The organism is Pseudomonas sp. CM25, from assembly GCF_013179705.1.
GTDB lineage: Bacteria > Pseudomonadota > Gammaproteobacteria > Pseudomonadales > Pseudomonadaceae > Aquipseudomonas.
In genome coordinates, this window is record NZ_JABMCW010000010.1 from 1 (window position 1) to 42,322 (window position 42,322).

A 42,322-nucleotide genomic window follows, 5' to 3' on the forward strand; every position below is an offset into this window, starting at 1 on the left:
CAGGCGCGGGATGGCCTCCTGGTTCAGTTCGACCAGCCAGCGCTCGCTGTCCTTGCGCACGATCACGTCGGGCACCACGTATTCAGGCTCGCTGGACTCGATCTGCGAACCAGGCCGCGGGTTGAGGCTTTGCACCAGCTCGATGACCTGGCGCAGCTCGTCTTCCTTGATTTTCATGCGCCGCATAAGCTGGCTGTAGTCACGGCTGCCGAGCAGGTCGATGAAGTCGCTGACCAGACGCTTGGCTTCGGTCATCCACGGCGTGCTGGCGGGCAGTTGGCGCAGTTGCAGCAACAGGCACTCGCCGAGGTTGCGGGCGCCGACGCCGGCTGGCTCGAACTGCTGGATGCGGTGCAGTACCGCTTCGACTTCGTCCAGCTCGATGTCCAGCTCCGGGTCGAACCCGGCGCAGATCTCCTCGAGAGTGTCTTCCAGGTAGCCCTGGCCGTTGATGCTGTCGATCAGGGTGACGGCGATCAGGCGATCGGTGTCGGACATCGGCGCCAGGTTGAGCTGCCACAGCAGGTGGCTTTGCAGGCTTTCGCCGACAGAGGTGCGGGTAGTGAAGTCCCACTCGTCGTCATCGTTGCTCGGCAGGCTGCTGGCGCTGGTCTGGTAGATGTCTTCCCAGGCGGTGTCGACCGGAAGCTCGTTGGGGATGCGTTCGCTCCACTCACCTTCTTCCGGGTTGTCGACAGTGACGGTGCTTTCCTGGAAGTTGTTGTCCTGGGCTTCGGCAGTCGGCTTGTTCTCGGCGTTATCCGCCATCGGGTCGCCGTTGTCGAAGTCCTCGCCGTCTTCCTGACGTTCGAGCATCGGGTTCGACTCCAGCGCTTCCTGGATTTCCTGTTGGAGGTCCAGGGTGGAAAGCTGGAGCAAGCGGATGGCCTGTTGCAACTGCGGTGTCATCGTCAGTTGCTGGCCCATTTTTAGGACGAGCGATGGTTTCATGGCAGGGGCTTAATACCTTGTTCGCCGGCGCGCATGCGCCATCCACTACACGAGGGCGCCGGGGCGCCAGATCAAGCAAGTTTTATGCCTTAAATTGTAGCGTTTGCCTAGAGCACCGTAACAACTTTACCCCCGGTTGCAGGGCTGTCTGGCGGTGCTCCAGGCGCGTTCCGGGGTCAGAGCCGGAACTCGTGACCCAGGTAGACTTCCTTGACCAGTTCGTTGGCCAGGATGGTTTCGGCATCACCTTCGGCGATCAGCCGGCCATCGTTGACGATATAGGCGGTTTCGCAGATATCCAGTGTCTCACGCACGTTGTGGTCGGTGATCAGCACACCGATACCCTTGGCCTTGAGGTGGTGGATGATCTGCTTGATGTCGCCGACCGAGATTGGGTCGACGCCGGCGAACGGTTCGTCCAGCAGGATGAATTTGGGTGCGGTCGCCAGAGCGCGGGCAATTTCCACCCGGCGGCGCTCACCGCCGGACAGGCTCATGCCGAGGTTGTCGCGGATATGGCTGATATGGAATTCCTGCAGCAGGCTTTCCAGCTCTTTGCGCCGGCCGTCGCGGTCGAGGTCCTTGCGGGTCTCGAGGATGGCCATGATGTTGTCCGCCACCGACAGCTTGCGGAAGATCGAGGCTTCCTGCGGCAGGTAGCCGATACCGGCGCGTGCGCGACCGTGCATGGGCTGGTGGCTGACGTCGAGGTTGTCGATCAGCACGCGCCCCTGTTCGGCCTGGACCAGGCCGACGATCATGTAGAAGCAGGTGGTCTTGCCGGCGCCGTTGGGGCCGAGCAGGCCGACGATCTGGCCGCTGTCGATCGACAGGCTGACATCACGCACGACCTGCCGCCCCTTGTAGCTCTTGGCCAGGTGCTGGGCTTTGAGGGTTGCCATTTACTCGGCCTTCTTCTTGGGCTGGATCACCATGTCGATACGCTGACGTGGCTGGGTCACATTGCCACCGCGCCCGGCAGTCGCCACCTGGCTCTTGGTGTTGTAGACGATCTTCTCGCCTTCGGTGGTGTTGCCCTCGTTCTCGACCTTGGCGCGGTCGGTGAGGATCACGGTGTCTTTTTGCGCCTGGTACTGGATGGTGACTGCCCAGCCTTTCATCTTGTCGGGCTTGGCAGCACTCTGTTGCTGCTCGAAGTAGGCCAGGTTGCCAACCGAGGTGACGACGTCGATGTCGCCATTGCTCGCGCGGGTCATGGTCACCGTGTTGCCTTTGATCATCATCGAGCCTTGGGTAATGATCACGTCACCGGTATAGGTGGCCACACCCTGCTTGTCATCCAGGTGTGCGTTGTCGGCCTGGATGCGAATAGGCTGATCACGGTCATTCGGCAGGGCGAAGGCGCTCGCGGTTCCCAGTGCTGCGCTCAGGCTGAGCAAAAGGGGGAGGGTTTTAACGAGCCTCATACTGTCCTCTTACGTTAGAGAGCAGGTCCATCCTGCCTTCTTTCAAATAGGCTTTCATGCCCTTGCCCGTGGTTGTCCCACCGGCGCCGTCGATTCTAACGGCTTGCTCGGTCTGAGCATATTGCTTCTGTGGAAATACGGTCATGCGCGAACTGGTAATAATCGTTTCGCGTTGCTTCTCGTCGGTGCGTGCCACACGTACCTTGTCGATCAGTTCGACCTCGGTACCGTCCGGATTCACCTCGGCGCGCACGCTCTGTACGTGCCACGGGTATTCGGTGCCGCGGTACAGGCGCAGGTCCGGGGTGGTCACCAGGGTGACTTCGCTGGCCTTTACATGCTCGACCTTGTCGGCGGTCATTTCGTACTGCAGCTTGCCGTCAGGCAGGAACTGCACACTGTGCGCGTTGATCGCATAGTAGTCGATGGCGCTTTCGTCGACCTGGGCCACCGGCTGGTCGAGGAAGCTTTCCGGGCTGACGTTCCAGTAACCGATGGCTGCCAGTACGGCGGCGATCACCGTCAGCAGCGCGATATTGCGGAGTTTCTTGCTGAACATGGGCAGCCTTACAGGTAGTTGGCGTTGGCAGCGTCCAGGGTGCCCTGGGCCTGCATGATCAGTTCGCAGAACTCGCGGGCGGCACCTTCGCCGCCGCGAGCCTGGGTCACGCCATGGGCGTGCTGGCGAACAAACGGCGCGGCGCTGGCTACCGCCATGCCCAGGCCTACCCGGCGAATCACCGGCAGGTCGGGCAGGTCATCGCCAAGGTAGGCGACCTGTTCATAGCTTAGGCCCAGTTCGGCGAGCAGGCCGTCGAGTACCACCAATTTGTCTTCGCGGCCCTGGAAAAGGTGCGGGATGCCGAGGTTGCTGGCCCGGCGTTCGACCACCGGGGTCTTGCGGCCGCTGATGATCGCGGTGGTTACGCCCGAGGCCATGAGCATCTTGATGCCCTGGCCGTCGAGGGTGTTGAAGGTCTTGAATTCGCTGCCGTCCTCGAGGAAGTACAGGCGGCCATCGGTCAGTACGCCATCGACGTCGAACACCGCGAGTTTGATGGCCTTGCCACGTTGCATCAGGTTCTGGCTCATTCCATCGCTCCTTACAGCACGCCGGCGCGCAGCAGGTCGTGCATGTTGAGGGCGCCGGTCGGTCGGTCTTCGTGGTCCACGACCACCAGCGCGTTGATCTTGTGGTCTTCCATTATTTTCAAGGCCTCGGCGGCGAGCATCTCCGCGCGGGCGGTCTTGCCATGCACCGTCATCACCTGGTCGATCAGGGTGGTGTGCACATCGATGTTGCGGTCCAGGCTGCGGCGCAGGTCGCCGTCGGTGAAAATCCCGGCCAGCTTGCCGTCAGCTTCGACGACCACGGTCATGCCGAGGCCCTTGCGGGACATTTCCACCAGCGCATCCTTCAGCAGGGTGCCGCGCTGCACCTGAGGCAGTTCACCCCCGGCGTGCATGACGTTCTCTACCTTGAGCAGCAAGCGCCGCCCAAGTGCGCCGCCAGGGTGCGAGAAGGCGAAGTCTTCTGCGGTGAAGCCGCGCGCCTCCAGCAGGGCGATGGCCAGGGCGTCGCCCAGTACCAGTGCTGCGGTGGTGGAGGAGGTGGGCGCCAGGTTCAACGGGCAGGCCTCCTGCGCGACCCTGGCATCGAGGTTGACATCCGCTGCCTGGGCCAGGGTGGAGTCCGGGTTGCCGGTCAGGCTGATCAGCTTGATGCCCAGGCGCTTGATCAGCGGCACCAGGGTGACGATCTCGGCGGTGCTGCCGGAGTTCGACAGCGCCAGGATGATATCGCTGCCGGTGATCATGCCCATGTCGCCATGGCTGGCTTCGGCAGGGTGCACGAAGAACGCCGGTGTGCCAGTGCTGGCCAGGGTGGCGGCGATCTTGTTGCCGATGTGCCCGGATTTGCCCATGCCCAGCACCACGACCCTGCCCTCGCTAGCCAGGATGATTTCGCAGGCTTTGACAAAGTGTTGGTCGATGCGCGCCAGCAGGCCCTCGACGGCCTCGAGTTCCAGGCGCACGGTGCGCTGGGCGGATTGAATCAGCTCGCTGGATTGGCTCATGTCGAAAACGCAGTGCCTGATGAAAAGGCGGCGATTATAGCCGCAATGGAAGAAACCCTCACGCTTTCGATTGCCGTGAAGAATGTCAGGCCAGCCTGTCGCAGCGCTGAACGACTCGTTGCCCGCCCTTGGGGCGGCGCTGTCAGCGGTGCTATAGTTCGCCGCTATTCGGCCTGTCAGGGGTGCGTGTGCCTTCCAGATGGAGGCCGGCGTCCATTAGGACGAGGCTGCACTAGCAAGGAGTCTAGATGAGTGTGGATAGCGCCTACGCGGTCGAGTTGAAGGGGGTTACCTTCAAACGTGGTTCGCGCAGCATTTTCAGCAACGTCGACATTCGCATCCCGCGCGGCAAGGTCACCGGCATCATGGGGCCATCGGGTTGCGGCAAGACCACGTTGCTCCGGTTGATGGGCGCCCAGTTGCGCCCGTCCAGCGGTGAGGTATGGGTTGCCGGGCAGAACCTGCCGACCCTGTCGCGCAGCGATCTGTTCGATGCCCGCAAGCACATGGGTGTGCTGTTCCAGAGCGGTGCGCTGTTCACCGACCTCGATGTCTTCGAGAACGTCGCGTTCCCGCTGCGCGTGCATACCCAGCTGTCGGACGAAATGATCCGTGACATCGTGTTGATGAAACTGCAGGCCGTCGGCCTGCGCGGCGCCATCGACCTGATGCCTGACGAGCTTTCTGGTGGCATGAAGCGCCGGGTGGCGCTGGCCCGGGCAATTGCCCTGGACCCGCAGATCCTCATGTACGACGAACCGTTCGTCGGCCAGGACCCGATCGCAATGGGCGTGCTGGTGCGGCTGATTCGCCTGCTCAACGATGCCCTGGGCATCACCAGCATCGTCGTTTCGCATGACCTGGCGGAAACCGCCAGCATTGCCGACTACATCTACGTGGTGGGTGACGGCCAGGTGCTGGGCCAGGGTACGCCTGACGAGCTGATGGGCTCGGATAACCCGCGTATCCGCCAGTTCATGAAGGGTGACCCGGATGGCCCGGTACCTTTCCACTTTCCTGCGCCTGACTACCGCGCCGACCTGCTGGGGGCGCGTTGATGCGCAGAAAATCCTTACTCGAACGTGTCCGCCTGCTGGGCCGCTCGGCAATCGACGTGCTGGCAGTGCTGGGGCGTTCCTGCCTGTTCCTGTTCCATGCGCTGGTCGGGCGTGGCGGCATTGGTGGTGGCTTCCAGCTGCTGACCAGGCAGCTGTATTCGGTTGGTGTGCTGTCGCTGGCGATCGTCGTCGTGTCCGGGGTGTTCATCGGCATGGTGCTGGCGCTGCAGGGCTACAGCATCCTGACCAAGTACGGCTCGGAGCAGGCGGTAGGGCAGATGGTGGCCCTGACCCTGCTGCGTGAGCTTGGCCCGGTGGTGACGGCGTTGCTGTTCGCCGGCCGTGCGGGGTCTGCGCTGACCGCCGAAATCGGCAACATGAAGTCCACCGAGCAGCTGTCGAGCCTGGAAATGATCGGCGTCGACCCGCTCAAGTACATCGTCGCGCCCCGCCTGTGGGCCGGTTTCATCTCGCTGCCGCTGCTGGCGCTGATCTTCAGCGTGGTCGGTATCTGGGGTGGCTCGTGGGTGGCCGTGGACTGGCTGGGCGTCTACGAGGGTTCGTTCTGGGCCAACATGCAGAACAGTGTTTCGTTTACCGACGACGTGCTCAACGGGCTGCTCAAGAGCCTGGTGTTCGCCTTCGTCACGACCTGGATCGCCGTATTCCAGGGGTACGACTGTGAGCCCACCTCAGAAGGGATCAGCCGTGCCACCACCAAGACCGTGGTCTATGCCTCGTTGGCAGTGCTGGGTCTGGACTTTATTCTGACCGCCTTGATGTTTGGAGATTTCTGATGCAAAACCGCACCCTGGAAATCGGTGTCGGCCTGTTCCTCCTGGCCGGGATCCTGGCGCTGCTGCTGCTGGCCCTGCGTGTCAGCGGGCTGTCGGCCAGCCCGAGCAGCGATACCTATAAAGTTTATGCCTACTTCGACAATATCGCCGGTTTGACGGTCAGAGCTAAAGTGACCATGGCCGGTGTGACCATCGGCAAGGTCACCGCCATCGATCTGGACCGTGATTCCTACACCGGTCGGGTAACCCTGCAGCTGGACAAGTCGGTTGACAACCTGCCGACCGACTCCACTGCCTCGATCCTGACCGCCGGCTTGCTTGGCGAAAAGTACATCGGCATCAGCGTCGGCGGCGAAGACGAAGTGCTCAAGGACGGTGCGACCATCCACGACACCCAGTCGGCACTGGTGCTGGAAGATCTGATTGGCAAGTTCTTGCTCAACTCTGTTGGCAAGGAACCGAAAGAAGCGCAACCGGCTAATTAAGGAGTTTCCATGATTTCGATCCTGCGACGTGGCCTGCTGGTCCTGCTGGCGGCTTTCCCTTTGCTGGCGTTGGCCGCCCAAACGCCTCATGACGTGGTTCAGAGCACGACCAACGAGTTGCTTGGTGACCTCAAGGCCAACAAGGAACAGTACAAGTCCAACCCCAGTGCTTTCTATGATTCCCTGAATCGTATCCTCGGCCCGGTGGTGGACGCAGACGGTATTTCCCGCAGCATCATGACCGTCAAGTACTCGCGCAAGGCCACCCCGGAGCAGATGCAGCGCTTCCAGGAAAACTTCAAGCGCAGCCTGATGCAGTTCTATGGCAACGCGCTGCTGGAGTACAACAACCAGGGTATCGTGGTTGATCCGGCCAAGGCCGATGACGGCAAGCGTGCCAGTGTCGGCATGAAGGTTACCGGCAACAACGGTGCCGTGTACCCGGTGCAGTACACCCTGGAGAACATCTCCGGCGAGTGGAAGGTGCGTAACGTCATCGTCAACGGCATCAATATCGGCAAGCTGTTCCGCGACCAGTTTGCCGACGCCATGCAGCGCAACGGCAACGACCTGGACAAGACCATCGATGGCTGGGCCGGCGAAGTGGCCAAGGCCAAGCAGACCGCCGACAGCTCGCCAGAGAAGACCGTCAAATGAGTGAAGCCGCCGTAAGCATGGCCGAGCCGGGCGTGCTGCGCCTGGCCGGTGTGCTGGACTATCGCAGCGGGCCGGCCCTGCGCAAGCAGGGCAAGGCACTGATCGCGGCCAGTGCTGAGGCACAGCTGGTGCTCGATTGCACGGCGGTGCAGCACTCCACCAGCGTCGGCCTTTCGCTGCTGCTGGCATTCGTGCGTGACGCCCAGGCCGCCGGCAAGGGCTGCCTGGTACGTGGCATGCCCGACGACATGCGGGAAATTGCCGGGGTCTATGACCTCGATGAAGTGCTGGCAACCTGATGGCCCGGCACGGATGATGGCCCCTCGGTCAGCGAAGCCCTCGTTGGGCTTCGCAGGCGAGGGGCTTTTTTGTATGATGGCCGACCCGTGCGCATCGGGCGCCGATTGAGGTTGAGCATGCAGGCCGTAGAAGTTAAAAGCTTCCTTGAAGAAAAATTGCCCGGTTCCCGGGTCGAAGTTGAAGGCGAAGGCTGCAACTTCCAGTTGAACGTGATCAGCGACGAGTTGGCTGGCCTGAGCCCGGTCAAACGTCAGCAGGCGATCTATGCTCACCTGAACCCGTGGATCGCCAATGGCAGCATCCATGCGGTAACCATGAAATTTTTCAGCAGCGCAGCCTGGGCTGAGCGCACCTGAGCCAACTTGGCGGCGAGACTCCAATGGACAAACTGATTATTACTGGCGGCCCTCGTCTTGACGGCGAGATCCGCATTTCGGGCGCGAAGAACGCAGCCCTGCCGATCCTGGCAGCGACCCTGCTGGCTGACGGCCCGGTAACCGTGGGCAACCTGCCACACCTGCACGACATCACCACCATGATCGAGCTGTTCGGTCGCATGGGCATCGAGCCCGTGATCGACGAAAAGCTCGCGGTGGAGATCGACCCACGCACCATCAAGACCCTGGTCGCGCCGTATGAGCTGGTCAAGACCATGCGCGCCTCGATCCTGGTGCTGGGCCCGATGGTCGCCCGTTTCGGCGAGGCCGAAGTGGCCCTGCCAGGCGGTTGCGCCATTGGCTCGCGCCCGGTCGACCTGCACATCCGCGGCCTTGAGGCCATGGGTGCGAAGATCGATGTCGAAGCCGGCTACATCAAGGCCAAGGCGCCTGAGGGTGGCCTGCGCGGTGCGCACTTCTTCTTCGACACCGTCAGCGTGACCGGTACCGAGAACATCATGATGGCCGCTGCCTTGGCCAAAGGCCGCAGCGTGCTGCAGAACGCTGCGCGCGAGCCTGAAGTGGTCGATCTGGCCAACTTCATCAACGCCATGGGCGGCAAGGTTCAAGGCGCGGGTACCGACACCATCACCATCGATGGCGTAGAGCGCCTGCACTCGGCCACCTATCGCGTGATGCCGGACCGTATCGAAACCGGTACCTACCTGGTTGCCGCTGCCGTGACCGGTGGCCGCGTCAAGGTCAAGGACACTGACCCGACCATCCTTGAAGCCGTGCTGGAAAAGCTCAAGGAAGCGGGCGCCGACATCAATACCGGCGAAGACTGGATCGAACTGGACATGCACGGCAAGCGGCCCAAAGCCGTCAACCTGCGTACCGCACCGTACCCGGCCTTCCCGACCGACATGCAGGCGCAGTTCATCTCGCTGAACGCCATCGCCGAAGGCACTGGCGCGGTGATCGAGACCATCTTTGAAAACCGCTTCATGCATGTGTACGAAATGCACCGCATGGGCGCGCAGATCCAGGTCGAAGGCAACACGGCCATCGTCACTGGCGTCAAGACGCTGAAGGGTGCCCCGGTAATGGCAACCGACCTGCGTGCTTCCGCCAGCCTGGTGCTGTCGGCGCTGGTGGCCGAAGGCGACACCCTGATCGATCGCATCTACCACATTGACCGTGGTTACGAGTGCATCGAAGAAAAACTGCAGATGCTCGGCGCGAAAATCCGCCGCGTACCGGGCTAGTAGCCCGCTGGTGCAAGGATGCACCTGATGAATTGAATGCGGTCGGGCTCAACGCCCGGCCGGCAGTAGCCGCTTAAGGACCGACGTTCCAATGTTGACCATCGCGCTTTCCAAAGGCCGTATTCTCGACGACACCCTGCCATTGCTGGCCGAGGCCGGTATTGTACCGACCGAGAACCCGGACAAGAGCCGCAAGCTGATCATCCCCACCACGCAGGACGACGTGCGCCTGCTGATCGTGCGTGCCACCGACGTGCCAACCTACGTCGAGCATGGTGCCGCCGACCTTGGCGTGGCCGGCAAGGACGTGCTGATGGAATACGGCGGCCAGGGCCTGTACGAGCCCCTGGACCTGCAGATTGCCTGCTGCAAGCTGATGACCGCTGGCGTGGTGGGTGCACCCGAGCCCAAGGGCCGTCTGCGGGTGGCCACCAAGTTCGTCAACGTAGCCAAGCGCTACTACGCCGAACAGGGCCGCCAGGTCGATATCATCAAGCTGTACGGCTCGATGGAGCTGGCGCCGCTGATCAACCTCGCCGACAAGATCATCGACGTGGTCGACACTGGCAACACCCTGCGTGCCAACGGTCTCGAACCCCAGGAAATGATCGCCACGATCAGCTCGCGCCTGGTGGTCAACAAGGCCTCGATGAAAATGCAGCACGCTCGTATCCAGAGCCTGATCGACACCCTGCGTAAAGCTGTCGAATCGCGACACCGCGGCTGACTCCTGAGCGCGACCTTCGCTGTCGCGCCCGTCTATCCGCGTCATAGCCACTTTTCTCGGGTGCCCGCGCGGATGGACTGGTAGCCTAGGGCGCCTGAGCATTCGCTAATAATCGAGGCCCTCGCCATGACCGTGTCCACTGCAATTGCCCGTCTCAACGCTGCTGATCCGGATTTCGCCCGACATCTGGATCATCTGCTGAGCTGGGAAAGTGTGTCCGATGACGCGGTCAACCAGCGCGTGCTCGACATCATCAAGGCCGTGCGCGAGCGCGGCGATGCGGCGCTGGTGGAGTTCACCCAGCGTTTTGACGCTGTTGCCGCCACCTGTATCGATGACCTGATCCTCGGCCGTGAGCGTCTGGAGCTGGCCCTGACCCGCATCACCGCGGCCCAGCGCGAAGCGTTGGAAAAGGCCGCCAACCGTGTGCGCATGTACCACGAGCGGCAAAAGCAGGACTCCTGGCAGTACACCGAAGCCGACGGCACTGTGCTTGGCCAGAAGGTGACACCGCTGGACCGCGCCGGCCTGTATGTGCCTGGCGGCAAGGCGTCGTACCCGTCGTCGGTGTTGATGAACGCCATTCCGGCCAAGGTCGCCGGCGTGCCGGAAGTGGTGATGGTGGTGCCGACCCCGCGTGGCGAGGTCAATGAGCTGGTGCTGGCGGCTGCCTGCATCGCCGGTGTCGACCGGGTGTTCACCGTCGGTGGCGCCCAGGCCGTGGCTGCACTGGCCTACGGCACCGAAAGCGTGCCACAGGTAGACAAGATCGTCGGCCCCGGCAACATCTATGTCGCCACCGCCAAGCGCCACGTGTTCGGCCAGGTCGGTATCGACATGATTGCCGGCCCGTCGGAAATCCTCGTGGTATGCGACGGCCAGACCGACCCGGACTGGATCGCCATGGACCTGTTCTCCCAGGCCGAGCACGACGAAGACGCCCAGGCCATCCTGGTCAGCCCGGATGCCGGTTTCCTCGACCGCGTTGCTGCCAGCATCGACAAGCTGATGCCAACCATGGAGCGTGCCGAAATCATCGAGAAGTCGATCAATGGCCGCGGTGCGCTGATCCAGGTGCGTGACATGCAGCAGGCGATCGAAGTGGCCAACCGCATCGCACCGGAGCACCTGGAGCTGTCGGTGGCCGACCCGCAGGCTTGGCTGCCGCACATCCGCCATGCCGGCGCGATCTTCATGGGCCGCCACACCAGCGAAGCGCTGGGTGACTACTGTGCCGGCCCCAACCACGTATTGCCTACCTCGGGCACCGCGCGGTTCTCGTCGCCACTGGGGGTATATGACTTCCAGAAGCGTTCGTCGATCATCTTCTGCTCCGAGCAGGGCGCGTCCGAGCTGGGCCACACTGCATCGGTGCTGGCCCGTGGCGAGTCGCTGACCGCCCACGCCCGCAGTGCTGAATACCGCATCCTGACCCAAGAGAAGGGGAACTGAGCATGAGTCGATTCTGGAGCCCCTTCGTCAAGGACCTGGTGCCTTACGTGCCGGGCGAGCAGCCCAAACTGGCCCGCCTGGTCAAGCTGAACACCAACGAAAACCCCTACGGCCCGTCGCCCAAGGCGCTGGAGGCCATGCGCGCCGAGCTGAACGACAATCTGCGCCTTTATCCAGACCCGAACGGCGACCGGCTCAAGCAGGCGGTGGCCGAGTATTACGGCGTGACTGCGGCGCAAGTATTTGTCGGCAATGGCTCGGACGAAGTGCTGGCGCACATCTTCCACGGCCTGTTCCAGCACGATGCCCCGCTGCTGTTCCCGGACATCAGCTACAGCTTCTACCCGGTTTACTGCGGCCTGTACGGTATCGCCTTCGAACAGGTGGCGCTGGACGAGCAGTTCCAGATCCGCATTGGTGACTACAACAAGCCCAACGCCGGCATCATCTTCCCCAACCCCAACGCGCCGACTGGCTGCCTGATGCCGTTGCAGGCGGTGGAGCAGCTGCTGCAAGCCAACCGTGATTCGGTGGTGGTGGTGGATGAGGCCTATATCGATTTTGGTGGCGAAACAGCCATCAGCCTGGTGGACCGCTACGACAATCTGCTGGTCACCCAGACCTTGTCGAAATCGCGCTCGCTGGCCGGCCTGCGGGTTGGTCTGGCAGTGGGTCACCCGGACCTGATCGAGGCGCTGGAGCGGATCAAGAACAGCTTCAACTCTTATCCGCTGGACCGTGCGGCGATCGTCGGTGCTGCGGTGGCGTTCGAGGACCGCGAGTACTTCGAGGCTACCTGTCGCAAGGTGATCGACAGTCGCGAAGTGCTGGTTGGTCAATTGCAGGCCAAAGGTTTCGACGTGCTGCCATCGGCGGCCAACTTTATCTTTGCCCGTCACCCGCAGCAGGACGCCGCTGAGCTGGCGGCCCGTTTGCGCGAGCAAGGGGTGATCGTGCGCCACTTCAAGCAGCAGCGTATTGCCCAGTTCCTGCGGATCACCATTGGCACGCCGGAGATGAACCAGGCGCTGCTTGATGCGTTGAACTGACGGCAGTCCCTGTGGCAGCGGCCTTGCACGCCAATCGTGACGCAAGGCCGCTGCAACGGTGTTCAATAACCGCTTTCTTCGATGACAACCGCCTTGGGCTCTGGCCTGTTGCGTACCGCCGCCGGTGTTCCGTCGAGCACCAGCACATAGTCGTTCTGCTGCTTCATCCCCTCCGGATCGCGCCATTGCCCGCCTGCGGCCGGCACCTGCGCCACCACATGCCCGTTCTTCAAAATGCTCAGATGGCCGCTGGCGTTACTGTTCCAGCGCAGCTGCCCTTTGCTTTCATCCGCCCGTGCCTTGCGCACCCCGGTGTTTCCCAGCAAGGGCGTCCCGTCCAGTAACCAGTCCGGCTGCAGTTTCAACCCCATGTGGCGCAATAGGGTCGGTGCAACCGAGGTTTGCGCGGGCAGGCTGTACAGGTGGTTCGGGCCGGGGTTTTCCGCAGGAATGCCGGGTTGCGTAAACTCCTGGTTCAGCGGCTTGTTGCTGGCGATGAAGATGGTCTTTTCCTGTTCCGACAGCCCGCCGTGGCCTTTGCCCCAGTAGTCGCGGCCATGGTCGGTGCTGACCATCACCAGCCAGTCTTCCTGCGGATACCTGCGCCGCCGCTCATCGACCTTGTCCAGCAACTGGCCAATCTGGTTGTCGACCTTGCGCAGCGCGCGCTGGTAACGATCACCAAAACCTCTGTCGTGGCCGGCCTGGTCCGGTTCGTCGAGCTGGATGAAGGTGAAGTCCGCGGGCGTGTTGCCAAGGATCTGCAGCGTACGCTCGATCACCTGCTCATCCGATAAACCACTTTCACGCACATCTGCGCCATGCGCATCTTCCAGCATGAATGCCGTATTCAGCGGCGACCAGTTGACCACGCTGGCCAGGTAGGCGTTGGGCATGGCCAGGCGCAGCCGCCTGAACAGGCTGGGGAACGCCCGGTCAACCCGCAATGATTCGTCGTTGGAAGTAACGCCATGCTTGTTGCTCCACACGCCGGTCAGCAGCGTCACCCAGCCTGGGCCGCTCAGGGTCGGCTGCTCGCTGCCCCTGCCGTTGATCCCGCCAGCGTAGGCTTTGCCGTAATACAGCCGCTGCCTTAGGTGGGTGGCGTCACCCAGCAGCAGGTATCGCTCCAGTTGCACACCGTCCAGGCCAATGAACAAAGCCTTCGGGCGGCTGCGCTGTTGCGCCGGATCACAACCGGGCAGCAAGGTGAGGAACAGCAATAGCAGCAGGCTCGCTCGTCGCATGCAAAGGCATCCTTGAAGGTGTGCTGCGAGCGTTGCAACAAAGCGTATTCTCCACAACTGGCAAAAATGACAGGTGGTTTACGCCATTGACCCGGATCCAGTAAGCTGCAGCAATTCATCGGATGATTGGTTGAGTGGGATGGGTACAGAGCTGACCAGGCGTTCATTGGTCGAATTGGCTGTGGAATCGATGCGCGAGCGCATTCTGCAGGGCGACTGGCAGGTAGGGCAGCGTCTGCCAACCGAGCCGGAACTGGCCTTGCAGCTTGGCATCAGCCGCAATACCGTGCGCGAAGCCATGCGGGTGCTGGCCTTCAGCGGCCTGGTGGAAATCCGTCAAGGCGACGGCAGCTACCTGCGCACCGCCCAGGACCCGCTGCAAGCGGTGCAGGCGATGTCGCGCTGCAGTGCCGAGCAGGCCCGGGAAACCCGCCATATCCTGGAAACCGAAGCGATTGGCCTGGCGGCCCTGCGCCGTACCGCAGCCGACCTGCAAGTACTGCGCGATGCCTTAGGCAGCAGTGCCGGGCATTTTCATGGTGATGTCGACGCTTATGTGGCCTGCGACCTGGTGTTTCACCAACGGCTGGTAGATGCCGCTCACAACCCGGCGTTAAGTGAGCTGTACCGCTACTTTTCCGGGGTGGTCGCTGCCGCGCTGCAGCAGAACATGGCGACCGTGCCGCGTTGCCAGGCCACGTTCGACCTGCATGGACAGATCCTCGACGCCATCGAGCAACGCGACGCGGAGCGGGCCAAGCGCCTGAGCCGTACCCTCATCGAATCCTGACCCCGAGAAGGCCATGGCTGAATCCATCACTCGCAATACCCCGCCCGACCCGCGCGATCTCGATGAGCTGCTGATCGACGCTGAAGCCGACGACGAGCAGGTCCAGCAACAGCCGGTGCTGCTGCGCAGGCCCTGGTTGCTGTTGCTCGGTCTGGTGCTGGTGGCCTTGAACCTGCGTCCGGCGTTGTCGAGCATGGCGCCGGTGCTGGGCCAGGTCTCCGAAGGCCTGGGGCTGAGTGCGTCGCAGGCAGGCTTGCTGACCACCTTGCCGGTGCTGTGCTTGGGCTTGTTCGCCCCGCTGGCGCCGCTGCTGGCGCGGCGCTTTGGCAGTGAGCGAGTGATCGTGGGCATTCTGCTCACCTTGGCGCTGGGGATTGTCGTGCGCAGTACACTGGGGGCCGCCGGGGTTTTCCTTGGTAGCCTGATGGCGGGAGCCAGCATCGGTATCATCGGCGTGCTGCTGCCCGGTATCGTCAAGCGCGATTTCCCCCAGCACGCTGGCACCCTGACTGGCGTGTACACCATGGCGCTATGCCTGGGCGCGGCCATGGCTGCCGGGGCTACTGTGCCCCTGGCGCAGCATTTCGACGACAGCTGGGCGGTGGGGCTGGGCTTCTGGGTGCTCCCGGCCTTGCTGGCCATGCTGGTGTGGCTGCCCCAGGCCCGTCAGGGGCATGGCTTGCACAAAGTAGCCTACCGGGTGCGCGGCCTGTGGCGTGACCCCTTGGCCTGGCAGGTGACCCTGTACATGGGGCTGCAGTCGTCGCTGGCCTACATAGTATTTGGCTGGTTGCCATCGATCCTGATCGGCCGCGGCCTGAGCCCTACAGAGGCGGGGCTGGTGCTGTCGGGGTCGGTGATCGTGCAATTGGTCAGTTCCCTCAGCGCACCCTGGCTGGCGACCCGCGGCAAGGACCAGCGCCTGGCGATCGTGATGGTCATGCTGATCACCTTGGCGGGCTTGTTCGGTTGCCTGTACGCGCCGATTTCGGGGCTATGGGGTTGGGCGGTGGTGCTGGGCCTGGGGCAGGGGGGGACCTTTGCCCTGGCGCTGACCCTTATCGTGCTGCGTTCGAAAGATGCTCATGTGGCGGCGAACCTGTCGAGCATGGCTCAAGGCGTAGGTTACACCTTGGCGTCCATGGGGCCGTTTGCAGTAGGGCTGGTACATGACATGACCGGCGGCTGGGCGGCGGTGGGCTGGATTTTTGCCGTGCTGGGGATTGGCGCCATCGTGTTCGGGTTGGGTGCCGGGCGTGCTTTGCATGTGCAGGTGACCAGCGAGAGGGTTTGAGGAAAATGTTGGCAGTGCCGGCCTCTTCGCGGGTAAGCCCGCTCCCACAGAATCTGTGCCTGCTCTGGGCCTGTCACTTTCCTGTGGGAGCGGGTTTACCCGCGAAGAGGCCGGCACTGGCGTAAGCCGTCGGGGCAGATTATCGTGCTGCTTTCGATCCCAGCACGGACCCGCCCATGAGCGACGCCAACCGCGACCTGATCACCCGTTTCTACCAGGCCTTCCAGCGCCTGGACGCCGAGGCCATGGTGGCCTGCTACAGCGATGATGTCGTTTTCAGCGACCCGGTCTTCGGCACCCTGCGCGGCAAGGACGCGGGTGACATGTGGCGCATGCTCACCAGCCGTGCCACAGACTTCACCCTTGCGTTCGACAGCGTCCGCGCCGACGAACGTGGTGGTGGGGCGCACTGGGTGGCGACTTACCTGTTCAGCCAGACCGGCCGTGTCGTGGTCAATGACATCCAGGCGCGCTTTGTGATTCGTGATGGGTTGATCTGCCAGCACGACGACAGCTTCGACCTGTGGCGCTGGTCACGGCAAGCGCTGGGCGTGCCCGGGGTGCTGCTCGGCTGGTCGCCGCTGGTGCAGAACAAGGTCCGCCAGCAAGCGTTCAAGGGCCTGCGGGCATTTCAGCAGGCCCGTGGTGAGTGAGGTCGTCGTGCATGCCATAGGCAAACCCTGGTTTGTCTATCTGGTACGGGCGGCGAATGGTTCGTTGTATTGCGGTATCAGTGACGACCCGCAGCGGCGCTTTGCCGCGCACCAGAAGGGGCGGGGGGCGCGGTACTTCAAGACCAGCCCGGCCCAGGCGCTGGTGTATGTGGAGCAGTGGCCGGACAAGGGTGAGGCGTTGCGGCAGGAGCGGCTGGTGAAGCGGCTGCGCAAGTCGGCGAAGGAGGCGTTGGTCGCCTCCTATGATGCTTCTTGCATGATTTAGGGCTGCAAGGCAGCCCCCAGGGCCATCAGTCCTTGCGTCGTTTCAACTGGTCCACCAAGGTGGTCGGCAGCCCTTTGATGATCAAGGTCCCGGCTTCCTCGTCATACTCCACCTTGTCCCCCAGCAGATGCGCCTCGAAGCTGATCGACAGCCCTTCGGCGCGCCCGGTAAAGCGGCGAAACTGGTTAAGGGTGCGTTTATCCGCAGGGATTTCCGGCGACAGGCCGTAATCCTTGTTGCGGATGTGATCGTAGAACGCCTTGGGGCGGTCCTCGTCAATCAGGCTCGACAGCTCTTCCAGGGTCACCGGTTCGCCCATCTTGGTCTGCGCAGTGGCGTACTCGACCAGGGTCTGGGTCTTTTCGCGCGCGGACTCTTCGGGCAAGTCCTCGCTCTCGACAAAATCACTGAAGGCCTTGAGCAGGGTGCGGGTTTCACCCGGGCCATCAACGCCTTCCTGGCAGCCGATGAAGTCGCGGAAATACTCCGAGACCTTCTTGCCGTTCTTGCCTTTGATGAACGAGATGTACTGCTTGGAATTCTGGTTGTTCTTCCACTCCGACAAATTGATGCGCGCCGCCAGGTGCAGTTGGCCCAGGTCAAGATGGCGCGAAGGCATTACGTCCAGTTCGGCGTTTACCGCCACACCCTCGCTGTGGTGCAGCAGGGCGATTGCCAGGTATTCGGTCATGCCTTGCTGATAGTGGGCAAACAGGATGTGGCCACCGGTGGACAGGTTCGACTCCTCCATCAGCTTTTGCAGATGCTCCACGGCCACGCGACTGAACGCGGTGAAGTCTTTCTCCTTTTCCAGGTATTGCTTCAGCCAGCCGCTCAGCGGGTACGCACCAGACTCGCCGTGGAAAAAGCCCCAGGCCTTGCCTTGCTTGGCGTTATAGCTGTCGTTGAGGTCGGTCAGCAGGTTTTCGATGGCATCGGAAGCGGCCAGTTCGTTATCGCGGGCATGCAGCACGGCGGGGCTGCCATCAGGCTTTTTGTCGATCAGGTGAACGATGCAATGACGGATTGGCATGGGATTCTCGGCGAGCTGCAAAAGTCGTCAAGTTTAACCCAGACACAAGGTGGTGCAGTGGCCGGATGTTGGCAGAAATGCCGGTTGTTCGTTTTTTGTTCAAATTTGTGCGATTAAGGCTAAAACCCCCGAAAAACCTGCATTAAATCGAAGTGCGCAGCGGATATTTATCCGTTCCTGTGGTAGCTTTGCGCGGTCTTGTGCACCTCGTGTGGCGCATTGCTGGCAGCGTGCTGTCGTCGTGTCGAACCAAACGCCGATTTACGTATCTAGATACGGGATTGGCGCGGCCCTCCACTTACAGGGGCTGGCCCGATAACGTCGTAGTTCGCTGCATAACCATCGAATTTGATAGGGAAGGAACATCACCATGGCATTGACCAAAGACCAACTGATTGCCGACATCGCCGAATCGATCGCCGCGCCAAAAGCCACCGCCAAAAACGCGCTGGAGCAACTGGGCCAGATCGTTGCCGACCAGCTGGAAAACGGCGCTGAAATCACTCTGCCAGGCATCGGCAAGCTGAAAGTCTCCGAGCGTCCTGCCCGTACCGGCCGCAACCCTTCGACTGGCGCTGCCATCGAAATCGCTGCCAAGAAAGTCGTCAAGTTCGTACCAGCCAAAGTGCTGACCGACGCTATCAACAAGTAATTGTTGACGCTTTGACGAAACCGCGCCCGGCTTGCCCGGGCGCGGTTTTTTTATGCCTGTGATTTACTGCGGGTGCGCCAGGCCTGGCGCGCAGCGTCGTCATGGAAGCTCCAGGCGACCATGCGGCTCTGCTTCTGCCCTTGGCCCATTTCGACAATGCGCACGGCCTTGGCGCCGGCCTTCTTGAGTGCAGCCTCGATCCCCGGCAGATTGCTGGCCTTGGACACCAGGCTGGTGAACCAGAGTACCTGCTCGGCGTATTGCACGCTTTCTCCCGCGAGCTGGGTAACGAAGCGGATTTCGCCGCCCTCGCACCACAGCTCGTTGTTCTGGCCACCGAAGTTCAGCACCGGCAGCTTGCGCTTGGGGTCCTGCTTGCCAAGGTTCTTCCACTTGCGCTGGCTGCCACGAGTGGCTTCATCGCGCGAGGCATGGAAGGGCGGGTTGCACAGGGTCAGGTCGAAGCGTTCGTCGTCCTGCAGCAGGCCGGTGAGGATGTGCGCCCGCTTGGCCTGCTGGCGCAGGGTGATGGCCTTGGCCAGGCCATTGGCCTGGATGATGGCCTTGGCCGAAGCCAGGGCTACCGGGTCGATGTCCGAACCGAGGAAACGCCAACGGTAGTCGCTGTGGCCCAGCAGCGGGTAGATGCAGTTGGCTCCTACGCCAACGTCCAGTACGCGCACCTGGGCGCCTTTGGGGATTTCACCGGCGTTATCGTCAGCCAGCAGGTCGGCGGCCACGTGGATGTAGTCGGCGCGGCCGGGGATCGGTGGGCACAGATAATCGGCCGGAATGTCCCAGTGCTGGATGCCGTACTGGGCCTTGAGCAGGGCGCGGTTGAACACCCGCACGGCTTCGGGGTTGGCGAAGTCGATGCTGGGTTTGCCGTGTGGGTTGGTGATGGTGAACCGCGCCAGGTCAGGGTGGGCCTTGATCAGGCTGGGGAAGTCGTAGCGGCCCTGGTGGCGGTTGCGCGGGTGCAGGGTGGGTTTTTCGGTCATGGTCGGATCCTGAAAAGCATCGCCGGCAAGCCGGCTCCCACAGGTACGGTGCTTTCCTGTGGGAGCCGGCTTGCCGGCGATGGGCTGCGCAGCAGCCCGCTATGGCTTCACTTTTGGTTACAGCGCTGCAATCCGCGCATGCTGCTCGGTGAAGTTGGCCAGGGCCTGTTCAGACTCGGCCAGCTTGGCGCGCTCTTTCTCGATCACCGCAGGCGGTGCCTTGTCGACGAAGGCCGCATTGGACAGCTTGCCACCGACACGCTGGACTTCGCCTTGCAGGCGCTGGATTTCCTTGTTCAGGCGCGCCAGCTCGGCATCCTTGTCGATCAGCCCGGCCATCGGCACCAGTACCTGCAGGTCACCTACCAGGGCGGTGGCCGACAGCGGCGCTTCGTCGGCATCGCTCAGTACCGTGAACGACTCGACCTTGGCCAGCTTCTTCAGCAGTGCCTCGTTTTCCTGCAGGCGGCGCTGGTCGTCGGCGTTGGCGTTCTTCAGGAACAGCGGCAGCGGCTTGCCCGGGCCAATGTTCATTTCGGCGCGGATGTTGCGCAGGCCGACCATCAGCTCTTTGAGCCACTCGATGTCGCCTTCGGCAGCGGCGTCGATGCGAGCTTCATTGGCCACTGGCCACGGCTGCAGCATGATGGTCTTGCCTTCGATGCCGGCCAGCGGCGCGATGCGCTGCCAGATTTCTTCAGTGATGAACGGCATGAACGGGTGCGCCAGGCGCAGCGCCACTTCCAGCACGCGCACCAGGGTGCGACGGGTGCCACGGGCGCGCTCGACCGGGGCATTCTCGTCCCACAGTACCGGCTTGGACAGCTCCAGGTACCAGTCGCAGTACTGGTTCCAGATGAACTCGTACAGCGCCTGGCTGGCCAGGTCGAAGCGGAACTGCTCCAGCTGGCGGGTCACTTCGGCTTCGGTGCGCTGCAACTGCGAGATGATCCAGCGGTCAGCCAGCGACAGCTCGTAGGCTTCGCCGTTCTGGCCGCAGTCCTCGCCCTTGTCCAGGACGTAGCGGGCGGCGTTCCAGATCTTGTTGCAGAAGTTGCGGTAGCCTTCGACGCGGCCCATGTCGAACTTGATGTCGCGGCCGGTCGAGGCGAGCGAGCAGAAGGTGAAGCGCAGGGCGTCGGTGCCGTAGCTGGCGATACCTTCGGGGAACTCGGCCTTGGTCTGCTTGGCGATCTTCTCGGCAAGCTTTGGCTGCATCATGCCGCTGGTGCGTTTCTCCAGCAGGGCGTCGAGGGTGATGCCGTCGACGATGTCCAGCGGGTCCAGCACGTTGCCCTTGGACTTGGACATCTTCTGGCCCTGGCCGTCACGCACCAGGCCGTGCACGTACACGGTCTTGAACGGTACTTGCGGAGTGCCGTCCTCGTTCTTGATCAGGTGCATGGTCAGCATGATCATGCGCGCAACCCAGAAGAAGATGATGTCGAAGCCAGTCACCAGTACATCGGTGGAGTGGAACTTCTTGAGGAACTCGGTCTGCTCCGGCCAGCCCAGGGTGGAGAAGGTCCACAGGCCCGAACTGAACCAGGTGTCGAGCACGTCGTCGTCCTGGCGCAGGACCACGTCGGCGCCCAGGTTGTGCTTGGCGCGCACCTCTTGCTCGTTGCGGCCGACATACACCTGGCCGGCCTCGTCGTACCACGCCGGGATACGGTGGCCCCACCACAGCTGGCGGCTGATGCACCAGTCCTGGATGTCACGCATCCAGGAGAAGTACATGTTTTCGTACTGCTTGGGCACGAACTGGATGCGGCCATCTTCCACTGCAGCGATGGCAGGTTCTGCCAGCGGCTTGGTGGAGACGTACCACTGGTCGGTCAGCCACGGCTCGATCACGGTGCCCGAACGGTCGCCCTTCGGCACTTTCAGAGCGTGGTCGTCGATGCTCACCAGCAAGCCTTGGGCGTCCAGGTCGGCGACGATCTGCTTGCGCGCGACGAAGCGGTCAAGATTGGCGTACTGGGCCGGCAGGCTGGTGTCGACCTGCTCGTTGATGCTGCCGTCGAGGTTGAACGCCTGGGCGCTGGCCAGCACGAAGGCGTTCTTGTCGAAGATGTTCAGCAGCGGCAGGTTGTGGCGCTTGCCGACTTCGTAGTCGTTGAAGTCGTGGGCCGGGGTGATCTTCACGCAGCCGGTACCGAACTCGGGGTCGCAGTAGTCGTCGGCGATGATCGGGATGCGGCGGCCGACCAGGGGCAGTTCGACGAACTTGCCGATCAGTGCCTGGTAGCGTTCGTCACCTGGGTTGACCGCAACGGCGGCGTCACCCAGCAGGGTTTCCGGACGGGTGGTGGCAACGACCAGGTAGTCCTTGCCTTCGGCGGTCTTGGCGCCGTCGGCCAGCGGGTAGCGCAGGTTCCACAGGTGGCCTTTCTCGTCGTGGTTCTCCACTTCGAGGTCGGAGATGGCCGTGTGCAGCTTGGTGTCCCAGTTGACCAGGCGCTTGCCGCGGTAGATCAGGCCGTCCTCGTGCAGGCGCACGAAGGCTTCCTTGACCGCTTCGGACAGGCCGTCGTCCATGGTGAAGCGCTCGCGGCTCCAGTCTACCGACGAGCCCAGGCGACGGATCTGACGGCTGATGTTGCCGCCGGACTGGTCCTTCCATTCCCAGACCTTGTCCAGGAACTTTTCGCGGCCCAGGTCATGGCGGTTCTGGCCCTTGGCCTCGAGCTGGCGCTCGACCAGCATCTGGGTGGCGATACCGGCGTGGTCGGTGCCTGGCTGCCACAGGGTGTCACGGCCTTGCATGCGGCGGAAACGGATCAGGGCGTCCATGATCGCGTTGTTGAACCCGTGGCCCATGTGCAGGCTGCCGGTCACGTTCGGCGGCGGGATCATGATGGTGTAGGACTCGCCTGCACCTTGTGGGGCGAAATAGTTCTCGGACTCCCAGGTGTTGTACCAGGAAGTTTCGATGGCGTGCGGCTGGTAGGTCTTATCCATGCGCGGCGGGACCCTGTGCATTAATTCGGGAAAGCCGGGAAGTATAACCAAGCTGGGGGCCGCAGGCGACAAGCTGCTGCTATCTGGCAAGGCAGGCATGGCCTCTTCGCGGGTAAACCCGCTCCCACAGGTACAGCACCGCCTTCAGGCCTGTGGTGATCCTGTGGGAGCGGGTTCACCCGCGAAGCAGGCGACACCGATGTCCTGTTTTACTCGGAACGCGTGATCAACCGCTCGATGCGCGCATCCAGCCGGCGCTTGATCTCGTTTTCGATATGCGGGGTGAAGTCGTTGATCACGTCCTGCATGATCATCTGCGCCGCCGCACGCAGCTCGCTTTCAAGGTGCAGCAGGGTGTCCTGGCGGCGGGTCTGCGAGTCTTCTGCAGGCACTGCGGCAACCGTTTCGGGCGGCGCTGGCACATTGCCGGCGGGCTCATTCAGCAGCAACGGGATCTGCTCGACCGTCTCGGTCAGCAGCGGCGGTTGCAGGTCGGCATCGCCAAGCAGCTGGCGGATCGACTCGAGGTCATCGAGCAGGTGGGCGGAGTCGGGCAGGGAGGAGGGCTTGTCCATCGTCGTCAAAGTCGCTGTAAGCGGTGGTCTTGCAGAGCATAGCCCTGTTCACGGTAGAAACGGAATCGCTCACGCGCCGATTGGCGAATGCCAGGCTCTTCGATCACGATCTCGGCTACCCGCTCGAACTGGCCGACGAACCCCGGCACGCTGGCGCCCAGGTTGATCAGCAGGTCGCGGTGCTCGCCCGCGCTGTCCGCCAGGCCCAGGGCCACGCCAGCATCGCCATGCACCTCGGCGAGGTCGTGGGGCACGAAGGCCTCGCCCCGGAAGCGCCAAAGGCGCTGGTCCAGTTCGTCGCGCTGTTCGGCATCCTGGCAGTGCAGATAGACCCGGTGGCCGAGGCGCCAGGCCTTGTCGCACAGCTTGCAGGCGAAATCGAGCCGCGCTGACAGCGAGTCGGTGGGCAGGATGTAGAAATCGACTTTGCTCATGGTGGTATCGCCAGCCGGTGGCGCGCAAGGCACCACCGGCTTCATGGCGTCATGCGCCAGCGCGGTCCAGCAGGTACTGGGTCAGCAGGGGCACCGGGCGGCCAGTGGCGCCCTTGTCCTTGCCACCGCTGACCCAGGCGGTACCGGCGATGTCCATGTGCGCCCAGTTGTAGGCCTTGGCGAAGCGCGACAGGAAGCAGCCGGCAGTGATGGTGCCGGCCTTGGGCCCGCCGATGTTGCCCATGTCGGCGAACGGGCTGTCCAGTTGCTCCTGGTACTCGTCGAACAGCGGCAGCTGCCAGGCACGGTCGTCGGCGCGCTTGCCGGCGTCGAGCAGTTGGCCGACCAGCTCGTCGTTGTTGCCCATCAGGCCGCTGGTGTGGCTGCCCAGGGCGACGATGCAGGCGCCGGTCAGGGTGGCGATGTCGATCACCGCCTGCGGCTTGAAGCGCTCGGCGTAGGTCAGGGTGTCGCACAGCACCAGGCGGCCTTCGGCGTCGGTGTTGAGGATTTCGACGGTTTGCCCGCTCATGGTGGTGACGATGTCGCCTGGGCGGGTGGCGCCGCCGCTTGGCATGTTTTCGGCGCATGCCAGCAGGCACACCAGGTTGATCGGCAGCTGCAGCTCAAGCACCGTGCGCAGGGTGCCGAACACACTGGCAGCGCCGCACATGTCGTACTTCATCTCGTCCATGCCGGCGCCTGGCTTGAGGCTGATGCCGCCGGTGTCGAAGGTGATGCCCTTGCCGACCAGCACGAACGGCTTGTCGGCCTTCTTGGCGCCCTGGTAATTGAGCACGATCAGGCGTGGCGGCTGGTCACTGCCCTGGCCGACGGCGTAGAACGCGCCCATGCCCAGGTCCTTGATCTTCTTCTCGTCCAGCACCTCGACCTTCAGGCCCTTGTGCGCCTTGCCCAGTTCCTTGGCCTGCTCGGCCAGGAAGCTTGGGTGGCACAGGTTGGGCGGCAGGTTGCCCAGGTCGCGGGTGAAGGCCATGCCGGTGGCAATCGCGCTGGCGTGTTGCACGGCGCGCTCGACTTCGGCCTGGCCGGCCTTGTCAGCCAGCAGGGTGACCTTTTTCAGGGCACGTGGCTCGACCTTTTGGCTTTTGAAGCGGTCGAACACGTACTCGCCGTCCAGCAGGGTCTCGGCCAGCAGGCGGTACTTGCCGTAGTGGGCGTCACGGTTGCTGACGGCGATGTCATCCAGGGCCAGCATTGCGTCGGCGCCGTTCAGGCCCTTGAGCACGCCGGCGACGCTGGCCACCAGTTTGCGCCAGGCACGGTCGCCCAAGGCGTCGTCCTTGCCACAGCCCACCAGCAGCACGCGCTCGGCTTTCAGGCCTGGCAGGCTGTGCAGCAACAGGGTCTGGCCCGGCTTGCCGGCCAGGTCGCCGCGCTTGAGCACGGCGCTGATGGCGCCTTCGCAGGCTTGGTCGACAGCCTTGGCAACTGCGCCGAGCTTGCGGTTTTCACCTACTGCGATGACCAGAGTGGCGGTTTTTACGGATGCAGCAGCTACGCTTTTTACAACCAGTTCCATGTCAGGATCCCCGAATGATCGATACGAATGGCGCTGTGTGTTCCAGCGCTCTGCGCGGGCCTGGCCGCGTCGTCGCGCGCCAGCGGAAAAGCTGCCAGTTTGAGCCTGCGGCAAGCGTGCTGACAACCCCGTCATGCACGTTAACGCGCGGCCAAGTGACAGGGGCGGTCAATCACAGGATAATGCGCGCACTTTACATGGAGGTTCGCCTTTGGCGAACCGGCATCGGTCTAGGCTGTAGCAAGTCATTGTCTGGCGCCATTGCATGGCAGTCCGCCCTGACAACCCAGGAGTGTCTGGTTTGATCGTCTTTCGTTATCTGTCCCGCGAGGTCCTGGTGACCTTGAGCGCCGTCAGCGCTGTGCTGCTGGTGATCATCATGAGCGGGCGCTTCATCAAGTACCTGGCCCAGGCTGCCCAGGGCGTGCTCGACCCGGGCGTGCTGTTCCTGATCATGGGCTTCCGTCTGCCAGGCTTCCTGCAACTGATCCTGCCGCTGGGGCTGTTCCTCGGCATTCTCCTGGCTTACGGGCGCCTGTACCTGGAAAGCGAGATGACCGTGCTCTCGGCCACCGGCATGAGCCAGCAGCGCTTGCTGGGCATGACCATGGCGCCGGCGGCGCTGGTTGCCCTGCTGGTCGCCTGGCTGAGCCTGAGCCTGGCGCCGCTGGGCGTGGCTCAGGTGCAGCAGATCATCAGCCAGCAGGATGCCCTGACCGAGTTCGATACCCTGGTGCCGGGCCGCTTCCAGACCCTGCGCGACGGTTCGCGGGTGACCTACACCGAACAGCTGTCGGATGATCGCGTCAACCTGGGCGGCGTGTTCATCTCCGAGAAGCGCTTCAACCAGGACAAGACCAAGGACCGCGCCCCCTCGGTACTGGTCGCCGAAAAAGGCCACCAGGAAATCCAGGCCGACGGCAACCGCTACCTGGTACTGGAAAACGGCTACCGCTATGACGGCAACCCGGGCCAGGCCGACTACCGCGCCATCAAGTACGACACCTACGGTGTACTGCTGCCCAAGCCGGAAGTCAGCGAGGAAGTGACCGAACGCGAAGCCATCCCGACCCTGGATCTGTTCGGCAAGACCGACCTGCGTGAGCGCGCCGAGCTGCAATGGCGGCTGTCGCTGCCCATCCTGGTGTTCGTCGTTACCCTGCTGGCAGTACCGCTGTCCCGGGCCAACCCGCGCCAGGGCCGGTTCCTCAAGCTGTTGCCGGCAATTCTCCTGTACATGGCCTACCTGACAATGCTGATTTCCGTACGCGGCGCCCTCGAGAAGGGCAAACTGCCGATCGCCCTGGGCATGTGGTGGGTCCACGGCCTGTTCCTGCTGATCGGCCTGGGCCTGATGTACTGGGAACCCCTGCGCCTGAAACGCGCCGCCCGTCGTGCGGAGGTGGCCCATGGCTAAGCTTGACCGCTACATCGGCCAGAGCGTGCTGATGGCAATTCTGGCGGTGCTGGGCATCATTCTCGGCCTGGCCTCGCTGTTCGCGTTCATCGACGAGATGAGCGACCTGAGTGACACCTACACGCTGATGGAGGCGGTCAACTTCGTTCTGCTGACCGCCCCGCGACGGCTGTACGACATGCTGCCCATGGCGGCCCTGATCGGCTGCCTGATCGGCCTGGGCAGCCTGGCCAGCAGCAGCGAGCTGACCATCATGCGTGCCGCCGGGGTTTCCATCGGCCGCATCGTCTGGGCGGTGATGAAGCCGATGCTGGTGCTGATGCTGGTCGGCCTGCTGATCGGCGAATACGTGGCCCCGGTGACCGAGAACAAGGCCCAGGCCGATCGTTCCCTGGCCCAGGGCGGTGGTGAAGCGCAGAGCTCCAAGCGCGGCATGTGGCACCGCCAAGGTGAGGAATTCGTGCACATCAACGCCGTGCAGCCCAACGGCCTGCTGCTGGGCGTGACCCGCTACCGCTTTGACAGCGAGCGCAAGATCGTTACCTCGAGCTTCGCCCGGCGTGCCCAGTACAATGACGATCACTGGATGCTCAGCGATGTCAGCACCACGTTCTTCCGCGGTGACCACACCGAAGTGGTGAAGGCGCCCGACGAGCGCTGGGATGTTTCGCTTACCCCGCAGTTGCTGAACACCGTGATCCTCGCCCCTGAATCGCTGTCGATCACCGGGCTGTGGGACTACATTCACTACCTGTCCGACCAGGGCCTGAACAATGCCCGTTACTGGCTGGCGTTCTGGACCAAGGTGCTGCAGCCGATGGTGACCGCTGCGCTGGTGCTGATGGCGATTTCCTTCATCTTCGGCCCGCTGCGTTCGGTAACGCTCGGCCAGCGCGTGTTCACCGGCGTGCTGGTGGGCTTTGTGTTCCGCATTGCCCAGGACCTGCTGGGGCCATCGAGCCAGGTGTTCGGCTTCCCGCCGCTGCTGGCGGTGGTGATACCGGCGGGGGTCTGTGCCCTGGCCGGTGTCTGGCTGTTGCGCCGGGCAGGTTGATTGCCTTAGCGGTACAAAATAGCCGACCTCAGGGTCGGCTTTTTTGTGGCTGATGCCCTATCGCCGGAGCAGGCAACACAAGGCTCAAGTCACTTCTTCTGCTTCGGCACCCGCACCAGCTGGCTTTCCGAATAGATGTCATGCCATCCGCGCTTGCGCTTGTCGATCAACGCCCAGAAAAACCCCAGCCCCAGGCATAGCCACGAGGCGATCGACACCACGAAGCGCAACAGTGCCTGCCACAGGCTGATCGCCGAGCCATCGGCATTCTGCACCCGCACGCCCCACACCTGCATGCCCAGGGTCTGCCCGCCGTGGGTCCAGAACTTGGCAAAGAAGCCGAACAAGGCGAACAGCAGCACCGTCGATAGCAGCGGGTCACCATCCAGTGCGCCAGCCTCGGTCAGCTCGCGCATGCGCGCTTCGCCAATGATTGCCATCTGGATCAGCTTGTAGGCGCCGGCGGTAACGATCAGCAGCGCAGTACATAGCAGGAAATCGTAGAACATCGCAGCCAGACGCCGGCCAAGGCCAACGGGCGGGAATTCACCCTGCGGGAGAAGGTGACGGGTAGGCATATGCGTGGCAGCTCCGAATGGCAAAGGCTCATTCTATGGAATTGCAGGCATAAAAAAGCCCCTGCGGGTCAACGCAGGGGCTCTTTTTCGAAGATTATCAGGCTTCTGCCTGGACTTCGTCAGCCTGCATGCCTTTTTGGCCCTGCACGGCAACGAAGGTCACTTTCTGGCCTTCTTTCAGGCTTTTGAAGCCGTTGCCCTGGATAGCGCGGAAGTGCACGAACAGATCCGGACCGCTTTCTGGAGTGATGAAGCCGTAACCTTTCTCGTCGTTAAACCACTTGACGGTACCGTTCAGACGCTCAGCCATTGTCTTGTTTCCTACGAAGCTTAAATTTTGATGACAGTTTCTTTTGCATTTATTGTAGGCAAAAGATTACTGGGCTGGGTTGCAGGAAAGTAAGAGACGGCGAACGGGTTGTAGCAGATCGCGGCTACTGGCCCAGGTCACGAACTGTTGCGACCCATGCAAACACAGTGCAGTGACTCTACGCCAACTCCCGAGCGAAAAACAAGCCCTTGGTCGTATGGAAAACCGGCCGTTTACCGATAACCGACCGAATGGTCGGAAACGGCATGGCGCCTGGCCTGGCGCCATGTTCAAAAGTTATTGGGCAGGTTCGAAAACGAATATGTCCAAGCTGCCCGATAACCTTCACAAAACAGTTTCAACCACGGTAGTAACGTTGTGCCACGAAAGGCATTTTACTGACTTTCAAGGCCACCTTCTTGCCGCGCACCACTGCATACAACGGGGTGTCGAGTGCGGTATGTTCGCTATCGATATACCCCATTGCGACAGGCGCGCCGAGTGTCGGACCAAAACCGCCACTGCACACTTTGCCTACAGGTTTATCGTTTGCGTCGACGATGTCTGCACCTTCACGCACGGGCGTACGTTCCTGCGGCAACAGCCCGACGCGCTTGCGCGCCACTCCGTCGCGTTGATGGGCGAAGATGGCTTCGGCCCCCGGGAAGCCTGCGGCACGTGCACCGTCGGCACGGCGCACCTTGGAAACCGCCCACAGCAGGCTGGCTTCGACCGGCGTGGTCTCGCTGTTCATGTCGTGGCCATACAGGCACAGGCCGGCTTCCAGGCGCAGCGAGTCGCGTGCACCCAGGCCGATCGGCTGTACTTGCGGATCGGCCAGCAGGCCGCGGGCCAAGGCTTCTGCTGCGTTGACGGGTACCGAGATCTCGTAGCCGTCTTCGCCGGTGTAGCCCGAACGGCTGACATAGCATTCCTCACCCAGCAGTTTGATCGGGCGCAACTGCATGAAGGTCATGCCCGCGACTTCCGGGGCCAGGCGCTCCAGCACCTTGACCGCTGCCGGGCCTTGCAGGGCCAGCAGGGCACGTTGCTCGAACAGCGGCTGGACGTCGCAACGTTTGCCGATGTGCTGTTGCAGGTGGGCCAGGTCCTGGTCCTTGCAGGCCGCGTTGACCACCAGGAACAGGGTGTCGTCGCCCAGGTTGGCAACCATCAGGTCGTCGAGGATGCCGCCTTGTTCATTGGTGAACATGGCATAGCGCTGCATGCCCACCGGCAGGTCGATGATATCTACCGGTACCAGGCTTTCCAGGGCCCTGGCAGCATCGCAGCCGCGCAGCATGATCTGGCCCATGTGCGAGACATCGAACAGGCCGGCCTGCTCGCGGGTGTGCAGGTGTTCCTTGAGCACGCCCAACGGGTACTGCACCGGCATGTCGTAGCCGGCGAACGGCACCATGCGTGCACCCAGTTCCAGGTGCAGGGCGTGCAGCGGGGTCTTGAGCAGTGTTTCGGACATCGGTGACTCCTTGCTGTTGTTGTCGGGTCAACATTCGATGATGTTGACGGCCAGGCCGCCGCGGGCGGTCTCTTTGTATTTGCTTTTCATGTCGGCGCCGGTCTGGCGCATGGTGCGGATGACCTTGTCGAGCGACACAAAGTGCTGCCCGTCGCCGCGCAAGGCCATGCGCACCGCGTTGATGGCCTTTACCGAGCCCATGGCGTTGCGCTCGATGCAAGGCACCTGGACCAGCCCGCCAATCGGATCGCAGGTCAGGCCCAGGTTGTGTTCCATGCCGATCTCGGCGGCGTTTTCCACCTGCTGTACGCTGCCACCCATCACCTCGCACAGGGCCCCGGCGGCCATCGAGCAGGCCACGCCGACCTCGCCCTGGCAGCCCACTTCGGCGCCGGAGATGGAGGCGTTTTCCTTGTACAGGATGCCGATCGCCGCAGCGGTAAGCAGAAAGCGCACCACCCCGTCATCGCTGGCAGCCGGCACGAAGCGCATGTAGTAGTGCAGCACTGCCGGGACGATGCCGGCCGCGCCGTTGGTGGGTGCGGTGACTACGCGCCCGCCGTAGGCGTTTTCTTCGTTGACCGCCAAGGCGTAGAGGTTGACCCAGTCGAGCACCGAAAGGGCATCGCGCAGGCTGGCCTCCGGGTGACGGCTAAGCTGGCGATACAGCGCTGGGGCGCGGCGTTTGACCTTGAGCCCGCCGGGCAGGATGCCTTCATGCTGGCAGCCGGCTTCGACGCAGTCCTGCATCACCTGCCAGATGTGCAGCAGGCCCTCGCGGGTTTGCGCCTCCGGGCGCCAAGCGGCTTCGTTGGCCAACATCACCTGGCTGACCGAGAGGTTTTGCGCGGAGCAATGGCCGAGCAGTTCCCTGGCGGTCTTGAACGGGTAGGCCAGCACCGTGCTGTCCTCGACGATGCGGTCGTGGCCGGCGGCATCCTCGTCAACCACGAAGCCGCCGCCCACCGAGTAGTACTCGCGGCTGCGGATTTGCAGGCCGGCGTCATCGAAGGCGCGGAAGATCATGCCGTTGGGGTGATAGGCCAGCGGCTTGCGGATCATCGCCAGGTGCTGTTTTTCGTTGAAAGCGATGCTGTGCTCGCCCAGCAGGTTGATGCGACCGCTGTCGCGGATGGCCTGCAGGCGGGCGGGGATGGCGTCGGTATCGACCGTGTCAGGGTGTTCCCCCTCAAGGCCCAGCAGCACGGCCTTGTCGCTGCCGTGGCCCTTGCCGGTGGCGCCCAGCGAGCCATACAGCTCGGCCTTGACGGTGACAGTGCGGTCGAGCAGGCCATCACGGCGCAACCCTTCGGCGAAGCGCGCAGCAGCGCGCATCGGGCCGACCGTGTGGGAGCTGGAGGGGCCGATGCCGATCTTGAACAGGTCGAAGACGCTCAGTGACATTGCTCGTTCCCTCCAGAAGGTAAAGGCGAGTGCTGCGCACTCGATCGCCGGCAAGCCAGCTCCCACAGGTAATGCACAACCCTTTGCAGCAGTGGAGCCCTTGTGGGAGCTGGCTTGCCGGCGATGAGGCCAGTGCGTCGAATCAGGCGTCCTGATAGCTCTCGATCGACGGGCAGGCGCACACCAGGTTGCGGTCGCCGAACACGTTGTCGACCCGGCCAACCGGCGGCCAGTACTTGCTTTCGACCAGGCTCGCCAGCGGGTACACCGCTTGCTCGCGGCTGTAGCCGTGGGTCCATTCGCCAACCAGCTCGGCCGCGGTGTGCGGGGCGTTTTTCAGCGGGTTGTCGTCCTTGTCCAGGCTACCGTTCTCCACGGCGCGAATTTCTTCGCGGATCTGGATCATTGCATCACAGAAGCGGTCCAGTTCTTCCTTGGCCTCGCTTTCGGTCGGTTCGATCATCAGCGTGCCGGCCACCGGGAACGACATGGTCGGAGCATGGAAACCGAAGTCGATCAGGCGCTTGGCCACGTCGTCGACGCTGATACCGCTGGTGTCCTTCAGCGGGCGCAGGTCGAGGATGCACTCGTGGGCCACCAGGCCATTGCCGCCGGTATACAGAACAGGATAGTGCTCTTCCAGGCGGCGGGCGATGTAGTTGGCGTTGAGGATTGCCATCTGCGAAGCACGCTTGAGGCCGGCACCGCCCATCATGCGAATGTACATCCAGGTGATCGGCAGGATGCTGGCGCTGCCGAACGGCGCGGCACACACCGCACCGGTGGTGTTTTCCAGCTGCGCATGGCCGGGCAGGAACGGCGCCAGGTGCGATTTGACGCCAATCGGGCCGACGCCCGGGCCGCCGCCACCGTGGGGGATGCAGAAGGTCTTGTGCAGGTTCAGGTGGGAAACATCGCCGCCGAACTTGCCCGGGGCGCACAGGCCGACCATGGCGTTCATGTTGGCGCCGTCGATGTACACCTGGCCACCGTTGTCATGGATGATCGCGCAGATCTCGCCGATCGCTTCCTCGAACACGCCGTGGGTCGACGGGTAGGTGATCATGATCGCGGCCAGGCGCTCGCGATGTTCGATGGCCTTGGCGCGCAGGTCCTCGACATCGACGTTGCCGCGGGCGTCACAGGCGGTGACGACTACGCGCATGCCGGCCATGTGCGCGGTCGCCGGGTTGGTGCCGTGGGCGGAGGACGGGATCAGGCAGATGTCACGGTGCGCCTCGCCACGGCTACGGTGGTAGGCACGGATCGCCAGCAGGCCGGCGTACTCGCCCTGGGAGCCGGCGTTGGGCTGCAGCGACACGGCGTCATAACCGGTGGCGGCGCACAGCATGGCCTCCAGCTCGGTGGTCATCTGCAGGTAGCCCTGGCTTTGCTCGGCAGGGGCGAACGGGTGCAGGTTGCCGAATTCGGCCCAGGTAACCGGGATCATTTCGCTGGCGGCGTTCAGCTTCATGGTGCACGAGCCCAGCGGGATCATGCTGCGGTCCAGCGCCAGGTCCTTGTCGGCCAGGCGGCGCAGGTAGCGCATCAGCTCGGTTTCGCTGTGATAGCGGTTGAACACCGGGTGTTCGAGAATGGCCGACTGGCGCAGCAGGGCAGCAGGCAGCAGCGAGCCGGTGCTGGCGGCCAGCGCGGCAAAATCTGGCTGGGCCTGGTCGCCCGCGAACAGCTGCCACAGGGCCTCGACATCCGCCTGGCTGCTGGTTTCGTCCAGCGACAGGCCCAGGTGGCCGGCGTCGACCTGGCGCAGGTTGATGCCTTGGGCGCGTGCCTGGTCATGCAGGCCGGCAGTGGAACTGCCGGTGGCCAGGGTCAGGGTGTCGAAGGCGCTGGCGCCCACCAGCTGCACGCCCAGCGTGTTCAGGCCGGCGGCGAGGATAGCGGTCAGGGCATGGGTACGTTCGGCGATGCGCTTGAGGCCGGCCGGGCCGTGATAGACGGCGAACATGCTGGCGATGTTGGCCAGCAGTACCTGGGCGGTGCAAATGTTGCTAGTGGCCTTTTCGCGGCGGATATGCTGCTCGCGGGTTTGCATGGCCAGGCGCAGCGCGGTCTTGCCGAAGCGGTCGATAGAAACGCCCACCAGGCGGCCCGGCATGTCCCGCTTGAACGCGTCACGGGTGGCGAAGTAGGCCGCGTGCGGGCCACCGAAGCCCAGTGGCACGCCGAAGCGCTGGGCGCTGCCGATGGCCACGTCGGCGTCGAACTCGCCCGGCGGGGTCAGCAGGGTCAGGGCCAGCAGGTCGGCGGCGACGGCGACCAAGGCATTGGCGGCGTGGAAGCGCTGCACCACGTCGCGGTAGTCGAACACTTCACCGTTGCTGGCCGGGTACTGCAGCAGGGCGCCGAAGAAGGCGCTGACATCACCCAGTTCGCGCTCGTCGCCGACCACGATCTCGATACCCAGCGGCTCGGCACGGGTGCGCAGCACATCAAGGGTTTGCGGGTGGCAATGCACCGAGGCGAAGAAGGCGTGGCTGGTCTTGTTCTTCGACAGCCGCTTGCAGAAGGTCATGGCCTCGGCCGCTGCAGTGGCTTCGTCGAGCAGCGAGGCGTTGGCGATCGGCAGGCCGGTCAGGTCGCTGATCAGGGTCTGGAAGTTCAGCAGTGCTTCCAGGCGGCCCTGGGAAATTTCTGGCTGGTACGGGGTGTAGGCGGTGTACCAGGCCGGGTTCTCCAGCAGGTTGCGCAGGATCGGTGCCGGGGTGTGGGTGTTGTAGTAGCCCTGGCCGATGTAGCTCTTGAACAGCTGGTTGTTGCCGGCGATGGCCTTGAGCGCGGCAAGCGCGTCGGCTTCACTTTGGCCGTCATGCGAGCCAAGCACGCTGGTGCCCTTGATGCTGTCGGGGATGACTGCGGCGGTCATGGCTTCCAGCGAGTCGAAGCCCAGTGCTGCGAGCATGGCCTGCTCGTCAGCGGCGCGCGGGCCGATGTGACGGGCGATGAACTCGTTGGCGGTGCCGAGGTTGGTGGTCATGGCAGGGTTCCTCAGGCGTCGTCGTTGGCTTTGATCAGGCGGTCGTAGGCGTCCTGGTCGAGCAGGGCGGTCACTTCGCTCATGTCGGCCGGGTTGAAGCGGAAGAACCAGCCTTCGCCCATCGGGTCTTCGTTGACCAGTTCCGGGCTGTTTTCGAGCTGCCCGTTGACTTCGACCACTTCGCCGGTCAGGGGCATGTACACCCCGCTTGCAGCCTTCACCGATTCGACGGTGGAGGCTTCGCTGCCTTTCTCATACTGCTGCAACTCGGGCAGTTGCACGAAAACCACATCGCCAAGGGCGTTCTGGGCGTAGGCGGTGATGCCCACGGTGACGCTGCCATCGGCTTCGACGCGCAGCCATTCGTGATCTTCAGTGAAACGCAACTCGCTCATGGGGAATCCTCGGGAAGCAGGGCGTTGGGCGCGGTGGCTCCGCGCTCTTGGGTTGATAATCTACTAGCAAGAACACGGCCAATCTTGAAAAACCCATATAAAACAATTGGATAGGTATTTCCCATGTTCGCTTCGTGGTTTTTCTGGAACGAAAACGCTACGCAAGGGCAGCAGATGAAAAGGGTTTGGGGATCAAACCCTTGCGCGGGCGCATTCGAACGAGCTTGTATCGATTTCGGTACGGTGTATTAAAATCGATACGCTGCGTTGAATTCGGGCAAGTACGCTGCTTGAAACAGTCCTGACAACTCGCAGCATTACTGTGCTCTTTCTCCTATTTAATGTCGCTAAATCAACTATTTGTGTCACCTGCACGATAGTTTTCAAATGGCTGAACTAAGTATTTGCCTTCAGCGATGTGTTTGCCCGCTGGCGCTCACCAAAATAGCCCCCCTTCAATTTGCACCGCCCGCCACCACGCGCTGGTCAGGAAGTTGGCCAGGACGTCTGTCGGCCAGGCAGGTGGCTGGCTGCCGGGCTTATGCAAACAACACCGAATACCAGGAAAGGAAAGTGTCATGGGAATGACGAGGCGTAATCTATTGATCGGCGGCGGCGTCGCGGCTGTCGTGGCAGGCGCGGGAATCCTTACCCCCTTGCTGACCCGCGAAGGCAGGTTGATCCCTGGCAAACCGCGGTTTGGCTATGTCGAAGGCACCGAGGGCGCACTCCCCAAACAGGCAGATGTGGTCGTTGTAGGGGCGGGCATTCTGGGGCTGATGACGGCAATCAATCTGGTCGAGCGCGGCCTCTCGGTAGTTGTTGTTGAAAAAGGTGAAATTGCCGGTGAGCAGTCCTGCCGGTTCTATGGCCAGGTCATGACCTACAAGATGCCGGATGCAACTTTCCAGTTGCACCATCTTGCCAAACAACGCTGGCGAGAAATGAATGCCAAAGTGGGTGCAGATACCAGTTATCGCACACAAGGCCGGGTTGAAGTGCCCTTCGATGAAGAAGATCTGGAAGGCGTCAGAAAGTGGATTGATGTCAAAACCCGCGAAGTTGCAGCAGATATACCGTTCAATACGCGCATCATTCAAGGCAATGAACTTGAACAGCGCCTGCGTGGTGCAGCATCGCGCTGGACGGTGGCAGGCTTCGAGGAAGATTCCGGTAGCCTGGATGCCGAGCGCGCATCGTTTGTGATGGCGGAATACGCCAGGAAAGCGGGTGTGCGTATCTACACTCACTGCGCCGCGAGGGGCCTGGAAACCCAGGCAGGAGCCATCTCTGACGTGGTGACCGAGAAGGGCGCCATCCGCACTTCGCGTGTGATAGTGGCCGGCGGCGCGTGGTCGAGGTTGTTCATGCAGAACCTGGGCGTCGATGTGCCTACCTTGCCCGCTTACCAGTCCCAGCAGATCATCAGTGCGGCGCCCCGTGCGCCTGGCGGCAACGTTGCGTTGCCAGGGAATATCTACTTCCGCGAGCAGGCCGACGGTACCTATGCCACCTCGCCGCGCGTCGTGGTTGCCCCCGTGGTGAAAGAGTCGTTCATGTACGGCTACAAGTACCTGCCCTTGCTGGCCATCCCTGACTTCCCGGTGCACATCTCGCTCAACAAGCAGCTGATTGATTCGTTCATCCAGCCCACGCACTGGAAACTGGACGAGGTTTCGCCTTTCGAGAAAAACCGGTTGATGACAGCGGCCCCGGACCTGCCGGAGCTGAATGCGTCTTTGGCAAAACTCAAGGTCGAATTCCCGGCTTTCAGCGATGCAAAACTGATCGATCAGTGGAGCGGTGCGATGGCCATCGCACCGGATGAGAACCCCATCATTTCGCAGGTCAAGGAGTACCCCGGCCTGGTTCTCAATACCGCAACCGGGTGGGGGATGACGGAGAGCCCGGTGTCGTCCGAACTGTCGGCGGACTTGCTGCTTGGCAAAGCGCCTGTGCTGGACCCGAAACCGTTCAGCCTGTATCGATTCTAAGCACACCTGGCGCAATGGAATGACCCGTGCACGCATCGACGATGCGTGCATATTTTTGGCAATCATCAGGAGAACAGTATGAAAGTCGCTTTCAAGACTGCAGCAGCAATGGCCGTGGCACTCGCAGGTGCCGCAAGCGTGCAGGCACAAGACATCGTGCGCCATGGCGCCGGCAGTTTCCCTATTTCGTCGGCAGTAGAGGTTCCTGCAGGGAAGACGGTCGTCTACCTGAGTGGTTCCGTCCCGACGGTCATCTATCCTGATGCGCCCAAGGGTTCGCTGGAAGCCTATGGAGATACCAAGGCACAAACCATCAATGTGCTGCAGAACATTCAGCAGCAATTGAAAGACCTGGGCCTTGGCCTTGCCGACGTGGTGAAGATGCAGGTATTCCTGGTGGGCGGGCCGGAGAACGGCGGGAAGATGGACTTCGACGGATTCATGGCTGGCTATACCCAGTTCTTCGGACCAACCGCCAAGCAGCCGGTCCTTCCTGCGCGCTCGGCGTTCCAGATCGCCGGCCTGGCCGACCCTGCCTGGCGTGTCGAAATCGAAGTTACCGCAGTTCGTCCCTGAACCAGGCTGCCCGCCAGCCCTGGGCTAGCCATGCCCGGGGCTGGCAGCTGTTTCCCGTACAGCCGGCTGGCGTAGGAAGAGCCTGAATAACGACCGGGTTATTCCAACTACAGTCAGCCTTTACCCGGTATTCCATATTTGCGAAGGCGCTGGGCGATGGCGGTATGCGAAGTTTGCAGGCGCCCGGCTAGTTGCCGGGTCGAGGGATAGCTGGCATATAACCGCTGCAACAGCTCACGTTCGAAATCGCCCACGGCTTGCTCCAGGCTGGCCACTTCGCCATCTTGCCCGCGCGCTACCGAGGTGCCGGCGATGTCCAGGTCGCCGATGTCCACCAGGTTGCCCTCGCAGATGGCGGCCGCGCGGAAAATCACGTTTTGCAGCTGGCGCACATTGCCCGGCCAGGGGTTGGCCAGCAGTGCCGAATGGGTGGCCGGGGTCAACCGGCAAGCTGGGCGCTGGATCTGCGTGCAGGCCTGCTGCATGAAGAAGTGCGCCAGCATCAGGATGTCCTGGCCACGGTCGCGTAGCGGCGGTACCTGCAGGTTGAGCACGTTGAGGCGGTAGAACAGGTCTTCGCGGAAGCTGCCTTCGGCAACCATGCGCTCCAGATCGCGGTGGGTGGCGCTGATGATGCGCACATCCACCTTCACTTCGCGGTCGCCGCCCACCCGGCGGAAGCTGCCATCGCTGAGAAAACGCAGCAGCTTGGCCTGCAGGTACGGCGACATTTCGCCAATTTCATCGAGGAACACCGTGCCCTGGTTGGCCAGCTCCATCAGCCCGGGCTTGCCACCGCGCTGTGCACCGGTGAAGGCGCCGGGGGCGTAGCCGAACAGCTCGCTCTCGGCCAGGCTTTCGGGCAATGCAGCACAGTTCAGGGCCAGGAACGGTGCCGAGTGACGGCTGCTGATGGCATGGCAGGCACGGGCCACCAGCTCTTTGCCGGTGCCGGTTTCACCATGCACCAGCAGCGGTGCGTCCAGTGCCGCCACGCGCAGGGCGCGGGCTTTGAGGGTGCGGATGGCCGGCGACTCACCGAGCAAGGCATCGAAACCTTCGGCGTGGTCGTGGTGCAGGGCCGACAGGCGTTCACCCATGCGGGTCGGCGGGTACAGCGTCAGCAGGCCACCGGCGTTGGTGATCGGCATGGCGTCCAGCAACAGGCTTTGGCCGTTCAGTTGCATCTCACGCATCGGCAGGTGGAAATTGTTGTCCAGCAGCGCTTGCAGCAGCGCCGGGTCGTCGAACAGCTCGCCCACCGAACGCCCGGCTGATTCGCGGCCGCACAGTTCGATCAGCGCCGGGTTGGCCAGCAGTACCTTGCCAGCGCTGTCTACCGCCAGTACCGGGTCGCTCATGGCGGCAAGCAGGGCATCGAGCTGCAGGTGACGGCGCTGGCCGGGGAGGATGTCGACCACGTCCACCGACTGCACGCCATGTACTTCGAACAGTGCGTCGTGCAGCTCTTCAAGTACGGCGGGGCTGAGGGTCGGGGCGTCGATGTAGACGTTCGGCGGGACCATCTCCACGGCGTCCAGATTGAGGTGGCGGGCACCGAGCAGGGCAAGGACTTCCTGGGTGATGCCGACGCGGTCGATGAAGCTGACGTGGATGCGCATGGGTACGGTGAAGTGGTGGCCAGGGAGGGCGGTAGTATGCCTTAACAGCGCTGGTGACGCTTTGCGGCCCTATCACGACACAAGGCCGCTCCTACAGGCTGCGCGCCGGTTTCAAGCGTCGCGCTATATCTGTAGGAGCGGCCTTGTGTCGCGAAGGGCTGCAAAGCAGCCCCCGATTCTGGTGCTCACTCCAGATGTTCTGGCTTGATCGGGTCACCGGATTTCACATCCAGCTTGGTGCGAATGTCTTCGAACATCAGGTCATAGATCTTGTGCGGTGAACCAAGGGTTTCGAATTTCTTTGGTGGCGCCAGATGGGCCTGGGCCTTGCGGCTCAGCACCATCAGGAAACTGGGCAACACCTGATCCTTGGGCAGGAAAAACTTTTCGTCCACCGGCTTGCCTTCGATGCTGCCATGCATGTGAAACTGAATGCCACGTCCTTCCCTGGGATCCTGCGCCGCTTCGTACTGAATGTTGAGGTCGTAGCTGTGGTCGCTGCTGTTCAGCGCAGTGCGCTCGATGTGTACATGACCGGACTGGTACTGGGCCATGGCAGGCTCCTTTGGAAGGTCGAAAACGGCGGGCCACGCAGGCCCGCCCGCTGCATTCAACGGTAGCTTATCCCCGGCTTCGCGGTGGAAACCCGGGTGCCGGCAGTGCCCTTGACGATATCCTCGATGTTTTCCAGCGAGCTGATAACCGCCACCTTGCCGGTGTTGCGGGCAAAGTCGCAGGCGGCCTGCACCTTCGGCCCCATAGAGCCTGCGGCGAAGCCCAGCTTCTCCAGCTCGTCGGGATGCGCCTGGGCGATGGCCTTCTGCGTCGGCTTGCCGAAATCAATGTACGCCGCATCCACATCCGTGGCGATTACCAGAAGGTCGGCATCCAGCTGCTCTGCGAGCAAGGCCGAGCACAGGTCCTTGTCGATCACCGCCTCGATGCCTTTGAGTTTGCGGTTTTCATCGTACATGGTGGGGATGCCGCCGCCGCCGGCGCAAATCACGATGCTGCTCTTCTCCAGCAGCCACTTGATCGGGCGGATCTCGAAGATGCGCTTGGGTTTGGGGCTGGCCACCACGCGGCGATACTTGTCGCCGTCTGCCTTGACCACCCAGCCTTTTTCCTTGGCCAGGCGCTCGGCCTCTTCCTTGCCGTAGACCGGGCCGATGAACTTGGTCGGGTCCTTGAACGCGGGGTCGTTGGCGTCCACTTCCACCTGGGTCAAAAGCGTGGCGAACGGCACTTCGAAAGCCAGCAGGTTGCCCAGTTCCTGTTCGATCATGTAGCCGATCATGCCCTCGGTTTCTGCACCCAGCACGTCCAGCGGGTAGGCCTCGTCGGGCTTGTACGACATGCCCTGCAGCGACAGCAAGCCGACTTGCGGACCGTTGCCGTGGGCGATGACCAGTTCGTTGCCAGGATGGATCTTGGCGATCTGTTCGGTGGCGGTGCGGATATTGGCGCGCTGGTTGTCAGCGGTCATCGGCTCGCCGCGACGCAGCAGGGCGTTGCCGCCCAATGCAACAACGATACGCATGAGGAATGTCCTTTAACGAAAGAGGGAGCGCTGCTCTGGACCGGATATCACAGCCCCCTTGTGGGAGCGGGTTTACCCGCGAAGGCGTCAGCCCAGGGTTAAGGTGCTGGTGCTGCCGACGCATTCGCGGGTGAACCCGCTCCCACAGGGGATCGTAGTCGCCCGGCCTGGCGAGTCAGCCCTTACAAGTCAGCCAGCGTCGATACCAGGATCGCCTTGATCGTGTGCATGCGGTTTTCCGCCTGCTCGAAAGCAATGCAGGCCGGCGACTCGAACACGTCGTCGGTCACTTCGATGCCGTTGGCCAGGTCCGGATATTGCTCGGCAATCTGCTTGCCGACCTTGGTGTCGGAGTTGTGGAACGCCGGCAGGCAGTGCATGAACTTGGTGCGTGGGTTGCCGGTCGACTTCATCAGCTCGGCGTTCACCTGGTACGGCTTGAGCTGCTTGATGCGCTCGCCCCAGGCCTCGATCGGCTCACCCATCGATACCCACACGTCGGTGTGCACGAAGTCCACGCCCTTGACGGCGGCTTTCGGGTCTTCGGTGAGGGTTATGCGCGCGCCGCTTTCTTCGGCGTACTTCTGGCAGCGCTCGACCAGGTCGTCGTGCGGCCACAGCGCCTTGGGCGCGGCAATGCGCACGTCCATGCCCAGCTTGGCGCCGATCAGCAGCAGCGAGTTGCCCATGTTGTTGCGCGCGTCGCCCAGGTAGGCGTAGCTGATGTCGTGCAGCGGCTTGTCGCTGTGCTCACGCATGGTCAGCACGTCGGCGATCATCTGGGTGGGGTGGTATTCGTCGGTCAGGCCGTTGAACACCGGTACACCGGCGAACTTTGCCAGCTCTTCGACGATTTCCTGCTTGAAGCCACGGTATTCGATGGCGTCGTACATGCGCCCGAGTACGCGGGCGGTGTCCTTCATGCTTTCCTTGTGGCCGATCTGCGACGAGTTGGGGTCGATGTAGGTGACGTTGGCGCCTTGGTCATAGGCCGCCACTTCGAAGGCACAGCGGGTACGGGTGGAGGTTTTTTCGAAGATCAGGGCAATATTGTTGCCTTTCAGGTGCTGCTGCTCGGTCCCGGTGTACTTGGCGCGCTTGAGATCGCGGGACAGGTCCAGCAGGTAGCGCAGCTCGCGGGTGGTGTGGTGCTCCAGGCTGAGCAGGTTGCGGTTGTGAATATTGAACGCCATGACATTTCTCCTTGAGTTTGGTGAACACACCGGCCGCGGCTTTGTGAGCGCGGCCGGGGGCAATGGTCGTTAGTAGTCGACAGGGTCGCGCACGATCGGGCAGGTCATGCAGTGGCCGCCGCCGCGGCCCCGGCCCAGTTCGCCGGCGCTGATGGTGATCACCTCGATACCGGCCTTGCGCAGCAGGGTGTTGGTGTAGGTGTTGCGGTCGTAGCCAATGACCACCCCTGGCTCGATGGCAACCACGTTGTTGCCGTCATCCCACTGTTCGCGCTCGGCGGCAAAGCTGTTGCCGCCGGTCTCGACCACGCGCAGGGTGACGCCAAGCTGCTCGCCCACTACCTCGATGAACGATTTGTTGATGCGGCGTACATCCATGCCGTACGGCTTGCCCTCGTCCGGGCGAATGATGAACGGTACGATCTCTTTCACCACTTCCGGGAAGACCGTGACCAGGTCGCGGTCGCAGAAGCTGAACACGGTGTCCAGATGCATCGCGGCGCGAGACTTGGGCAGCCCGGCGACGATCACTTCCTTCACCGCGCCTTTGGCAAACAGGCTCTGCGCCAGCTGGCCGATGGCCTGGCGCGAGGTGCGCTCACCCATGCCGATCAACACGATGCCATTGCCGATCGGCATCACGTCACCGCCTTCAAGGGTGGC

42 protein-coding genes and 1 pseudogene are annotated in these 42,322 nt (G+C 62.7%); 19 read left to right on the forward strand and 24 right to left on the reverse strand.

What is annotated here, in order from left to right; translation table 11 throughout:
* The 6 genes and pseudogenes from HP546_RS02130 to HP546_RS02155 form a co-directional block, all read right to left on the reverse strand.
* Window positions 1-951: pseudogene (locus tag HP546_RS02130) on the reverse strand (RNA polymerase factor sigma-54); the annotation flags it as partial.
* Between the two features lie 176 nt (window positions 952-1,127).
* Window positions 1,128-1,853, reverse strand: coding sequence for an LPS export ABC transporter ATP-binding protein (gene lptB, locus HP546_RS02135; RefSeq protein ID WP_010952146.1), 726 nt, complete (start codon window positions 1,851-1,853; stop codon window positions 1,128-1,130).
* Window positions 1,854-2,378: a lipopolysaccharide transport periplasmic protein LptA gene (gene lptA / locus HP546_RS02140; RefSeq protein ID WP_172219174.1), complete on the reverse strand. Its 525-nt coding sequence runs from the start codon at window positions 2,376-2,378 to the stop codon at window positions 1,854-1,856. It lies immediately after the preceding gene.
* Window positions 2,365-2,937 (reverse strand): LPS export ABC transporter periplasmic protein LptC, encoded by a 573-nt coding sequence (gene lptC / locus HP546_RS02145; RefSeq protein WP_172219176.1) that lies wholly within the window; start codon window positions 2,935-2,937, stop codon window positions 2,365-2,367. Before lptC ends, lptA begins: the two co-directional genes overlap by 14 nt.
* A gap of 8 nt (window positions 2,938-2,945) precedes the next feature.
* Window positions 2,946-3,470, reverse strand: coding sequence for an HAD family hydrolase (locus HP546_RS02150; protein WP_172219178.1), 525 nt, complete (start codon window positions 3,468-3,470; stop codon window positions 2,946-2,948).
* Window positions 3,471-3,481: 11 nt separating this feature from the next.
* Window positions 3,482-4,456: a KpsF/GutQ family sugar-phosphate isomerase gene (locus tag HP546_RS02155; protein ID WP_172219180.1), complete on the reverse strand. Its 975-nt coding sequence runs from the start codon at window positions 4,454-4,456 to the stop codon at window positions 3,482-3,484.
* A 248-nt stretch (window positions 4,457-4,704) separates the two neighbouring features.
* Between HP546_RS02155 and HP546_RS02160 the strand changes: the two genes are divergently transcribed.
* The 10 genes from HP546_RS02160 to hisC all read left to right on the forward strand — a co-directional run bounded on the left by HP546_RS02160 (window position 4,705) and on the right by hisC (window position 12,626).
* On the forward strand, window positions 4,705-5,514 hold the full coding sequence (locus HP546_RS02160) for an ATP-binding cassette domain-containing protein (protein ID WP_172219182.1): 810 nt from the start codon (window positions 4,705-4,707) through the stop codon (window positions 5,512-5,514).
* The gene (mlaE, locus tag HP546_RS02165; RefSeq protein WP_172219184.1) at window positions 5,514-6,311 is read left to right on the forward strand and encodes a lipid asymmetry maintenance ABC transporter permease subunit MlaE; all 798 of its coding nucleotides are present in this window, start codon (window positions 5,514-5,516) and stop codon (window positions 6,309-6,311) included. Before HP546_RS02160 ends, mlaE begins: the two co-directional genes overlap by 1 nt.
* Entirely contained in the window at window positions 6,311-6,796 is a 486-nt protein-coding gene (gene mlaD, locus HP546_RS02170; RefSeq protein ID WP_010952152.1) for an outer membrane lipid asymmetry maintenance protein MlaD, read from the forward strand. The genes mlaE and mlaD overlap by 1 nt, the downstream gene beginning before the upstream one ends.
* Before the next feature lie 9 nt (window positions 6,797-6,805).
* On the forward strand, window positions 6,806-7,453 hold the full coding sequence (locus HP546_RS02175) for a phospholipid-binding protein MlaC (protein ID WP_172219186.1): 648 nt from the start codon (window positions 6,806-6,808) through the stop codon (window positions 7,451-7,453).
* The gene (locus tag HP546_RS02180) at window positions 7,450-7,752 is read left to right on the forward strand and encodes a lipid asymmetry maintenance protein MlaB (RefSeq protein WP_172219188.1); all 303 of its coding nucleotides are present in this window, start codon (window positions 7,450-7,452) and stop codon (window positions 7,750-7,752) included. Before HP546_RS02175 ends, HP546_RS02180 begins: the two co-directional genes overlap by 4 nt.
* A gap of 117 nt (window positions 7,753-7,869) precedes the next feature.
* Complete coding sequence (locus HP546_RS02185) at window positions 7,870-8,109, forward strand: BolA family protein (protein WP_003255121.1); 240 nt, start codon at window positions 7,870-7,872, stop codon at window positions 8,107-8,109.
* 23 nt (window positions 8,110-8,132) lie between these two features.
* Window positions 8,133-9,398 carry a UDP-N-acetylglucosamine 1-carboxyvinyltransferase gene (gene murA, locus HP546_RS02190; RefSeq protein ID WP_172219190.1) on the forward strand — a complete coding sequence of 422 codons (1,266 nt, stop codon included), beginning with the start codon at window positions 8,133-8,135 and terminating at the stop codon, window positions 9,396-9,398.
* 91 nt (window positions 9,399-9,489) lie between these two features.
* On the forward strand, window positions 9,490-10,125 hold the full coding sequence (gene hisG / locus HP546_RS02195) for an ATP phosphoribosyltransferase (RefSeq protein ID WP_033701084.1): 636 nt from the start codon (window positions 9,490-9,492) through the stop codon (window positions 10,123-10,125).
* 126 nt (window positions 10,126-10,251) lie between these two features.
* Window positions 10,252-11,577 carry a histidinol dehydrogenase gene (gene hisD, locus HP546_RS02200; RefSeq protein ID WP_172219192.1) on the forward strand — a complete coding sequence of 442 codons (1,326 nt, stop codon included), beginning with the start codon at window positions 10,252-10,254 and terminating at the stop codon, window positions 11,575-11,577.
* A gap of 2 nt (window positions 11,578-11,579) precedes the next feature.
* Window positions 11,580-12,626 carry a histidinol-phosphate transaminase gene (hisC, locus tag HP546_RS02205; protein WP_172219194.1) on the forward strand — a complete coding sequence of 349 codons (1,047 nt, stop codon included), beginning with the start codon at window positions 11,580-11,582 and terminating at the stop codon, window positions 12,624-12,626.
* Window positions 12,627-12,688: 62 nt separating this feature from the next.
* Here the strand turns inward: hisC and HP546_RS02210 are convergent, their stop codons facing one another.
* Complete coding sequence (locus tag HP546_RS02210) at window positions 12,689-13,873, reverse strand: alkaline phosphatase family protein (protein WP_172219205.1); 1,185 nt, start codon at window positions 13,871-13,873, stop codon at window positions 12,689-12,691.
* Window positions 13,874-14,012: 139 nt separating this feature from the next.
* Between HP546_RS02210 and HP546_RS02215 the strand changes: the two genes are divergently transcribed.
* From HP546_RS02215 to HP546_RS02230, 4 genes are all read left to right on the forward strand, one after another.
* Window positions 14,013-14,663 carry a FadR/GntR family transcriptional regulator gene (locus HP546_RS02215; protein WP_172219207.1) on the forward strand — a complete coding sequence of 217 codons (651 nt, stop codon included), beginning with the start codon at window positions 14,013-14,015 and terminating at the stop codon, window positions 14,661-14,663.
* 13 nt (window positions 14,664-14,676) lie between these two features.
* Window positions 14,677-15,957, forward strand: a complete 1,281-nt coding sequence (locus HP546_RS02220) for an MFS transporter (protein ID WP_172219209.1) — start codon at window positions 14,677-14,679, stop codon at window positions 15,955-15,957.
* 176 nt (window positions 15,958-16,133) lie between these two features.
* On the forward strand, window positions 16,134-16,610 hold the full coding sequence (locus HP546_RS02225) for a nuclear transport factor 2 family protein (protein WP_172219211.1): 477 nt from the start codon (window positions 16,134-16,136) through the stop codon (window positions 16,608-16,610).
* Window positions 16,603-16,896 (forward strand): GIY-YIG nuclease family protein, encoded by a 294-nt coding sequence (locus tag HP546_RS02230; protein ID WP_172219213.1) that lies wholly within the window; start codon window positions 16,603-16,605, stop codon window positions 16,894-16,896. The genes HP546_RS02225 and HP546_RS02230 overlap by 8 nt, the downstream gene beginning before the upstream one ends.
* 25 nt (window positions 16,897-16,921) lie before the next feature.
* Here HP546_RS02230 and yejK read toward each other — a convergent pair whose 3' ends face one another.
* Entirely contained in the window at window positions 16,922-17,929 is a 1,008-nt protein-coding gene (gene yejK, locus HP546_RS02235) for a nucleoid-associated protein YejK (protein WP_172219215.1), read from the reverse strand.
* Between the two features lie 370 nt (window positions 17,930-18,299).
* Here yejK and HP546_RS02240 point away from each other — a divergent pair, with 370 nt between their 5' ends.
* Window positions 18,300-18,581 (forward strand): HU family DNA-binding protein, encoded by a 282-nt coding sequence (locus tag HP546_RS02240; protein WP_003255106.1) that lies wholly within the window; start codon window positions 18,300-18,302, stop codon window positions 18,579-18,581.
* A 50-nt stretch (window positions 18,582-18,631) separates the two neighbouring features.
* Here HP546_RS02240 and rlmF read toward each other — a convergent pair whose 3' ends face one another.
* The 5 genes from rlmF to HP546_RS02265 form a co-directional block, all read right to left on the reverse strand.
* The gene (gene rlmF / locus HP546_RS02245; RefSeq protein ID WP_172219217.1) at window positions 18,632-19,582 is read right to left on the reverse strand and encodes a 23S rRNA (adenine(1618)-N(6))-methyltransferase RlmF; all 951 of its coding nucleotides are present in this window, start codon (window positions 19,580-19,582) and stop codon (window positions 18,632-18,634) included.
* A 117-nt stretch (window positions 19,583-19,699) separates the two neighbouring features.
* Window positions 19,700-22,546 carry a valine--tRNA ligase gene (locus HP546_RS02250; RefSeq protein WP_172219226.1) on the reverse strand — a complete coding sequence of 949 codons (2,847 nt, stop codon included), beginning with the start codon at window positions 22,544-22,546 and terminating at the stop codon, window positions 19,700-19,702.
* A 209-nt stretch (window positions 22,547-22,755) separates the two neighbouring features.
* Entirely contained in the window at window positions 22,756-23,121 is a 366-nt protein-coding gene (locus HP546_RS02255) for a DNA polymerase III subunit chi (RefSeq protein ID WP_172219228.1), read from the reverse strand.
* Between the two features lie 5 nt (window positions 23,122-23,126).
* Complete coding sequence (locus HP546_RS02260) at window positions 23,127-23,555, reverse strand: DNA polymerase III subunit chi (RefSeq protein WP_172219230.1); 429 nt, start codon at window positions 23,553-23,555, stop codon at window positions 23,127-23,129.
* A gap of 49 nt (window positions 23,556-23,604) precedes the next feature.
* The gene (locus HP546_RS02265; RefSeq protein WP_172219232.1) at window positions 23,605-25,098 is read right to left on the reverse strand and encodes a leucyl aminopeptidase; all 1,494 of its coding nucleotides are present in this window, start codon (window positions 25,096-25,098) and stop codon (window positions 23,605-23,607) included.
* Window positions 25,099-25,399: 301 nt separating this feature from the next.
* Here HP546_RS02265 and lptF point away from each other — a divergent pair, with 301 nt between their 5' ends.
* Together lptF and lptG are read left to right on the forward strand one after the other, a co-directional pair.
* On the forward strand, window positions 25,400-26,515 hold the full coding sequence (gene lptF / locus HP546_RS02270) for an LPS export ABC transporter permease LptF (protein WP_172219234.1): 1,116 nt from the start codon (window positions 25,400-25,402) through the stop codon (window positions 26,513-26,515).
* Window positions 26,508-27,569 carry an LPS export ABC transporter permease LptG gene (gene lptG / locus HP546_RS02275; RefSeq protein WP_172219236.1) on the forward strand — a complete coding sequence of 354 codons (1,062 nt, stop codon included), beginning with the start codon at window positions 26,508-26,510 and terminating at the stop codon, window positions 27,567-27,569. Before lptF ends, lptG begins: the two co-directional genes overlap by 8 nt.
* An 89-nt stretch (window positions 27,570-27,658) precedes the next feature.
* Here lptG and HP546_RS02280 read toward each other — a convergent pair whose 3' ends face one another.
* The 6 genes from HP546_RS02280 to gcvH form a co-directional block, all read right to left on the reverse strand.
* Complete coding sequence (locus tag HP546_RS02280; protein ID WP_172219238.1) at window positions 27,659-28,147, reverse strand: RDD family protein; 489 nt, start codon at window positions 28,145-28,147, stop codon at window positions 27,659-27,661.
* A 97-nt stretch (window positions 28,148-28,244) separates the two neighbouring features.
* On the reverse strand, window positions 28,245-28,457 hold the full coding sequence (locus HP546_RS02285; protein WP_172219240.1) for a cold-shock protein: 213 nt from the start codon (window positions 28,455-28,457) through the stop codon (window positions 28,245-28,247).
* A gap of 358 nt (window positions 28,458-28,815) precedes the next feature.
* Window positions 28,816-29,937, reverse strand: coding sequence for a glycine cleavage system aminomethyltransferase GcvT (gene gcvT / locus HP546_RS02290; RefSeq protein ID WP_172219242.1), 1,122 nt, complete (start codon window positions 29,935-29,937; stop codon window positions 28,816-28,818).
* 27 nt (window positions 29,938-29,964) lie between these two features.
* Window positions 29,965-31,341, reverse strand: a complete 1,377-nt coding sequence (locus tag HP546_RS02295) for an L-serine ammonia-lyase (protein ID WP_172219244.1) — start codon at window positions 31,339-31,341, stop codon at window positions 29,965-29,967.
* 142 nt (window positions 31,342-31,483) lie between these two features.
* Window positions 31,484-34,339, reverse strand: coding sequence for an aminomethyl-transferring glycine dehydrogenase (gene gcvP / locus HP546_RS02300; RefSeq protein ID WP_172219246.1), 2,856 nt, complete (start codon window positions 34,337-34,339; stop codon window positions 31,484-31,486).
* A gap of 11 nt (window positions 34,340-34,350) precedes the next feature.
* Window positions 34,351-34,734 carry a glycine cleavage system protein GcvH gene (gene gcvH / locus HP546_RS02305; protein WP_172219248.1) on the reverse strand — a complete coding sequence of 128 codons (384 nt, stop codon included), beginning with the start codon at window positions 34,732-34,734 and terminating at the stop codon, window positions 34,351-34,353.
* A 602-nt stretch (window positions 34,735-35,336) separates the two neighbouring features.
* On the opposite strand from gcvH, the gene HP546_RS02310 reads away from it, so the two are divergent.
* A complete protein-coding gene (locus HP546_RS02310) occupies window positions 35,337-36,728 on the forward strand; it encodes an FAD-binding oxidoreductase (protein ID WP_218584422.1) in 1,392 nt (463 codons plus the stop codon).
* A gap of 78 nt (window positions 36,729-36,806) precedes the next feature.
* Complete coding sequence (locus tag HP546_RS02315) at window positions 36,807-37,304, forward strand: RidA family protein (protein ID WP_172219250.1); 498 nt, start codon at window positions 36,807-36,809, stop codon at window positions 37,302-37,304.
* Between the two features lie 113 nt (window positions 37,305-37,417).
* On the opposite strand, the gene HP546_RS02320 is transcribed toward HP546_RS02315, so the two are convergent.
* From HP546_RS02320 to HP546_RS02340, 5 genes are all read right to left on the reverse strand, one after another.
* On the reverse strand, window positions 37,418-38,926 hold the full coding sequence (locus tag HP546_RS02320; RefSeq protein ID WP_172219252.1) for a sigma-54-dependent transcriptional regulator: 1,509 nt from the start codon (window positions 38,924-38,926) through the stop codon (window positions 37,418-37,420).
* A gap of 185 nt (window positions 38,927-39,111) precedes the next feature.
* Window positions 39,112-39,480: a DUF5064 family protein gene (locus HP546_RS02325; protein WP_172219254.1), complete on the reverse strand. Its 369-nt coding sequence runs from the start codon at window positions 39,478-39,480 to the stop codon at window positions 39,112-39,114.
* Window positions 39,481-39,536: 56 nt separating this feature from the next.
* Window positions 39,537-40,466 (reverse strand): carbamate kinase, encoded by a 930-nt coding sequence (arcC, locus tag HP546_RS02330; protein WP_172219256.1) that lies wholly within the window; start codon window positions 40,464-40,466, stop codon window positions 39,537-39,539.
* 182 nt (window positions 40,467-40,648) lie between these two features.
* Window positions 40,649-41,659 (reverse strand): ornithine carbamoyltransferase, encoded by a 1,011-nt coding sequence (locus HP546_RS02335; protein WP_172219258.1) that lies wholly within the window; start codon window positions 41,657-41,659, stop codon window positions 40,649-40,651.
* 69 nt (window positions 41,660-41,728) lie between these two features.
* The coding region (locus HP546_RS02340; protein WP_256678414.1) for an arginine deiminase family protein at window positions 41,729-42,322 on the reverse strand (594 nt) is incomplete at its 5' end.

Coding starts and splice junctions, on each gene's coding strand:
- HP546_RS02325 (WP_172219254.1), bottom strand. CDS start 39,480: ATGGCCCAGTACCAGTCCGGTCATGTACACATCGAGCGCACTGCGCTG.
- gcvT (WP_172219242.1), bottom strand. CDS start 29,937: ATGTCCGAAACACTGCTCAAGACCCCGCTGCACGCCCTGCACCTGGAA.
- hisC (WP_172219194.1), top strand. CDS start 11,580: ATGAGTCGATTCTGGAGCCCCTTCGTCAAGGACCTGGTGCCTTACGTG.
- HP546_RS02265 (WP_172219232.1), bottom strand. CDS start 25,098: ATGGAACTGGTTGTAAAAAGCGTAGCTGCTGCATCCGTAAAAACCGCC.
- hisG (WP_033701084.1), top strand. CDS start 9,490: ATGTTGACCATCGCGCTTTCCAAAGGCCGTATTCTCGACGACACCCTG.
- HP546_RS02240 (WP_003255106.1), top strand. CDS start 18,300: ATGGCATTGACCAAAGACCAACTGATTGCCGACATCGCCGAATCGATC.
- mlaD (WP_010952152.1), top strand. CDS start 6,311: ATGCAAAACCGCACCCTGGAAATCGGTGTCGGCCTGTTCCTCCTGGCC.
- yejK (WP_172219215.1), bottom strand. CDS start 17,929: ATGCCAATCCGTCATTGCATCGTTCACCTGATCGACAAAAAGCCTGAT.
- lptC (WP_172219176.1), bottom strand. CDS start 2,937: ATGTTCAGCAAGAAACTCCGCAATATCGCGCTGCTGACGGTGATCGCC.
- gcvP (WP_172219246.1), bottom strand. CDS start 34,339: ATGACCACCAACCTCGGCACCGCCAACGAGTTCATCGCCCGTCACATC.
- arcC (WP_172219256.1), bottom strand. CDS start 40,466: ATGCGTATCGTTGTTGCATTGGGCGGCAACGCCCTGCTGCGTCGCGGC.
- HP546_RS02295 (WP_172219244.1), bottom strand. CDS start 31,341: ATGTCACTGAGCGTCTTCGACCTGTTCAAGATCGGCATCGGCCCCTCC.
- HP546_RS02285 (WP_172219240.1), bottom strand. CDS start 28,457: ATGGCTGAGCGTCTGAACGGTACCGTCAAGTGGTTTAACGACGAGAAA.
- hisD (WP_172219192.1), top strand. CDS start 10,252: ATGACCGTGTCCACTGCAATTGCCCGTCTCAACGCTGCTGATCCGGAT.
- HP546_RS02225 (WP_172219211.1), top strand. CDS start 16,134: ATGAGCGACGCCAACCGCGACCTGATCACCCGTTTCTACCAGGCCTTC.
- HP546_RS02260 (WP_172219230.1), bottom strand. CDS start 23,555: ATGAGCAAAGTCGATTTCTACATCCTGCCCACCGACTCGCTGTCAGCG.
- HP546_RS02320 (WP_172219252.1), bottom strand. CDS start 38,926: ATGCGCATCCACGTCAGCTTCATCGACCGCGTCGGCATCACCCAGGAA.
- lptG (WP_172219236.1), top strand. CDS start 26,508: ATGGCTAAGCTTGACCGCTACATCGGCCAGAGCGTGCTGATGGCAATT.
- lptA (WP_172219174.1), bottom strand. CDS start 2,378: ATGAGGCTCGTTAAAACCCTCCCCCTTTTGCTCAGCCTGAGCGCAGCA.
- HP546_RS02335 (WP_172219258.1), bottom strand. CDS start 41,659: ATGGCGTTCAATATTCACAACCGCAACCTGCTCAGCCTGGAGCACCAC.
- gcvH (WP_172219248.1), bottom strand. CDS start 34,734: ATGAGCGAGTTGCGTTTCACTGAAGATCACGAATGGCTGCGCGTCGAA.
- HP546_RS02215 (WP_172219207.1), top strand. CDS start 14,013: ATGGGTACAGAGCTGACCAGGCGTTCATTGGTCGAATTGGCTGTGGAA.
- HP546_RS02280 (WP_172219238.1), bottom strand. CDS start 28,147: ATGCCTACCCGTCACCTTCTCCCGCAGGGTGAATTCCCGCCCGTTGGC.
- HP546_RS02175 (WP_172219186.1), top strand. CDS start 6,806: ATGATTTCGATCCTGCGACGTGGCCTGCTGGTCCTGCTGGCGGCTTTC.
- HP546_RS02255 (WP_172219228.1), bottom strand. CDS start 23,121: ATGGACAAGCCCTCCTCCCTGCCCGACTCCGCCCACCTGCTCGATGAC.
- HP546_RS02160 (WP_172219182.1), top strand. CDS start 4,705: ATGAGTGTGGATAGCGCCTACGCGGTCGAGTTGAAGGGGGTTACCTTC.
- HP546_RS02315 (WP_172219250.1), top strand. CDS start 36,807: ATGAAAGTCGCTTTCAAGACTGCAGCAGCAATGGCCGTGGCACTCGCA.
- HP546_RS02150 (WP_172219178.1), bottom strand. CDS start 3,470: ATGAGCCAGAACCTGATGCAACGTGGCAAGGCCATCAAACTCGCGGTG.
- HP546_RS02185 (WP_003255121.1), top strand. CDS start 7,870: ATGCAGGCCGTAGAAGTTAAAAGCTTCCTTGAAGAAAAATTGCCCGGT.
- rlmF (WP_172219217.1), bottom strand. CDS start 19,582: ATGACCGAAAAACCCACCCTGCACCCGCGCAACCGCCACCAGGGCCGC.
- HP546_RS02155 (WP_172219180.1), bottom strand. CDS start 4,456: ATGAGCCAATCCAGCGAGCTGATTCAATCCGCCCAGCGCACCGTGCGC.
- mlaE (WP_172219184.1), top strand. CDS start 5,514: ATGCGCAGAAAATCCTTACTCGAACGTGTCCGCCTGCTGGGCCGCTCG.
- HP546_RS02220 (WP_172219209.1), top strand. CDS start 14,677: ATGGCTGAATCCATCACTCGCAATACCCCGCCCGACCCGCGCGATCTC.
- lptB (WP_010952146.1), bottom strand. CDS start 1,853: ATGGCAACCCTCAAAGCCCAGCACCTGGCCAAGAGCTACAAGGGGCGG.
- murA (WP_172219190.1), top strand. CDS start 8,133: ATGGACAAACTGATTATTACTGGCGGCCCTCGTCTTGACGGCGAGATC.
- HP546_RS02250 (WP_172219226.1), bottom strand. CDS start 22,546: ATGGATAAGACCTACCAGCCGCACGCCATCGAAACTTCCTGGTACAAC.
- HP546_RS02180 (WP_172219188.1), top strand. CDS start 7,450: ATGAGTGAAGCCGCCGTAAGCATGGCCGAGCCGGGCGTGCTGCGCCTG.
- HP546_RS02210 (WP_172219205.1), bottom strand. CDS start 13,873: ATGCGACGAGCGAGCCTGCTGCTATTGCTGTTCCTCACCTTGCTGCCC.